The 57,309-nt window shown below is 58.8% G+C and carries 50 protein-coding genes and 1 pseudogene; 25 read left to right on the forward strand and 26 right to left on the reverse strand.

Annotated features, from left to right (window positions below; genetic code table 11):
• Window positions 1-129: 129 nt before the first annotated feature.
• Both CJ255_RS02925 and CJ255_RS02930 read right to left on the reverse strand, forming a co-directional pair.
• On the reverse strand, window positions 130-861 hold the full coding sequence (locus CJ255_RS02925) for a ComEA family DNA-binding protein (protein WP_097642607.1): 732 nt from the start codon (window positions 859-861) through the stop codon (window positions 130-132).
• Window positions 862-870: 9 nt separating this feature from the next.
• Complete coding sequence (locus CJ255_RS02930; protein ID WP_097642608.1) at window positions 871-1,716, reverse strand: deoxyribonuclease IV; 846 nt, start codon at window positions 1,714-1,716, stop codon at window positions 871-873.
• A 441-nt stretch (window positions 1,717-2,157) separates the two neighbouring features.
• On the opposite strand from CJ255_RS02930, the gene CJ255_RS02935 reads away from it, so the two are divergent.
• Together CJ255_RS02935 and CJ255_RS02940 are read left to right on the forward strand one after the other, a co-directional pair.
• Window positions 2,158-2,817, forward strand: coding sequence for a ComF family protein (locus CJ255_RS02935; RefSeq protein WP_097642609.1), 660 nt, complete (start codon window positions 2,158-2,160; stop codon window positions 2,815-2,817).
• 257 nt (window positions 2,818-3,074) lie between these two features.
• Entirely contained in the window at window positions 3,075-4,748 is a 1,674-nt protein-coding gene (locus tag CJ255_RS02940) for a methylmalonyl-CoA mutase family protein (protein WP_097642610.1), read from the forward strand.
• A 91-nt stretch (window positions 4,749-4,839) separates the two neighbouring features.
• Here CJ255_RS02940 and CJ255_RS02945 read toward each other — a convergent pair whose 3' ends face one another.
• Window positions 4,840-5,487: a TIGR04282 family arsenosugar biosynthesis glycosyltransferase gene (locus CJ255_RS02945; protein WP_097642611.1), complete on the reverse strand. Its 648-nt coding sequence runs from the start codon at window positions 5,485-5,487 to the stop codon at window positions 4,840-4,842.
• An 88-nt stretch (window positions 5,488-5,575) separates the two neighbouring features.
• On the opposite strand from CJ255_RS02945, the gene CJ255_RS02950 reads away from it, so the two are divergent.
• Window positions 5,576-6,076: a hypothetical protein gene (locus CJ255_RS02950; protein WP_097642612.1), complete on the forward strand. Its 501-nt coding sequence runs from the start codon at window positions 5,576-5,578 to the stop codon at window positions 6,074-6,076.
• 9 nt (window positions 6,077-6,085) lie between these two features.
• Here the strand turns inward: CJ255_RS02950 and CJ255_RS02955 are convergent, their stop codons facing one another.
• Window positions 6,086-6,757 carry an HAD hydrolase-like protein gene (locus tag CJ255_RS02955; protein WP_097642613.1) on the reverse strand — a complete coding sequence of 224 codons (672 nt, stop codon included), beginning with the start codon at window positions 6,755-6,757 and terminating at the stop codon, window positions 6,086-6,088.
• Window positions 6,758-7,107: 350 nt separating this feature from the next.
• Between CJ255_RS02955 and CJ255_RS02960 the strand changes: the two genes are divergently transcribed.
• From CJ255_RS02960 to CJ255_RS02980, 5 genes are all read left to right on the forward strand, one after another.
• Window positions 7,108-8,010, forward strand: coding sequence for an AAA family ATPase (locus CJ255_RS02960; protein WP_165774538.1), 903 nt, complete (start codon window positions 7,108-7,110; stop codon window positions 8,008-8,010).
• 5 nt (window positions 8,011-8,015) lie between these two features.
• Window positions 8,016-9,440, forward strand: coding sequence for a VWA domain-containing protein (locus CJ255_RS02965; RefSeq protein WP_097642614.1), 1,425 nt, complete (start codon window positions 8,016-8,018; stop codon window positions 9,438-9,440).
• A gap of 458 nt (window positions 9,441-9,898) precedes the next feature.
• Complete coding sequence (locus CJ255_RS02970) at window positions 9,899-10,480, forward strand: 4Fe-4S dicluster domain-containing protein (protein ID WP_097642615.1); 582 nt, start codon at window positions 9,899-9,901, stop codon at window positions 10,478-10,480.
• 206 nt (window positions 10,481-10,686) lie between these two features.
• On the forward strand, window positions 10,687-11,694 hold the full coding sequence (locus tag CJ255_RS02975; RefSeq protein WP_165774539.1) for a CoB--CoM heterodisulfide reductase iron-sulfur subunit B family protein: 1,008 nt from the start codon (window positions 10,687-10,689) through the stop codon (window positions 11,692-11,694).
• Window positions 11,691-13,721: a CoB--CoM heterodisulfide reductase iron-sulfur subunit A family protein gene (locus CJ255_RS02980; RefSeq protein WP_097642617.1), complete on the forward strand. Its 2,031-nt coding sequence runs from the start codon at window positions 11,691-11,693 to the stop codon at window positions 13,719-13,721. Before CJ255_RS02975 ends, CJ255_RS02980 begins: the two co-directional genes overlap by 4 nt.
• Window positions 13,722-13,727: 6 nt before the next feature.
• Here the strand turns inward: CJ255_RS02980 and CJ255_RS02985 are convergent, their stop codons facing one another.
• On the reverse strand, window positions 13,728-14,030 hold the full coding sequence (locus CJ255_RS02985; protein WP_097642618.1) for a hypothetical protein: 303 nt from the start codon (window positions 14,028-14,030) through the stop codon (window positions 13,728-13,730).
• Here CJ255_RS02985 and CJ255_RS02990 point away from each other — a divergent pair.
• From CJ255_RS02990 to CJ255_RS03010, 5 genes are all read left to right on the forward strand, one after another.
• Window positions 14,025-14,483 (forward strand): hydrogenase iron-sulfur subunit, encoded by a 459-nt coding sequence (locus CJ255_RS02990; RefSeq protein ID WP_097642619.1) that lies wholly within the window; start codon window positions 14,025-14,027, stop codon window positions 14,481-14,483. The genes CJ255_RS02985 and CJ255_RS02990 overlap by 6 nt on opposite strands.
• Window positions 14,484-14,705: 222 nt before the next feature.
• Window positions 14,706-15,698, forward strand: a complete 993-nt coding sequence (locus tag CJ255_RS02995) for an NADH-quinone oxidoreductase subunit B family protein (protein ID WP_097642620.1) — start codon at window positions 14,706-14,708, stop codon at window positions 15,696-15,698.
• A 109-nt stretch (window positions 15,699-15,807) separates the two neighbouring features.
• Window positions 15,808-17,295, forward strand: a complete 1,488-nt coding sequence (locus tag CJ255_RS03000) for a Ni/Fe hydrogenase subunit alpha (protein ID WP_097642621.1) — start codon at window positions 15,808-15,810, stop codon at window positions 17,293-17,295.
• A gap of 292 nt (window positions 17,296-17,587) precedes the next feature.
• Window positions 17,588-18,061: a hydrogenase maturation protease gene (locus CJ255_RS03005; protein ID WP_097642622.1), complete on the forward strand. Its 474-nt coding sequence runs from the start codon at window positions 17,588-17,590 to the stop codon at window positions 18,059-18,061.
• A gap of 4 nt (window positions 18,062-18,065) precedes the next feature.
• Window positions 18,066-18,665, forward strand: a complete 600-nt coding sequence (locus tag CJ255_RS03010) for a cyclic nucleotide-binding domain-containing protein (RefSeq protein ID WP_097642623.1) — start codon at window positions 18,066-18,068, stop codon at window positions 18,663-18,665.
• Between the two features lie 178 nt (window positions 18,666-18,843).
• Here CJ255_RS03010 and CJ255_RS24050 read toward each other — a convergent pair whose 3' ends face one another.
• The 9 genes and pseudogenes from CJ255_RS24050 to leuC form a co-directional block, all read right to left on the reverse strand.
• Entirely contained in the window at window positions 18,844-19,599 is a 756-nt protein-coding gene (locus tag CJ255_RS24050) for a hypothetical protein (protein WP_217352390.1), read from the reverse strand.
• Window positions 19,580-20,092: an AAA family ATPase gene (locus tag CJ255_RS24055; protein ID WP_217352391.1), complete on the reverse strand. Its 513-nt coding sequence runs from the start codon at window positions 20,090-20,092 to the stop codon at window positions 19,580-19,582. Before CJ255_RS24055 ends, CJ255_RS24050 begins: the two co-directional genes overlap by 20 nt.
• Window positions 20,093-20,251: 159 nt before the next feature.
• Window positions 20,252-21,496, reverse strand: a complete 1,245-nt coding sequence (locus CJ255_RS24765) for a carboxypeptidase regulatory-like domain-containing protein (protein ID WP_320410727.1) — start codon at window positions 21,494-21,496, stop codon at window positions 20,252-20,254.
• A gap of 204 nt (window positions 21,497-21,700) precedes the next feature.
• A pseudogene (locus CJ255_RS24620) lies at window positions 21,701-22,474 on the reverse strand (carboxypeptidase regulatory-like domain-containing protein); the annotation flags it as partial.
• Between the two features lie 12 nt (window positions 22,475-22,486).
• Window positions 22,487-23,116 (reverse strand): RCC1 domain-containing protein, encoded by a 630-nt coding sequence (locus CJ255_RS03025; protein ID WP_097642625.1) that lies wholly within the window; start codon window positions 23,114-23,116, stop codon window positions 22,487-22,489.
• 962 nt (window positions 23,117-24,078) lie between these two features.
• On the reverse strand, window positions 24,079-24,951 hold the full coding sequence (locus CJ255_RS03030) for a sulfurtransferase (RefSeq protein WP_245863149.1): 873 nt from the start codon (window positions 24,949-24,951) through the stop codon (window positions 24,079-24,081).
• A gap of 147 nt (window positions 24,952-25,098) precedes the next feature.
• A complete protein-coding gene (locus CJ255_RS03035; protein ID WP_097642627.1) occupies window positions 25,099-25,569 on the reverse strand; it encodes a hypothetical protein in 471 nt (156 codons plus the stop codon).
• Window positions 25,570-25,685: 116 nt separating this feature from the next.
• The gene (gene leuD, locus CJ255_RS03040; protein ID WP_097642628.1) at window positions 25,686-26,300 is read right to left on the reverse strand and encodes a 3-isopropylmalate dehydratase small subunit; all 615 of its coding nucleotides are present in this window, start codon (window positions 26,298-26,300) and stop codon (window positions 25,686-25,688) included.
• A gap of 8 nt (window positions 26,301-26,308) precedes the next feature.
• A complete protein-coding gene (leuC, locus tag CJ255_RS03045) occupies window positions 26,309-27,733 on the reverse strand; it encodes a 3-isopropylmalate dehydratase large subunit (RefSeq protein ID WP_097642629.1) in 1,425 nt (474 codons plus the stop codon).
• Window positions 27,734-27,919: 186 nt separating this feature from the next.
• Between leuC and CJ255_RS03050 the strand changes: the two genes are divergently transcribed.
• From CJ255_RS03050 to CJ255_RS03070, 5 genes are all read left to right on the forward strand, one after another.
• The gene (locus CJ255_RS03050; protein ID WP_097642630.1) at window positions 27,920-30,235 is read left to right on the forward strand and encodes a tetratricopeptide repeat protein; all 2,316 of its coding nucleotides are present in this window, start codon (window positions 27,920-27,922) and stop codon (window positions 30,233-30,235) included.
• A gap of 14 nt (window positions 30,236-30,249) precedes the next feature.
• On the forward strand, window positions 30,250-30,600 hold the full coding sequence (locus CJ255_RS03055; RefSeq protein ID WP_097642631.1) for a J domain-containing protein: 351 nt from the start codon (window positions 30,250-30,252) through the stop codon (window positions 30,598-30,600).
• A gap of 2 nt (window positions 30,601-30,602) precedes the next feature.
• Window positions 30,603-31,274, forward strand: a complete 672-nt coding sequence (locus CJ255_RS03060; RefSeq protein WP_165774540.1) for a nucleotide exchange factor GrpE — start codon at window positions 30,603-30,605, stop codon at window positions 31,272-31,274.
• A 109-nt stretch (window positions 31,275-31,383) separates the two neighbouring features.
• Window positions 31,384-33,150 (forward strand): Hsp70 family protein, encoded by a 1,767-nt coding sequence (locus CJ255_RS03065; protein ID WP_097642633.1) that lies wholly within the window; start codon window positions 31,384-31,386, stop codon window positions 33,148-33,150.
• Between the two features lie 122 nt (window positions 33,151-33,272).
• Window positions 33,273-34,646, forward strand: a complete 1,374-nt coding sequence (locus tag CJ255_RS03070) for a sigma-54-dependent transcriptional regulator (RefSeq protein ID WP_097642634.1) — start codon at window positions 33,273-33,275, stop codon at window positions 34,644-34,646.
• A gap of 61 nt (window positions 34,647-34,707) precedes the next feature.
• On the opposite strand, the gene CJ255_RS03075 is transcribed toward CJ255_RS03070, so the two are convergent.
• The 10 genes from CJ255_RS03075 to CJ255_RS03120 form a co-directional block, all read right to left on the reverse strand.
• Complete coding sequence (locus CJ255_RS03075; RefSeq protein WP_097642635.1) at window positions 34,708-35,889, reverse strand: S1C family serine protease; 1,182 nt, start codon at window positions 35,887-35,889, stop codon at window positions 34,708-34,710.
• Window positions 35,890-36,116: 227 nt separating this feature from the next.
• Window positions 36,117-37,052: a TIGR01777 family oxidoreductase gene (locus CJ255_RS03080; RefSeq protein WP_097642636.1), complete on the reverse strand. Its 936-nt coding sequence runs from the start codon at window positions 37,050-37,052 to the stop codon at window positions 36,117-36,119.
• A gap of 283 nt (window positions 37,053-37,335) precedes the next feature.
• Entirely contained in the window at window positions 37,336-37,494 is a 159-nt protein-coding gene (locus tag CJ255_RS24800; protein ID WP_097642637.1) for a hypothetical protein, read from the reverse strand.
• Window positions 37,424-39,640 carry a putative glycosyltransferase family protein gene (locus CJ255_RS03090; RefSeq protein ID WP_097642638.1) on the reverse strand — a complete coding sequence of 739 codons (2,217 nt, stop codon included), beginning with the start codon at window positions 39,638-39,640 and terminating at the stop codon, window positions 37,424-37,426. Before CJ255_RS03090 ends, CJ255_RS24800 begins: the two co-directional genes overlap by 71 nt.
• Window positions 39,640-40,680, reverse strand: coding sequence for a low-specificity L-threonine aldolase (gene ltaE, locus CJ255_RS03095; protein ID WP_097642639.1), 1,041 nt, complete (start codon window positions 40,678-40,680; stop codon window positions 39,640-39,642). The genes CJ255_RS03090 and ltaE overlap by 1 nt, the downstream gene beginning before the upstream one ends.
• Window positions 40,681-40,695: 15 nt before the next feature.
• The gene (locus CJ255_RS03100; RefSeq protein ID WP_165774541.1) at window positions 40,696-43,017 is read right to left on the reverse strand and encodes an HD domain-containing phosphohydrolase; all 2,322 of its coding nucleotides are present in this window, start codon (window positions 43,015-43,017) and stop codon (window positions 40,696-40,698) included.
• 298 nt (window positions 43,018-43,315) lie between these two features.
• Window positions 43,316-44,224: a TlpA family protein disulfide reductase gene (locus CJ255_RS03105; RefSeq protein ID WP_245863152.1), complete on the reverse strand. Its 909-nt coding sequence runs from the start codon at window positions 44,222-44,224 to the stop codon at window positions 43,316-43,318.
• A gap of 306 nt (window positions 44,225-44,530) precedes the next feature.
• The gene (locus CJ255_RS03110) at window positions 44,531-47,071 is read right to left on the reverse strand and encodes an FtsX-like permease family protein (protein WP_097642641.1); all 2,541 of its coding nucleotides are present in this window, start codon (window positions 47,069-47,071) and stop codon (window positions 44,531-44,533) included.
• Window positions 47,072-47,207: 136 nt separating this feature from the next.
• Window positions 47,208-47,540, reverse strand: a complete 333-nt coding sequence (locus CJ255_RS03115) for a nucleotidyltransferase domain-containing protein (protein ID WP_097642642.1) — start codon at window positions 47,538-47,540, stop codon at window positions 47,208-47,210.
• Window positions 47,537-47,962: a nucleotidyltransferase substrate binding protein gene (locus tag CJ255_RS03120; RefSeq protein WP_097642643.1), complete on the reverse strand. Its 426-nt coding sequence runs from the start codon at window positions 47,960-47,962 to the stop codon at window positions 47,537-47,539. The genes CJ255_RS03115 and CJ255_RS03120 overlap by 4 nt, the downstream gene beginning before the upstream one ends.
• A 412-nt stretch (window positions 47,963-48,374) precedes the next feature.
• Here CJ255_RS03120 and mtnP point away from each other — a divergent pair, with 412 nt between their 5' ends.
• The 3 genes from mtnP (at window position 48,375) to CJ255_RS03135 (ending at window position 51,250) form a co-directional block, all read left to right on the forward strand.
• A complete protein-coding gene (gene mtnP / locus CJ255_RS03125; protein WP_097642644.1) occupies window positions 48,375-49,241 on the forward strand; it encodes an S-methyl-5'-thioadenosine phosphorylase in 867 nt (288 codons plus the stop codon).
• Window positions 49,242-49,549: 308 nt separating this feature from the next.
• Entirely contained in the window at window positions 49,550-50,305 is a 756-nt protein-coding gene (gene cofE, locus CJ255_RS03130; protein WP_097642645.1) for a coenzyme F420-0:L-glutamate ligase, read from the forward strand.
• A gap of 351 nt (window positions 50,306-50,656) precedes the next feature.
• Entirely contained in the window at window positions 50,657-51,250 is a 594-nt protein-coding gene (locus CJ255_RS03135; protein WP_245863153.1) for a nitroreductase family protein, read from the forward strand.
• Window positions 51,251-51,377: 127 nt separating this feature from the next.
• Here the strand turns inward: CJ255_RS03135 and CJ255_RS03140 are convergent, their stop codons facing one another.
• Window positions 51,378-52,283, reverse strand: coding sequence for an AEC family transporter (locus CJ255_RS03140; RefSeq protein ID WP_097642678.1), 906 nt, complete (start codon window positions 52,281-52,283; stop codon window positions 51,378-51,380).
• A gap of 153 nt (window positions 52,284-52,436) precedes the next feature.
• On the opposite strand from CJ255_RS03140, the gene CJ255_RS03145 reads away from it, so the two are divergent.
• The 4 genes from CJ255_RS03145 to CJ255_RS03155 all read left to right on the forward strand — a co-directional run bounded on the left by CJ255_RS03145 (window position 52,437) and on the right by CJ255_RS03155 (window position 55,519).
• Window positions 52,437-53,063 carry a YigZ family protein gene (locus CJ255_RS03145; protein WP_097642647.1) on the forward strand — a complete coding sequence of 209 codons (627 nt, stop codon included), beginning with the start codon at window positions 52,437-52,439 and terminating at the stop codon, window positions 53,061-53,063.
• A gap of 327 nt (window positions 53,064-53,390) precedes the next feature.
• Entirely contained in the window at window positions 53,391-53,774 is a 384-nt protein-coding gene (locus CJ255_RS03150; RefSeq protein WP_097642648.1) for a response regulator, read from the forward strand.
• A 178-nt stretch (window positions 53,775-53,952) separates the two neighbouring features.
• Window positions 53,953-54,105, forward strand: coding sequence for a hypothetical protein (locus tag CJ255_RS23285; RefSeq protein WP_165774542.1), 153 nt, complete (start codon window positions 53,953-53,955; stop codon window positions 54,103-54,105).
• Window positions 54,106-54,277: 172 nt separating this feature from the next.
• Entirely contained in the window at window positions 54,278-55,519 is a 1,242-nt protein-coding gene (locus CJ255_RS03155) for a TsoY family (seleno)protein (protein ID WP_097642649.1), read from the forward strand.
• A gap of 159 nt (window positions 55,520-55,678) precedes the next feature.
• Here CJ255_RS03155 and CJ255_RS03165 read toward each other — a convergent pair whose 3' ends face one another.
• Window positions 55,679-56,683 (reverse strand): glycosyltransferase family 2 protein, encoded by a 1,005-nt coding sequence (locus CJ255_RS03165; RefSeq protein WP_097642650.1) that lies wholly within the window; start codon window positions 56,681-56,683, stop codon window positions 55,679-55,681.
• Window positions 56,684-57,309: the final 626 nt, after the last annotated feature.

Below are 57,309 nucleotides of genomic sequence, written 5' to 3' on the forward strand. Positions count from 1 at the left end.
GCGGGCATCGTAGTGCCGACGTTAGTCGGCTGAGGTCTTTGGCAGCGATGGGAAGCCGACTAACGTCGGCACTACCTACGGCCTCTCATGGAAGCAAAGCAACGGGGTAATCAACAACATCCGCTTCCCTTACAACGTCACCAGCTCACGCAGTTCTTCGATGTTGCGTGCATTGATGCCCTGCACTGCCCCAAGTTGGTCGAGGTTGTCAAAGGGGCCGTTCTGCTCGCGGAAGGCGAGGATGCGCCGCGCTAAGGTCGAACCGATGCCGGGCAGGGTTAGCAGTTCATCCTCGTTGGCCGTGTTGAGGTTGACCATGCTATGCGTTGCTTGCGTTGCTTCCTCGGCAAGGACTTCAGCCACGGGCTCGGCGGGCACTTCGGCCACCGGCGCCTCGTCAGCAGGCACCTCAGCCACCGGCTCCTCGGTGATTACCTCAGCCACCGGCGCCTCGTCAGCAGGCACCTCAGCCACCGGCTCCTCGGTGGGCGCTGCGGCGACCGGGGTCTCTGGGGGGGCTGCCTCGGCCACGGGCTCGGCGGGGGCAGCGGGTTCTGTTGGGGCAGCGGGGGCGCGTGTCGGCTTTGCAGGGCCACGCGACTGCATGGCAGGCGGGGCGCCCCGATGGACACGGGTAGCGACGCGGCGTGGCCCACTGCCACTTGCTTCACTGCCAGCCGTGGGGGCTGCCGGGGCTGCCGGGGCTGCCGGTGTAGTTGGCGTATACGTGCGACTTGGAGGCAGACGTTGGGGTGCGGTGTGGGCCGGCGGGTCGAACACCTCGTTCTGCCGGCGCAGAAAGCGCCACGCAGCGTAGCCCGCTGCGGCCACTGCACCAAACCAGAAGAGCTTTTGTACCATAACAATCTCCTACTTCACCAGCGATCGTAACAACGAGAGATTCTCAATATCCTCAAGCAGCTCTTTTTCTTTGGGCGTCTCAATAATCATTGGAACATGCTTGAAACGCGGATCATTCACCAAGAGGGCGAAAGCCTCAAGGCCAATTTCGCCCTGCCCAATGTGGGCATGGCGATCAACCCGACTACCCAGAGCTTTTTGCGAGTCGTTGAGGTGGAAACACTTGATGCGTTCAAGCCCAAGCGTGCGATCAAACGCTTCAAAGGTTGCCGCATAGGTTTCAGGCGTGCGCAGATCATAACCAGCCGCAAAGATATGGCAGGTATCCACACAGACCCCCATGCGGTCGTGGTGGGGCACCAACTCAAAGAGGCGTGCAAGCTGTTCAAAACGGTGACCGAGGCTACTACCCTGCCCGGCGGTTGTTTCAAGCAGTACCATCACTGGGGCACCAACCCCAGCCTCAAAGATACGCCTGAGCGCAACCGCTTCCCGTTCTAACCCCGCCTCCTCGCCGCTCCCCGTATGGGCACCCGGATGGGTCACGAGGTAGGGCACGTCAAGGAGCGCACAGCGCTCCAATTCATCGCAAAAAGCGGCAATAGACTTCTCCCACAGCTCATCGGCAGGCGCAGCCATGTTGATCAGATAGGAATCATGCACCACCACGGGGCCAATGCCGGTGCGCGCTTGTTCGGCTTTGAACTTGGCGACTTCTTCGGACAGCAAGGGCTTACCCTTCCATTGGCGTTCATTTTTGCAGAAAATCTGCATGACCTCACAGTTGACCTGTTGGCCACGGGCAAACGCCTTCGAGACGCCGCCAGAAATGGACATATGGGCACCAAAGGGCATAGGGCATCCTTGCAGTAACACGCCTTGCGTCTTTGGATTATACCACTTCTAGGGAAGGATATAGAAACGAGGAAATAGGAAATAGGTGTGCGGCATAAGGGTGCGCTGAATGTCTCCAAACGGTAACGTGTCCTGAAATCATCCCATAGCGTATCTTTTTGGCACTTCGAGCGGTATATAAGTAGGGGGACTATTTGTTAGCGCGAAGAAGCCCTGGGCTCGTAGAGGGGCGTCGCGGTGGCTGAGCTTGTCGAAGCCACCGCGACGTTGGCTTCGACAGGCTCAGCCAACGTCGCGGCCCAGAACTTTTTCACGCTAACAGAATTTTTCTCTTCCCATTTGGCGGCCAAGCCGCCAAATGGGAAGAGAAAAGGGTGTTTGGGGCGTAGCCCCAACAGTGGGTTGTAGGGCGATAGCCCTGCCCAACAAGGAGACTCTACAATGTTGACACAATTGACTTGGCAACTCGAGGCGATCTTTGGGCTGATCTTTCCCGAGCAGTGTGTGATCTGCGGCTGGGCTGGGGGGTTGATCTGTAAGCCTTGTCGCAGTCGTCTCGAACCGTATCCGCTGGCTCCAACTCCGGTGGGCCTTGATGCGATGAGCGTCGCCTGGCTCTATGATCGTGAGGTGCGTCATGCCATTCACGCCCTCAAGTATCAGCGTCAGCAGCGGGTGGCGCTGGCGTTGGCCGATGCGTTGGCCGATGGTCTCACTGCGCCCCCTGGTGAGGCGCTGATTCCGGTGCCGCTGCATCCGCGCCGCTTGGCCGAGCGTGGCTTCAATCAGGCTGAGGTTTTGGCCCGTCGTTTGGCTTGGCGTTGGCACCTGCCGGTACGCGCAGAAGGTTTGGTGCGTGCCCGCGAGACGGGCCATCAGGCGCAGTTGGGCCAAAAGGAGCGCCAGAGTAATGTGGCTGGTGCCTTCGTTTGGCAAGCGCCGCGCCCCCCGCCCGCCCGCGTGCTCCTAGTAGATGATGTGCTAACCACTGGTGCGACCCTCATCGCCTGCGCCAATGCGCTGCGTGCTGTTGGTACCCGCGAGGTTCGCGCCGTCGCACTGGCACGGAGCCTTGCACCACAAGGGCGTGTGCTACAATGAGGAACAGGGGAACAGGGGAACAGGGGAACAGGGGAACAGGAGAGCAGGGGAGCAGGGGAGCAGAGGAACAGGGGAACAGGAGAACAGGGGAGCAGAGGAACAGGAGAACAGGAGAGCAGGGGAACAGGGGAGCAGAGGAACAGCGGAACAGGGGAGCAGAGGAACAGCGGAACAGGGGAACAGGGGAACAGGGGAGCAGAGGAACAGGAGAACAGGGGAGCAGAGGAACAGGGGAGCAGAGGAACAGGAGAACAAGGATGTTCAACTCCAAAGAGCAGATCGCGGCGGCGCATGAGCGCTGGCAGCAGCAGGCGCTCTGGCCAAGCTTGGAGCGTAGCCCGGAGCGCGATGGCCGCTTTATGACTACGAGTAGTGCGCCGATTGAGCGGATCTATACGCCGCTTGATCTGACCGACCACGACTATCTGCGCGATATTGCCCATCCCGGTGAGTATCCCTACACTCGTGGGGTGCATCCCACGGGCTATCGTGGCAAAGTCTGGACGATGCGTATGTTCGCGGGCTTTGGTACTGCCGAAGAGACCAATGCGCGCTTTCGGTATCTGTTGAGCCAGGGTCAGACTGGGCTGTCAATTGCGTTTGATATGCCGACGCTCTATGGGCGTGATACCGATCATCCTTTGGTTGAGGGGGAGTTTGGCAAATGCGGCGTGGCCGTTGCCTCACTGGCCGATATGGAGGTCTTGCTGGAGGGCTTGCCCCTTGATCAGATCTCGACCTCGATGACGATCAATTCACCCGCAGCGATGATCTGGGCCATGTATCTGGTGGTCGCCGAGCAGCGCGGGGTGCCCTGGACAAAGCTGCGCGGCACTACTCAGAATGACATTCTGAAGGAGTATATCGCGCAGAATGAGTATATCTTTCCGCCTGAGCCGAGCATGCGCCTGGTGGTGGATACGATTGAGTTTGGGAGCCAACACGTACCTCAGTGGAATCCGGTGAGTGTCAGTGGCTACCACATCCGCGAGGCGGGCGCGACGGCGGCCCAAGAGTTGGCCTTTACCCTCGCCGATGGGCGGGCCTACGTGGAGGCATGCATTGCCCGTGGGCTCAATGTGGACGATTTTGCCCCACGCATCTCCTTCTTCTTCAATGCCCATAACGACTTCTTCGAGGAGATTGCCAAATACCGTGCGGCCCGCCGCATTTGGGCCCGGCTGATGCGTGAAACCTATGGGGCCAAGCAGGAACGCTCGTGGTGGCTGCGTTTCCATACGCAGACGGCAGGCTGCTCGTTGACCGCCCAGCAGCCCGAGGTGAATATTGTCCGCACGGCGATCCAGGCTTTGGCAGCGGTGTTGGGCGGTACCCAATCGCTGCACACCAACTCGATGGACGAGGCGCTAGCCCTGCCGAGTGAAAAGGCGGTGACGATTGCGCTACGCACCCAGCAGATCATCGCTGCCGAGAGTGGCGTCACCAATACGGTAGACCCGCTGGGGGGCAGCTACTTCGTTGAGGCCCTGACCGACCGCATGGAGCGTGAGGCTAACGCCTACTTCAAGGCGATCTACGACCAGGGCGGGGTGATTGCGGCCATCCGTAACGGCTATTTCCAGAGGGAGTTGGCCGATGCGGCCTATCGCTACCAGCAGGAGATTGATGGCGGTGAGCGTGAAGTGATCGGCGTGAATGCCTATACGGTCAAAGATCCGTTGAATATTCCGCTGTTGGCGATGGATCCAGAGGGCGAGCGCAAGCAGCTTGAGCGTCTCGAGCGGGTACGGCGCGAACGCGACAACCCCTTGGCCCAGCAGCGCCTCGCCGAGCTACGGGCCGTGGCTCAGAGTGATGAGAACACCATGCCCGCCATCTTGAACTGTGTGCGCGCCTATTGCACCGTTGGCGAAATGTGCGACGTGCTGCGTGAGGTCTTTGGGGTCTACCAAGAGACCGTGGTGGTGTAGCGGACGCGAGGGCGCGAGGACGCGAGGGCGCGAGGACGCGAGGACGCGAGGGCGCGAGGGCGCGAAGCTCTCGCCTCTTCGCCTCTTTGCCTCACGCATCACTCCGCAGGGCAGCCCGTGTATGCAGCAGTGGCACGGGGTCGGCAGCGAGGCGCGCAAGGTCGGCGGGGGTATCAATGTCGTAGCAGGAGGGCAACAGGCTGACGCTCAGGCCCAGACGTTGCGCTTCAGCCATGGTGTCGCGCAGGACATGGGGTGTACTCATGGTGACACTGGTGAAGATGCTAGGCGCAGGGCGACGCAGGGCGGCAAGGTAGTAGCCACCGTCGTCACAGGGGCCAAGGACAAGCTCGTGGGTTGTAAGCGCGGCAAAAGCTTGCTGCAGATAGGCCAGGGGCAGCATGGGCGTATCGCTACTCATCACCGCAACGGCAGGTGCGCCATAGGCAAAAGCGGTTGCAGTGACATAGGCGAGGCGTTGGGCGAGATCGCCGGAACCCTGGCGCAGCAGGCGTAGATCGGGGGCGAGATCAGCAAAATAGCCCTCAGCATCATCAGGGCTCACCGCGATAGCCGGTTGTACTGCGGGAACCTGTTGGATCAACGCGATACTATCGCGCAGCATACCGGCATAGAGCCGAGCAGCCTGCTCAGGGGTCAGAGGCGGGCAGAGGCGTGTCTTGGTTTGGCCAGGGCTCGGGCGCTTGGCCATGAGGATCAGCATTGGGGTCATTACCATGCAATCTACATCACCTGATAGAGATAGACCAGCGGCACAACCGATCTTTGAATGGACGGCACGTATCTCACTATTACGCAACCGGGTTATGCTACTCCAAACGCTATTTGTCTTTGGCTTGCCCATCCTCTGCCTCGGCCTTTTCCTCCTCATTTTGGAATGGCCCCCCGATCCAGAGGTGATGATGAGCGTCCTGGGGGTCATGGGTTTGATGATCGGCATCTTTGGGGTGCTGCTTACCATTGTGCTGCTCGTCATCTACCAGGGCGGCTACGACTACCACTATTCCATTGACGAGTACGGGATCACGGCCACCACAGCGGGGCGCACAGCCAAGACCAACCGGGTGGTCAATACCTTGCTGATGATGTCAGGACGACCAACGGAAGCGGGTGCGGGCATGCTGGCTGCTGCGCGCCAAAGTCAAGCTCTGGCATGGCGTGATGTGAGCAACTTCAGTGTTAATGCAAACCAGCGGGTGATTACGCTCAACAGTGGGCCGTTGCCAACGATGTTGGTCGCTTGCGATGCCACGAACTACCAAGCGATTCTGGAGTTTATTCAGGGGCGCGTGGAAGGTAGTTCGTAGTGTCTTGGGCTATAGCGTGGGGGGGGTATCAAACAAAAAGCTCCCCAACTCTTCCACCGAATGGGCAATAGCGAGGGGTTGCGCGGCTTGCAGATCGCTCAGGGTACCGTAGCCATAGCTCACGGCTATGCAGGGGATATTGCAGGCACGGGCACCCTCAATGTCGTAGGTGGTATCGCCAACGAGTACGCAGTTGCTACGGGCGGCGGGGTTGAGCATAGTAAGAACCGCAGCAATCACTTCGCTCTTGGTACTGAGGCGCTCATCGGGGGTGGCACCGACAACCCCCTGAAAGAAGGGGCTGAGGGCAAAATGATCGAGGATGCCTTGGGCCGGGCCAATCAGTTTTGAGGTGGCAACATAGAGGGTAACACCGGCACTGCGGAGGCGTGTGAGCAGTTCAGGGATGCCGGGGTAGACCTGATTCTCATACATGCCCAGGCGTGCATAGCGTTCACGGTAGACACGTACCGCTTCGGCGGCGAGGGCTTCGTCGTTGAGGTGGTCACGAAAGGTATGGTGCAGCGGCGGGCCGATCCATGCACGCAGGGTCGCCTCATCGGGCAAAGGTTGACCGAGTGTGCTGAGTGTGTGGAGAAAAGTGCGGCTAATGCCGGTATAGGGATCGGTAAGGGTGCCATCAAGGTCAAAGAGGACGGCGGTGTAGGATGAGATAGCCATAAGGAATAGTTGAGGATGCGTGAAGCACAGAGGCGAGGGCTTCGCCTCACGCATCTTCGCGTCCTCGCAAGCTGTAAAGCCACCACGAACCATCCCCAAAGGGTCCATTCTTGGGCACTATGGGATGGCGCGTGCGACAAAAATCACAATTGCATCACGTTTTATACACTATAGTGCCACAAGCATACCACAAATAGACTCAGAGCATGTTATACTGATCAATAGTAAACCAGAAATCAACCTTTGAGGCGAGGGAGCGATGAGCGATCTGCTCGGCGCACACCTCGCCTCTTGCGCCCTTAGAGTCGCTTTTAGCCATTTTGTAGCAGAGAGAAAGGCAGTAGCCACGCATGCTCAACGCCATCAACGATGTTCGTGATCTCCTAGCGACACAGCAGTATATCGCTTCGGATGAGATCAGCACAGCCATCTTTTTGGCAAACAAATTGGGGAAACCTTTGTTGGCTGAAGGGCCAGCCGGGGTGGGCAAGACGGAGTTGGCCAAGGGCTGGGCCGGGGCAACGGGCTACAGCTTGATTCGCCTCCAGTGCTATGAAGGGCTTGATGAGACCAAGGCGCTCTATGAGTGGGAGTATGCCAAGCAGTTACTCTATACCCAGTTGTTGCGCGATAAACTGAGTGATCTGCTGGGTGATGTTAAGTCGCTGCGCGAAGCGGCGGATCGCTTGGCGGGTGAAGAGGATGTCTTCTTTTCCGAGCGCTTTTTGCTGCCACGCCCATTGTTGCAGGCGATTACCAGTGAACAGCCGGTGGTCTTGTTGATTGATGAGATTGATCGGGCTGATGCGGAGTTTGAGGCATTTCTACTGGAGGTGTTGAGCGATTTTCAGGTGAGTGTGCCAGAGTTGGGAACATTGAAGGCCAAACATCAGCCGATGGTGGTGTTGACCTCGAATAATACCCGTGAACTGAGTGAAGCGTTAAAGCGGCGTTGTCTCTACATTCACATTGACTATCCCGATCTGGAGGCTGAATTGCGCGTGATTCAGTTGAAGGTGCCGGGTCTGACTGAGCGATTAGCGCATGAGGCGGTTACGTTGGTGCAGCGGCTACGCACGATGGATCTCCGCAAGCATCCGAGTGTGAGTGAAACGCTCGATTGGGCACGCGCATTGGTAGCGTTGAACAGCAGCCAGATTGATAAGCAGACCTTAGAGACAACCTTAAATGTCCTGTTGAAGCACGAGAGCGATCTGCAGCGGGCCAAACGGGCTCTGAGCCAGAAGGAGTAGCAAGCTTGGATCGAAGAATCACCGAATTTGTTGCTGCGTTGCGAGCTTCGGGCGTTCGGGTGAGCCCGGCGGAGGCGGCGGATGCTATGCGGGCCATCGAGCAGGCCGGGGTAGTTGAGCGCCGTTTTTTTGCCCTCGCTATGCAGACGAGTCTGATCAAGGATGTTAAGGATCATGCGACGTTTCAGGAACTCTTTCCGCTCTATTTTGGCAAAGAGACACCGCCGCCACTGTTGCCACCCGCTGGAGGCCAGTTGAGCAATGCACAGCTTCAGCAATTGATGCAGCAGATGGAGCAGCAGGTGGCTCAACTCTCGACGGAGTTGGCGTGTTTGTGGCGAGCCATGCTGCTAGGGCAAGCGTTGACGCAGCGGGATTTGGATCGCATTATGGGTTCGATTCTGCCGCCCCATGTGAGCAATCCGCGCTACCGTGACTGGATGGCGCGCCAGGCGTTGCGCGAGTTGAACTTTCGGCAACTTGAGCGGGCGCTACGCGAGCTGTTGGCCCAGTTGCGCGAACAGGGCGTTGATGAGCAGACGCTCCAGGCGCTGGCCGAAGCGGCCCGGGCCAATCAGGCGGCCCTGGCAGCCCAGATTGCCCAAGCGGTGGGCGAGCAGATGGCCGAGCAGGCCCGTGAGGAGGGGCATGCGCGCATGCGCTCGCGCTCGGAGGGTGCCTTGCTCGATCTGCCCTTTGATCGCATTGATGAGCGCGATCTGGAGGATCTTCGCAAGATTGTGGCTCGCTTGGTGGCACGGCTGCGTACACGCCTGGCCCTGCGCCAACGACGTGGACGTACCGGCACCCTTGATGCCAAGACGACGATTCGCACCAATCAGCGCTTTGGGGGGATTCCGATGGTACTGCGCCACCGCAAGCGCCACCTCAAACCCAAGCTGGTGATCTTTTGTGACCGTAGTGTCTCGACCCAGCAGGTGATGTCCTTTATGCTCTTGTTGATCTATTCGCTCCATGATCAGCTTAGTCGTACCCGTTCGTTTGCCTTTATTGACCATTTGTATGACATTAGCATCTATTTTAACGAGGCACGACCAGAGGTAGCAATCAATCAGATTTTGGAGCAAATTCACCCGACGCGCAGCTATTCAACCGATTTGGGGCAGGCGCTACGTGAGTTTTGCCGTGATCACTTGAGTTGTGTGGATCAGCGTACAACGGTGATTGTCTTGGGTGATGGACGCAACAATGATAACGATCCAGGGTTAGCCGCGTTCGAGCAGATTCGCGCCCGCGCCCGGCGGGTGGTCTGGTTTGCGACCGAAGAGCGCTGGAAGTGGGGCGTCTACGATCCTGGCTCATTGAGCAGCGACATCTATGCCTATGCGCCGCTCTGTGATGCTATGCATGAGGTCACCACGCTGCGCCAGCTTGCTGATGCGATTGATGGTCTGTTTGTCCGGGCATGATTTTTTTGTTGCTGTTTGGCGGCGAAGCCGCCCCATACGGTGGGAGTTCGGGGGAGGCTTCGCCTCCCCCGAAGATTTTTTTGTTAGACATGGTTCATAGTTACTTTACAGTTTGGTCTCCGATGGAGTGCCGACTTTAGTCGGCTGGGGTCGTAGATTGCCATGGGATGCCGACTAAAGTCGGCACTCCAACTGTAAAGCTGAAAGGCCGTTTCTGAAACCATGTCTTAGCGCGAAAAAGTTCTGGGCCGCGCCGCTTGGCTTCGACAAGCTCAGCCAGCGGCGCGGGCGTAAGCCCATACGTAAACCCCACCGGGTACAGTTAACAAAAAGTTGTCTTAAGTTGTGGTTTATCCCCGTGACATTTGCAGTCACAACGGTTATAGTCGGTACTATCCACAACCCATAACATCTAAATATCAACCAAATAGTTTTATGCTCTCAGCGAGGAGAAGCGCATGGCTAAGTCTGCGTTGCAAGCCGGAGCCCCGTCGTTTCTACGCGAAGTGATCGCAGAGACGCCGGGCGATCCCCATTTGGAAGCATGTATGCAGTGTGGCACGTGTGGGGGGTCATGTCCGTCGGGAGCGGATATGGATCATACGCCGCGTGCGCTCTTTGCGATGATTACGGCGGGTATGCGTGAACGGGTGTTGCGTAGTAATGCACCGTGGTATTGTGTGTCGTGCTACTACTGCATGGAGCGTTGTCCACAGGATGTCCACATCACCGATGTGATGTATACGCTGAAGCGTTTGGCCATTCGTGAAGGGCACTTTGAGGATGCTAAGGCGTCGCGTGCTCCTGGTTTTGCGAAGACGTTTATGGAGCATGTGGAGCGCTATGGGCGCAGCTTTGAGCTGGGCTTGATGACGCGCTACTATTTGCGCCATCGCCCCCTCGATGCGATGAAGATCGCGCCGCTCGGGCTGGGGCTGTTACGCCGGAAACGGCTCGATTTGACGCCGCATAAGATTACCCAGATTGGCCAGTTGAAGGCGATTCTGGCGCGTGCGGCTGAACTTGATGCGGTGAAGTAGCGGCGGGTGGGTGCGTTCGTCTTTGCGATGTGACACACGCTGGAGTTTTGGCTTTAGTCGGCTGAAGCCGGCACACCAACACCAGTTCATAGGTTTTTCAGACAGCCTCTGAGATGATTAGATCGAGTGGGAAAAGCTGGCGGCACGGGCCGACCGGCGCGTGTTCGCATACTGTTTTTGGGTCGAGCGCTCAAGGAGGAGGGTTCATGAGTTACGGTTACTACCCAGGTTGTTCATTGGAGCGCAATGCGGGAGCGTATCACAGTTCGTTGATGGCGGTGGCGCGGCCATTGGGTTTGCAGTTTGATGAGATTCAGGATTGGAATTGTTGTGGCGCAACTGAGTTTATTGCGGTAAACCGTTTGCAAGCCTATGCGCTGGTGGGCCGCAATTTGGCTTTGGCCGCCCAACAGATGATTCCGCTTCAGAATGGTTCTGTTGCCAAAAAGCCCGATCTTGTCGCCCCCTGTAGTGCTTGTTTCCTGAATCTGAGTAAGGTTAATCGCTACCTGGGTGAAGATGAAGCGTTGACAATTAAGGTCAATAGTGCGCTCGAAGCGGGCGGTTTGAGCTATCAGGCGGGTAGTCTGCGCGTGCGCCACCTGCTGGATGTGATGGTCAATGATGTTGGCTATGAGCGCATTGCCGCCCAGGTGACGCGTACGTTGGGCGCGTTGCGCCTGGCACCCTACTATGGCTGCCTGGTGGTGCGCCCCGGCTTTGAGGGGCGCTTTGATGATGGTGAGTATCCCACCTCGCTCGATAAGTTACTGCGTGCCCTCGGCGCAAAGGTGGTTGATTTCCCACTCAAGGCCCATTGCTGCGGTGGCCATATGACCCAGATTAGTGCCGATGTTGCCCTTGATCTCATCCGGCGCTTGCTGAAGAATGCCGCCGATTATGAGGCCGACATGATTGTCACCCTCTGCCCGATGTGCCAACTCAACCTCGACGCCTTCCAAGAGGCGGTCAATGAGCGCTTTGGTACCAACTATCAGATTCCCGTCCTCTTCTTTACCCAGTTGATGGGTTTGGCCTTTGGGCTTACGCCGGAGGCGGTGGGGATTGGGAAGGAGTTGATCAATGCCCGTCCAGCCTTGGCAAAGTTGGGCGTGGCCCCGCCGCCTGAAGCCGAGCCGGTGCCGACCAAACGGCGCCGCCGCAACGACAAGAGTCTGCCGATGCCTCAGATGCCCCAGGAGGAGCAGCGATGAGTAACAGCGAGCAACAAGGTGAGCGCGTGGGGGTCTATGTGTGCCACTGTGGCCACAATATTGCCCGTACCATCGCGGTCGAGCAGGTGGCGGAATGGGCCGCTGGCCAGGAGCATGTGGCGGTTGCGCGTGACTATAAGTTTATGTGTTCCAATTTGGGCCAGGGTATGGTGGAGGAGGATATTAAGGAGTTGGGTTTGACTCGCGTGGTGGTGGCGGCATGTTCGCCCCATATGCACGAGAAGACCTTCCGCACGACCTGTCAGCGGGCCGGTTTGAACCCCTACCTCTTCGAGATGGCCAATATCCGCGAGTTGGGTTCGTGGGCGACCGATGATCGTGAGGCGGCGACGCGCAAGGCATTGGCCCAGGTCAAGGGTGCGATTGAGCGCACGGTGCATCAGCGCCCCCTAGAGCCGCTCTTTGTAGATATTAATCCCAATACGCTCGTGGTTGGAGGCGGTATCGCCGGGCTGACCGCTGCCTTGGAGTTGGCCAATGCGGGCCACCATGTCTTTTTGGTGGAACGCGACTCCTCCATTGGTGGCCATATGGCGCGCCTTGATAAGACCTTCCCGACGCTCGATTGTGCAGCCTGTATTTTGACGCCCAAGATGGTGGATGTGGAGCATCACCCCAATATTACGCTCATGACCTGGAGCGAGGTGGAGGCGGTGCATGGCTATGTGGGCAACTTCAATGTGCGGGTACGCAAGAAGGCCCGTTTCATTGATCCGGATCTGTGTACCGGCTGTGCAGCCTGTATCGAGAAGTGTCCGGTGAGTATTGTGGATCAGAATTTTGAAGTGGGCCTCGGCTACCGCAATGCGGTCTACCGCAACTTCCCCCAGGCGGTGCCCAAGTACCCGGTGATTGATACCGACAACTGTACCTATTTCCAACGCGGGAAATGCCGCGCCTGCGAGGTGGTCTGCCCGACCGAGGCGATTGCCTTTGACCAAAAGGATGCGTGGGTACAACTTGAGGTGGGCAATATTATCCTGGCGACCGGCTATGAGCAGTTTGATGCGCGGCGCGTCTCGCAGTATGGCTACGGGCGCTTGGCCAATGTCTTTACCAGCATGGAGTTTGAGCGCATGGTCAATGCCTCTGGCCCTACGGCGGGCCAGGTGGTGATGCGTGACGGCGTAACGGCGCCTAAACGGATTGGGATTGTGCATTGTGTTGGCTCACGCGACAAGAACTACAACGAGTATTGTTCGCGGGCCTGTTGTATGGTGGCACTCAAGTTTGCCCACCTGGTGCATGAGCGCGTACCGGGCGCGGAGGTCTACAACTTCTACATTGATGTGCGGGCTGCTGGCAAGCACTATGAGGAGTTTTACCACCGCGTGCTAGAGGAGGGCACACATCTGATTCGTGGACGCGTGGCTGAGGTGACCGACGCGGCGCGCGGGCCGGGCGAAGAGGGTCAGTTGATTATCCAGGTGGAGGATACGCTGATTGGCAAGCAGCGACGCATCCCGGTGGACATGGTGATCCTCATGGCGGGCATGGAGGCGCGCCACGATGCCCGTCAGGTGGCGAATACCTTTGGGCTCGGTTGTGACTTTGAGGGTTGGTTTACCGAGCGCCACGCGAAGCTCGATCCGGTGGTAACGATGACCGAGGGGATCATGATTGCCGGAGCGTGCCAAGGGCCGAAGGCCATCCCTGAAGCGGTAGCCCAGGGTTCGGCGGCGGCGGCACGGGTGGCGAGTCTGATCAATCAGCGCAGTGTGAAGATGGAGCCGGTACGGGCTTCGATCAACGGCGCGGCATGTTCCGGTTGCCGCATCTGTAACACCATGTGCCCCTATAACGCCATCGTCTTCCACGAGGAGAGCAAGATCTCCGAAGTGATTACGGCACTCTGCCAAGGCTGCGGCGCATGTGTTGCTGCCTGTCCGAGCGCCGCGATCAACGGGGCGCACTTCACCCGCGACCAGATGATGGCCCAGATTGAGGGCATCCTCTGGGATCAGAGCGAGGATGCGCGTGAGGTGGTCTGGTTGGAGCGGATGTAGTCAGTTTTACCGTCGTAGTGCCGACGTTAGTCGGCATCCAGGGGGTGTCGCCGCTGCGGCTTCGACAAGCTCAGCCAACGCACCACCACGCCGCTGCGGGGCTTCGACAAGCTCAACCAACGCACCACCACGCCGCTGCGGGGCTTCGACAAGCTCAGCTAACGCACCACCACGCCGCTGCGGGGCTTCGACAAGCTCAGCCAACGCACCACCACGCCGCTGGCTGAGCCTGTCGAAGCCAAGCGGCGCGGCCCAGAGCTTTTTCGCACTAACAACGTATTTGGTGTCATCAAGGATATTGCCATGCAAACAGATTTCAAGCCCGTAATCGTAGGCTTCTTGTGCAACTGGTGTTCCTACCGGGCGGCGGATTTGGCGGGGACGGCGCGGATTCAGTATGCACCCACGTTGCGCCCGATTCGCGTGATGTGTACGGCGCGCATTGAGCCGGAGTTTGTCTTGAAGGCGCTGCGCGAGGGGGCCGATGGGGTGATGATTGCCGGGTGCCATCCGGGTGAATGTCACTATGTTGAGGGCAATCTCAAGGCGCTGCGCCGCTTTACGCTGCTCCGCATGATGCTGGGGCAGCTTGGGATCGAACGCGAGCGGGTGCAGTTGGTCTGGGCCTCGGCCTCCGAGGGTAAGCATCTCGCCAGTGCGGTGGATCGCATCACGGAGGAGCTGCGGGCGCTGGGGCCTTTGGCCTGGAAGCGTAGGGTGTTGGCGCAGGAGGCGATGATGGAGGAGGCGGTGGGGCGCTAGGAATAGAGTTTTTGGAGCGAGCAGCCTAACAAGATCAACAAGCAGAGCTACAGAGATGTTTACCACAGAGGCACCGAGAGCACAGAGGTTTTGGGATAGTGAGCGCAAGCAAGCGTGATTGCGCCTAGCTCGTATCTCTGTGTCCTCTGTGCCTCTGTGGTGAAATCCTCCATGACTCTCTACCTGAACGCATCCCGCATCCCCTAAATTGGAGGTAACCCAATGGCAAAACCCACCTTTGCAATGTACTGGGCCGCGTCGTGCGGCGGCTGTGAGATTTCGCTGCTCAATATTGGTGAGCAGATTCTTGCTGTAGATGCCGCCTTTGATGTGGTCTTTTGGCCCTGTGTGGCTGATTTTAAGTACCACGATGTTGAAAACTATCCCGATGACTATATTGATCTCTGCCTCTTTAACGGGGGCATTCGCAACTCCGAGAATGAGGAGTTGGCGCACCTGTTGCGGCGCAAATCGAAGACGTTGGTCGCCTTTGGTTCGTGCGCCTATGAGGGCTGTGTGCCCGGTTTGGCCAATTTGACCACAAACCAAGCGACCTTCAACGCCGTCTATGACGACTGCATCTCGAATGATACGACGCGCTACCAGCAACCCCAGGTGGTGAGCCAAGTGCCTGAAGGCGAGTTGCGGATTCCGGTGATGTACGAGACGGTGCGGGCGCTCGATCAGGTGGTGCCAGTGGACTACATCATTCCGGGGTGCCCGCCCGAAGCGCACCAGATCTCGGCGGTCTTAACGGCCATCCTGAGTGGAGCACAGCTCCCTGCGCCGGGCGGAACCATCCTCGGTGCCGCCGATGTGGCGCTGTGCGAAGAGTGCCCACTGACCAAGGATGTCAAGCAGATCACGCGCTTCTACCGGCCCTACGAGATCAGCCCCGAACCAGGACTCTGCCTCTTGGAACAGGGCTTGGTCTGTATGGGCCCCGCCACACGCGGCGGCTGTGGGGCGCTCTGCCCGCAAGTGGGCATGCGCTGCGAAGGCTGCTACGGCCCACTGGCCGGCCAGGATCAAGGAGCACGCATGCTCTCCGCGATAGCCTCAGTGGTCTCGGCTGGGCCGCCCGGCATGGAGGAGGCGGCCCAGGCCGCAGCGATTGAAGAGGCCATGGCCACCCTCGCTGATCCCGTGGGCACCTTCTATCGCTTCAGCATGGCCCATTCGATTATGGGGCGCGCAAAGACCGTTGACGGATGATTCTTGACGCAAAGGCGCAAAGGCGCAAAGTTCCTGAATGTCGGTTCTTCCGCGAAGCGGGTGTGGGAGAACATGGTTCTCCCACAAGAACAAAAGTGAGAAAAAGCCAATGCAACGCATCACCATTGATCCGGTGACCCGCTTGGAGGGCCACGGACGGATTGAGATCTTTTTGAACGATGAGGGCGATGTGGCGAATGCCTACTTCATCGTGCCGGAGCTACGCGGGTTTGAGCAGTTTTGTGTGGGGCGTCCAGCGGAGGAGATGCCGCGCATTACCTCGCGCATCTGCGGGGTCTGCCCCGAGGCGCACCACATGGCGGCCACCAAGACCTTGGATGCGCTCTTCAATGTTGAGCCGCCGGCGGCGGCAAAGAAGCTGCGCGAACTCTTCTACTCCTCGTTCTATGTCACCGACCATACGACCCACTTCTACGCTTTGGCTGGGCCCGATTTTGTGCTTGGCCCTGATGCGCCCCCTGCCGAGCGCAATATTCTGGGGGTGGTGCGGAAAGTTGGCCTAGAGATTGGGCGTGCAGTGATTGATGCGCGCATCCGCAACCATGAGATCATTAAGCTAATTGGGGGCCGGGGCGTGCATCCTGTAGCCGGCTTGCCCGGCGGTTGGAGTAAGCCATTGGCCCCGGAGGATCGCGCTCATGTGGAAGAGGTAGCGCGTAAGAATGTGGAGTTTGCGCTCTTTAGCCTCAAGCTCTTTGAGGATGTTGTGCTGGGCAATCCAGCCTACCGCGAGCTCATTCTGGCCGATACCTTTACCCATAACACCTACTCGATGGGCACGGTGGACGCTAATAATTATGTCAACTTCTACGATGGCATGATTCGCGTGGTTGACCCAGAGGGCAACGAGTTTGTCAAGTACCACCCGCGCGATTACGCCAAGCACATTGCCGAGCGGAGCGAGCCGTGGACCTACCTCAAGTTCCCTTATCTCAAGGGGGTGGGCTGGAACGGCTTTGTAGACGGCAAGCAGAGTGGCGTCTATGTGGCAACGCCCCTATCGCGCCTGAACGCCGCTGACGGCATGGCCACGCCACGGGCGCAGGAGTTTTTCGAGCAGTTCTACACAACCCTGAGTACGAAGGGGGCCAATGGGCGCTACAAGCCGGTGCATTACCGCCTAGCCACCCACTGGGCACGCCTGATCGAGTTGCTCTATGCGGCAGAACGCATGCTTGAGTTGGCCACCGACCCAGAGATTACAAGCCCCCATGTGCGCACGCCGGTGAGCAACCTGCCGCGTGAGGGCGCAGCAAGTGTAGAAGCACCACGGGGCACGCTTACGCACCACTACTGGACGGACGAAAATGGCATCCTGACGCGGGTAAACCTGATTGTCGGCACCACCAACAACTACGCACCAATTGCCATGTCGGTGAAGAAGGCCGCCCAGAGCCTGATCAGCAAAGGCACCGTCGTGACCGAAGGGCTCTTAAATCGCATCGAGATGGGTTTCCGCGCTTACGATCCCTGCTTCGGCTGCGCGACCCATGCGCTGCCAGGGCAAATGCCCCTAGAGGTGGTCATCCGCGATGCGGCAGGGGAGGAGTTGCAGACATTGAGTCAGTATTGTTAAAGCTTCTTTGGGGCTACGCCCTAAAGAAGCTTGTTAGCACGAAAAAGTTCTGGGCCACGACGTTGGCTGAGCCTGTCGAAGCCAACCTCGCGGTGGCTTCGACAGGCTCAGCCAACGCGCCGCTGGCTGAGCCTGTCGAAGCCAGCCTGTCGAAGCCAACCTCGCGGTGGCTTCGACAGGCTCAGCCAACGCGACACATCCCTACGAGCCCAAGGCTTCTTCGCGCTAACAAAGTTCTTCGGGGGCGGCGAAGCCGCCCCCGAACCCCCACACAATACCAAAAAGAGACACTATGCACACGCTCATCTTAGGCTTAGGCAACCCCATTCTCAGCGACGATGCGGTGGGCATCTTAGTGGCTGATGAGATTCAGGCGCTCTTGGAGCAGCAAGGGCCGCGCACGGACGTGACGGTCGAGACGGCGAGTTTGGGTGGCTTGGCGCTGATGGAGCGCATGTTGGGCTATGAGCGGGTGATTCTGATTGATGCCCTCTGGCGCACCCATGAAGCGCCGGGGCTCTTGTTGCGTTTGGGGCTCGATGATCTTGCGCTGCCACAGACAACCGAGCGGAGTGTGTCGCCTCATGATACCAGTTTGGGCATAGCGTTGGCGTTGGGGCGACAATTGGCGTTGCCCGTGCCTGAAGAGATCATTATCTATGCAATTACGGTACAATCTATTCTTGAAGTAAGTAGTGATCCGTCGCCCGCCGTAGCTGCGGCGGTACCGCAGGCGGTGGCGGCGGTGTTGGCTGAATTGGAGTAAAGCTATGGTTTCACCCGAATTGCTCCGCCGCTATGCCTTTTTTGGCGGGTTGAATGCCGAGCAACTGGCGTCCTTGGCCAAGGCAGCGGATGAGGTGGTACTTGAGGGCGGGAATACGCTCTTTCGTGAGGGCGAGGCGCTGCACAGCCTCTATCTGGTAGTTGATGGGCGGGTTGCGATTACGATGGAGCTACCGGAGGTAGGCAACCGTTCAGCGGTACAATTACCCGATACGCCCATGCGCGAAGCGGTCGTAAGCATGGTCAGTGCAGGCGCCGTGGTTGCTTGGTCGGCGCTGGTGCCGCCTTATGTGGCCACCTCGGGGGCCCGGACGGATAGTGCGTGCCGCTTGGTGGCCTTGGATTGCCGTGATCTGCGCGAGTCGTTCGATCAAGACCCCCACTTTGGCTACCTGATGCTGACAAAGGTAGCGCAGGCGGCGCGTGATCGCATCCGCGATCTGCATACTGAGATGTTGGGGGGGGTAAGACGAGCTTTTTGGAGAGAGACAGAGAATTTCACCACAGAGACACAGAGAACACAGAGAGGTTTGTGGCATGGCAATCACCATACCACGTGGCACACGCTGGAGTGCCGGCTTTAGCCGGCTAAAGCCGGCACTCCAACGCCAAGCCATAGACCTTTCAGACAGACTCTGAGGCACGCAATGAACCGCGTTGCCTTCGCCCCTCTCCCGCGTGGCGGGAGAGGGGACGGGGGTGAGGGCCATCTAGGGCTTCCCCAAGCCTTATTTTTGGCTTCACGTCAAATATTCTACCCACTCACAACTTCACCCACACAAGCCGATCAAATCCGAGCGCAACAATCGCGTAGGTGTGTAGGCGCAGGCTGGCCCCATAGACGTTCTGCAGGATGGCGCAGTACGCTTCGGCTTTCTGGGTTGCCTCGGCTAGGCGGGTCTGTACCAACGGTAGAGCCGCCAACTCCTCGCGGGGCGTGGTTTTTGCCGCTTCACTGCTCAGGCGCAACTCGCTCAAGGGCAGGTATTTGAACTCTAGCAGGGCGTCTTGCAGCGCGGAGCTACGCAGATCCGGGCGTACCAGCAGGGTCAGATCGGCGTAACTGCGCTCAAGGGCCGGTTCGGAATCGACCACATAGAGCCGGTCGTTGAAGAGGAGGGTTAGGAAGGCCATCTTGACGGTGAGTTCGTTGGCCCAGCGGTAGTCGCGGTTGTCGAGTGCGCGGAAGTAGGTCGTTTCGATAAACTCACACAAGGGCTGGAGTTCGCCCCGGTGGAAGAGTGCCTGGGCCGCTGCACTGGCCGTCTGCTGCTCGTGGGCCGGCAAGACCCGTGTGCGTAACTGTTCGGCGTAGAGGCTGCGTATCACCAAGTTGGGCACACGAAAGCGCAACTGCACCATCTCGGTATAGCCATCGAGGGTCAGCACGCCGAAGTAGTAGAGCAGCGAGACCATGAAGGTCGCGTCTTTGGCCTGATCGAGCACATCGGCCACACCAAAGCTCTGCGCCAGCGTATCAATCACCAGCGGGTTGGCCTCATCGAGTGCCGTTGTCATACTCGTCAATCAGCAGATAGAGGCGCTGTGGGGTGTCTGCGACCGCAGCCAGGAGTGACTGCAACGAACGGAGCGCATCGGTGGGATGCAAGGTAATCGGGTGGTTCAGCCAGGCTTGGTAGCGCACACTGAACAGCTCAATGGCCCCATTCATATGAGCATGCAGCGCTTGGCTAATCTGCTCAACCTCACCTTGCGGACTGACCAGCGAGAAGTCCCAGCGTAGAATGAAGTAGTTGTTGCGGCGTGGCGTCGGATTGTGACCAATCGCCAGATCGCCAAACAACTGCTCAAAGGCTGGCGCTTTGGCCACATCGTAGTAGTTTTCGAGCGTCGAGAGCCAGAGGCTCTTGCCGAAGCGCCGTGGGCGCAGGAAGACCAGGTGCATCCCAGCCGCTTCGACTAGCGGAATGCAGGATGTGCGGTCAATGTAGTGATAGCCTTCGGTGCGAATTTTGTAGAAGTCGCTGATCCCGTAGGGTAAGTTGAGCATCTGGTCTACTCCTTTTCATTGGTTCGTGTTGGCGGCTGCGCCGCCAACACGAACCAATGAAATTTCTTCGGGGGCGGCAAAGCCGCCCCCGACCCCCCTTTATTGTACCGGGTTGGCAGCGTAGCCGCCAACCCAGCACAAAAAGGCGTAGCCCCAACGCTAACGCTGTACCAATGGCAAGAAGACCCTCGCCGGTTCGCTTACGCTTGTCCCACGGAAGTCTTGGTCACTCAGGTTGCCCGTCACGCTGACGCTGCGGCTCGCCGGGCTAAAGTGGTACCCGTCCAGCGTCGGGGTGAGCGTGTAGCTGCCCGTTGGGACGCCCTCAAGGGTGTAGCTGCCATCGGCGCCACTTGTTGCCGTGCGTGTCCCGTCCGTGACGCTGACCCCGGCGAGGCCATTGCCCGCGTTGGTGGTGATGCGCCCGCTGATGCGGTAGTTCGAGGCCGCAAGCGTGATCGTGCTGCTGGCCTGTTCACCCAAACGTGCCCCTACGGGATTGCTCAGGCTGAGGGTGAAGCTGATCTCGGCGCTGGCGAGTTGGCTGGTGTTGAGCGGGATGCTGATCTGTTGGCGCGTCTCGCCCGCCGCGAAGCTGAGGTTTCCCAGGGCGGCTACGCCGTCTGCGCCGCTGCTGCGGTACTGCACCGTCACCGGGCCGCTCGTGGCTGCGCTGAGTTGCACCTCCACCGTGACGCTGCTGCTACCGTGGGCTACGGCGTAGTCCGCCTGGCTGAAGTTGAGCGTCGGGATCGTCGCGCCCGCAATTGGGGTAAGGTGCATGTGCAGATCAAGCACCTCCGGTGGCACACCAGCCATAGCGCTGACGCGCCGCTCGTAGCCGGGCGCCTCCACGGTGACATACCAGCAGCCCAGGGCCACGTCCCAGCCGTAGTAGCCATCCGCGCCAGTGATCTGCGGGTTGACCTGCGGATCGATCAGGTTGGGATCGGGCATGGCGACCACACCAAGCGCCTCATCAGCGGGAGGGAGATCGTCCCATGTACGATTGCCCAGCGTATCCGGCGTCTCACAGGTGAGCGGCGCCGTATCGAGCGGCCCGCTCTTGGGCGCATAGCTCGGCACCTGGAAGAGTTGCACCACGGCACCCGCAATCGGCTGGTTGGTGGTCGCATCGCGCACAAAGCCGCTCGGATCGTAGAGCACCACGCGGCCCAACAGCTCACTCAGGGACTCAGCGGCGCAACGGTAGCTCAGCGCCAACGCGCCCGTCGCCACCTGCGCGGCGGGAATCGTCGTGCTGAAGATGCCACTGCCGGTGGGCGCTTCGCTCATCGGGAAACTGGCGCTCCCCAAGGTGACCGTCGCCGTCATCGGCGTTGTGCCATCGGCGCAACTGAGCGGCAGTTCCACCTGCAGATCGCGGCGCTGCGGATTGGCCATCCCCACCGCCACTTGGCCAGTGGAGGGATTGGTACTCACCGAGGCACCATTGCCAGTGATCAGCGCACGGGAGGCCAACGGGCGCTGGAAGAGCGCATCAATATTGTTGGTCGTCGCATCCTTCGCCACCGCCACGAGGTCGGCTTGGGCCGCACTAGCGCGGCGGTTGTAGAACTGGCTACGGTGAGTAGCCGGATCGAAGAAGCTCACCCGGTAGCTACCCACCGGCAGACGGGAAAAACTGTAGCGCCCCTCGGCATCACTCAGCGCAGAGGCCATCGTCAGCCAGCGCTCCTCATCACCCGCCAGACGCAACTGCGCTACCACGCGCACCCCGCGTAGCGCCGCGCCCGTCTCGTCACGCACCTGACCCGCCAGCGCACCCAACTCACTCGCCAGCACAAAATCCTTACCCTGCACATCGCTCGTCAGCACAAAGGCATGCTGCGGCGGCGCAAAACGCTGCACCGGCAGGGCCACCAGCGTCACCGCACCCTGGGGCACATTGGTGAGCGTATAGCTACCCGTCGCATCGGTGGTAGTGGTTTGGCCACGGGCCGCCAGCGTCACCCCGGCGATTCCCGCGCCCGCCGCATCAGTGACACGCCCGTGGATCGTGGCCGTCTGGATGGTGAGTGGGTTGCGCGGGATGGTGGCTTGGCCAGAACTGTTGTCGCCCCAGCAGCGCAACGCCCCGCCCGCCGTGATTGCACAGGTGTGAACCCCACCAGCGCTGACCTGGCTGACGGTGCCGAGATCGCCAGGCACCTCCGTCTGGCCAGACCTATTGTCGCCCCAGCAGTGCAGCACCCCGCCCGCCGTGAGCGCACAGGTGTGATCGCCACCGGCGCTGACCTGGCTGACGGGGCCGAGGTCTTCCGGCACGTCCGTCTGGCCAGTAATGTTGCCTTGCCGATCCGTGTTGTTGCCCCAGCAGTGCAACGCCCCGCCCGCCGTGAGCGCACAGGTGTGAGCCCAACCGGCACTGACCTAGCTGACCGTGCCGAGACCGCTAGGCACGTCCGTCTGGCCAGTAACGTTGCCTTGCCAATCCGTATTACGTCCCCAGCAGCGCAGCGCCCCGCCCTCAGTGATAGCACAGGTGTGATAGTCACCGGCGCTGACCTGGCTGACTGTGCCGAGATCGCTAGGCACGTCCCTCGGGCCATACTGGTTGGAGCCCCAGCAGTGCAGCGCCCCGCCCGCCGTGATCGCACAGGTGTAACTCTCACCGGCGCTGACCTGCTTCACTGCGCCGAGGTCGCTAGGCACGTCCGTCTGGCCTTGCCAGTTGTTGCCCCAGCAGTGCAGCGCCCCACCTGCCGTGATCGCACAGGTGTGACTCCCACCGACGCTGGCATGGCTGACCGTACCGAGGTCGGCAGGTAGTGTACTATTGCCCCCCCAGCAGTACAACTGCCCCGCTGCGTTGATCACACAGGTGGTGTTGCCCCTAGCTTCAACCACGGGCAAAACACCCCCCACCGGCGTATCTGCCGCTCGGGCTACCATTGGCGCTGGCGCATCCGTGGCCGTCGTGGCTGGGGTGGGCATGGCGCCAACAACGAGTAGCGCGAAGAGCGCTACGATGGCGAGTGGATAGAAGCAGCGATGGGTCATGTGGGTCTCCTTTGGCTGGGGTGAATATTGTGGGGCTATTATAGCAGGTGGTGATCTTCATGTGAATGATGTGGCGTTGGTGGAGTATCAGGATTTGCTTATGGAACGCGGACAAACGACCTGCTAGGTGGGCGCCGTGCAGCCACCATGCGTAGCCCCACAGACCCAACGGCGCACACCTGGCAGGTCTGAGAGGCTGTCTGAAAAATCTATGTTAGTGCGAAAAAGCTCTGGGCCGCGCCGCTTGGCTTCGACAGGCTCAGCCAGCGGCGCGGTGGCTGAGCCTGTCGAAGCCCCCGCGCCGCCCCCATCAAGCCCAAGGCTTTTTCGCGCTAACAAATCTATACGACTGGCGTTGGAGTGCCGGCTTCAGCCGGCTAAAGCCGGCACTGCAACGCATGCCCACGAGCTTTTCAGACAGTTTCTGAGGTGCCAACGGCCCATGAGACCTCGCAGGTGCGGCGCGGTGGGATCGTTGACGTCCTCATGGTGGCGGCACGCGCCCCACCTGCCAGGTTTTAAGGGCAGACAGAACGTTTGCTTCGGTAGCGACCGATAGGGCTTTGGGATGCCCAGGATGGCCCTCACCCCCTACCCCCTTCGGCAAGCGGCCCCTGAGCTTGTCGAAGGGCAGGGCACCGCCTCTCCCACGTTGTGGGAGAGGGGCGAAGGCATCGCGGTTTTTGTGTGTTCTTTTGCGCTTTTTTGCGGCAATGAATACGTTTTCTTTTCGCCCTTAAACGCATGGCGGGAAGGATGAGATGGCCATTGCGTAACCGCCCAAGAACCCGGTAGGGGCGTAGCAGCGGCCCCCCAGGGATCGCGTTGCGTCGAGAAACATAGGCCGCTGCTACGCCCTCATGTCGGTGTTACGCCCTCCCGATGCGCTGCCATGATGGTGCCGTTGGCATGCGACGGGATGCATGTGTTTGCCATGAATTACGTAACAATTCCCGCCTCCCCTATTGCTCCAAGGGCTTCCTTGGATCATTGCCCCACTCATTCCATGAGCCGTCGTAGAGGGCGGCGCGTTGGCCGGTGGCGAGTTCTAGCGCGATGGCGACTGGGGTGGCTGAGACGCCGCCGTTGCAGTAGGTGACCACTTCGCGCTCGCTGAGGTTGTTGAGGGGTACTCCGGCTGCGGTGAAGCGGGCCTGTAGCTCGGCGGGGCTGGCGTAGGTGTGATCTTCGGCGCTGAGTAGGCTTTGGTAAAAGACGTTGTATGCGCCGGGGATATGCCCACCACGAGCGGCACGCGACTCTTCGCCGTGGAACTCTTTGGCGTTGCGCGCATCAATCAGCACCAGATCGCTCCCAAGGGCAGCCAAGATTTGGTCGGCACTCTTGCGCATGTGCGGCTGGGGGCGGGGCGTGAAGGTGGCCGGGGGGTAGTTGGGCAGCTCACTGCTCATGGGGCGGCCTTCGGCCTGCCATTTGACGAGACCACCATTGAGAATGCGGGCGTGCTCGAAGCCGTAGTAGCGCAGCACCCAGAGCAGCCGCCCGGCAAACATCGAGAACCAATCATCGTAGGCAACGACGACCGTGTCATCGCCAATGCCTAAGTTGCCCAAGACCTGGGCGATCTTGGTGGGCGGAGCGACCTGCACGAGTACGGGATCGTCAAGATCAACCAGATCGCTTGTCCAATCGAGATAGACCGCGCCAGGAATGTGGCTGGCAGCATAATCGTCGTGGCGGGCGGCATAGTGCGGTTTGGGCGCGGTTGGAGGCAGCACCGTGCCGCGCATATCTACGATGCGCAACCGAGGATGATCGAGATGCTCAGCCAGCCATGCGCTACTCACGAGCGGGCCAGCGGGAAGCTCAAGCATGATGGGGACTCCTTATACCATTGTAGATTGTAGATTGTAGATTGTAGATTGCCGAACATATTACAATCTGGAGACATCCAAGGTATCTTGATGCCTCATGCCAGCCGGAGCCGGTAGATCCGCCCCGCTGGGGCGGCTCTACTACGCTCATGGGGCCTGCCGCGCTTGGGCCAGGGCCACCAATTCTGGCAGGGTCAAGCCGGGTAGACGTAAGCCCCCAACCTGCACACGCTGACGGCGGATGCTCGGATCGGCGGCAAGTGCTTGGCCCTCCGGCCCGGCCAGCCAGGCAAGCAGGGCCGCAAAGCCGTTAGGAGTAAGCGATTGTTCCAGACCAGCCAAGATAGCCCGCGCCAAGCCAGCAAGCTCGGAACCCTCTTCAGGGCGCAATGCGGCGGGCGGCAGGGCTACAATCTTGGCATCAGGCCCATCGGGTTGCACGAGTACCCGAATGAAATCTTCACCCTCACGCGGGCCACTGGCATCAAAGCCAACCACACTGCCCGCCCGCGCGCCCGCCTCTGCCTGCGCCTCCGCACCCATCAGCGCCACACGGGCACCAATGTCGAAGCCAAGCCCCTCGAACCAGACAATGCCATTGTGGTGGTGAGTGTTCATGGTGGTGCCTCTTATACCATTTCAGATTGTAGATTGTAGATTGTAGATTGCCGAACATGGTTTCCCAATGCGGTTTCGCGTTCTTGATAATGCGAACGCTTCAAGTGTATTTGGGATTAGTTTGGCTGCAACGTATTCACGGCAACCGCATGCTGTGATTCAAAGGCGGCAATTGCATCCTCCTGCTGCTGCAAGAAGCCGAGTTGATCAACGCCATGGACAAGACAGTGGCGGGCAAAACCATCGATGGGAAAGGGTACGGCCCGTCCACCCGGCATGATCAAGCGCTGATTGGGCAGATCAATCTCTATCATGGTAGCAGGGTCTTCTTCAATATGGCTCAACAACTCGTGGTAGCTCTCTTCATCAATCGTCACCGGCAGCAGCCCAATTTTGAGCGCATTGTTGCGAAAGATGTCGGCAAAAGCTGGTGCAACCACAGCGCGAAAGCCGTAGCCCTGCAAAGCCCACGGCGCATGCTCACGCGAACTACCACAGCCAAAATTGCGCCCTGCTACCAGAATGGTTGCGCCCAACGCTTCAGGTCGGTTGAGCGCAAAATCGGGATTGAGCGAGCCGTCGGGCAAATAGCGCCACGCCTGAAAGAGCCCCTCAGCCAAACCAGCCTTATCGGTAACCTTGAGGTAGCTTGCAGGAATGACCTGGTCGGTATCAATGTTTTCGATGGGCAAAGCGACCGCTTTGCCATTGATGGTTGTGATTGGTTCCATAGCGTTTTCTACTTTATCATCGTGCGCGGATCGGTAACACAGCCGGTAACGGCGGCAGCGGCAGCGGTGAGCGGACTGGCCAGGAGGGTGCGCGCCCCAGGGCCTTGACGCCCGACGAAGTTGCGGTTGGAGCTACTGATCGCATATTTTCCAGGGGGCACTTTATCATCATTCATGCCCAAGCAGGCGCTACACCCCGCTTCGCGCCACTCGGCCCCTGCTGCCGTGAAAATGGCATCAAGGCCCTCCTCTTCGGCTTGGCGCTTGACGCGCTGGCTCCCGGGGACCACCAGAACCCGTACTCCTGCGGCTACTTTGCGATCCTTCATAAGCGCCGCAGCGGTACGCAGATCACTGATCCGCGAGTTGGTACACGAACCCAAAAAGACCACGTCAATCGGATGGCCCAAGAGTGGCCGCCCGGGTTCAAAGCCCATATAGGCCAAGGCCGCATCAAGAGCTTGACGGCTGGGCGCATCGGGCATGTCGGCCAGGGTGGGCACTGGTGCATCAATCGGGATACCCATGGCTGGATTGGTGCCGTAGGTAATCATTGGGGCCAAATGGTTGGCATCAAGCGTCATCTCTCGATCAAACTGTGCGCCCTCATCGCTTGGCAAACGACGCCAGCGCGCCACGGCTGCATCAAAGGCGGCACCCTGCGGCGCATAGGGCCGTCCGGCCACATAGGCAAACGTGGTCTCATCGGGTGCCACCATGCCAGCACGCGCCCCACCTTCAATACTCATATTGCAGATGGTCATACGCTCCTCCATCGAGAGCGCCCGAATGGCCGAGCCCATATACTCAAAGACATGGCCCGTACCGCCACCTACGCCATACTTCGCAATCAGGGCCAAAATGATGTCCTTCGCCCCTACACCCGCCTGCAACTGGCCCTCCACGCGCACCGCGCAGGTCTTCGGTTGATACTGCAACAGGCACTGGGTTGCCAGCACATGGCCCACCTCGGAAGTACCAATCCCAAAGGCCAGCGCCCCAAAGGCCCCATGGGTACTCGTATGGCTATCGCCACAGACAATCGTCATACCGGGCTGGGTCAAGCCCTGTTCCGGCCCAATCACATGGACAATCCCTTGGTTCAAACTCCCCAATTCAAAGAGGGTAATCCCAAACTCAGCACAATTCTTACGCAACTGATCAAGCTGATTAATCGCCTGGGGGTCAATCACCGGAATGATCCCCAAGGCATTCCGGGGAGTTGTTGGGGTACTATGATCCATCGTGCCTAAGGTGCGATCAGGGCGGCGCACCTTCAAACCACGCTGGCGCAGTTCACTAAAGGCTTGGGGTGATGTCACCTCGTGGATCAGATGCAGATCAATATAGAGTACTGCCGGAGTATCCGAGCTTTCGGGGCGCACCACATGGGCGTCCCACACCTTCTCAAAGAGCGTCTTTGGGCTACTCATCGCGTCAACCTTACAAGGGTAAGCATACGTTCTCAAACCATCCGCAAGGGATCATACCACAAAACCCATAGATGCGGTAAAATAATAGGAATTATGAGTTTGCGCGTTCCGATAGCGGTAGCCCTATGCTACGTGTGCATGACACTGGCTGCGCCCAACCCGCAATGACCAACTATAAGGATTTGCATGGCTAAAGCAAAAAAGAATAAAGCCAAACAATCGAAGCAACGCTCGCCCCAGCCAGTGAACCAACGTGAGCGAGCGATGTGCGCCTTTCAGTCGGGCAATTTTAACGAGGCGTTACGCATCTTGGAGTTGCAGTATGAGCACGATCCGAGCGTAGGCCCCCTGATTGCCGAGACGCTCTTGCGGCGCACCTTAAGCCCGAGCAAGATTGATGCTGTGGCCGATCTGCGCCGAGCCTTGGAGTTGGTGCCCAACGATCTCAGCTATACGTTTCACTTGGGGCGCTTGCTACACCATGATGGCGATTATGCGGCAGCCGAGGCGTATTATCGTGAAGTCTTAGCCCAAGACCCCAACCATGAAGCAGCGGCGCGGCTGTTGGTCTTGCTGAAGCTTGAGCAAAACCCACAGACGGAGGTAAGCCAACTGCCCTATCTGTCGCCCGCAATTGAAAAGTGGCTCGCTCCGGCCCATGCGCTCCTGCACAAGCAGCCATTCGCGCACGATACGAGCCCCTTGGGTATGTTGTGGCAGGGCTTATTTCAGCTTGCGGCGGGCGATCCGGCGGCAACCAAGAGCCTGGCTGATGACCGTAGTCTGCCGAGTGCGGCGTTGCACCGCATCCGCCGCCACTACCGCGGCTTGGCTGCGGCGGCGGCGGGTGATCTGGCCACGGCCCAGAAGCACTGGACCCAACTCTTCGATACGGGCGCACGGCCCCCCGGCCTTGAGGCCCAACTCTCGTGGTTGCTCTACGAGCAACTGCTTGAGCTCTGGGAGAACGAAAAATATCAAGAGGCAGCGGAATTGGCGAAACGTTGGCAAACGTTGAAGGGTAGTGCGGCCTTTGATGAACTCCGGGTACTGGCGCTCGACCGAGCGGCCCATCTGCATGTCGCTCAACGCGAATGGCCTCAGGCAATCCAAAACTGGCAAGCAGCGCGCGAGATCGTCGGCAATAGCCAAGCCAAAAGCTTGGGTTCGCCCCGCCCGTTGTTGCATAATCTGGCCCTTGCCTACGAACAGCTTGAGCATTGGAATGATGCTGCTGAAAACTGGCGGGCCCTGCTGCGTTTTCGTCCACGTAAGCGCAACGATACCGATGAAACGCTCGAGAACAAACGCTGGGCTTGGGTGCGTAAACGGCTGATCAAATGCTACCACAATGCCGATAACCCCGAAGAAGCTATTAATATCTTCCGCCAGATGATCAAAGCGGAACCGGATGATATCGATCTGCGCTTGGATCTGGCTTCAGCCCTCTACGACAATAAACAGGATGCTGCTGCCAAGAAGGAACTGAAACGGGCATTGCAGATCGAACCTCACCATCCCGAAGCGACCGTGCGCTATGCCATGATGCTGTCCGATGCGTGGCAAATGGCTGAAGCACAACGACTCGTGAAACTGATGGTCAACCACCACGCCGACAACCCAGACGCACGGCGTAAGGCTGGCGAAGTGTGTGCCTACTGTGCCAATGAGTATATTCGTTATGGCAATCTCCACCTGGCCCATAACGCCTTTGTCGAAGCGGAGCAGCACGATCCGACCAATGGCATCTATCCGATCCAACAGGCGCGTATGCTCTTCTTCCTCAAGCGCCCGGTTGATGTCGCAGCCAAGATCAACCACGCCCTTGAGCTTGAGAGTAAACGCGTTCAGGTGTGGCAACTTGCCCTTGAAACATGGCTGATCATAAAGGACATCGCGCAAGCAGAGGCGCTATGGCCGCGCTATCGCCAAATCTGCAACCCTAGTGCCCAGCAGATCCGCGACATAAGCATAGGCATTCTGGTTAAGATTATTCCGCCGCCCTCTGATCGGCTGTTGCGCTCAGGCGTGGCCCCCACACCCGTTGATACGCCTGAGGTTCGCTTTCTACACAACCTCATCCAAGAAGCGCTGGAGTTGAGTAACCACGATATCGCGCTCTACACACAAGTCATTGAGGTCATGCTGCTGCCCTTGTATGAACATGCGCTCCACTTCGCCGAACAAGCCTTAGAGCACCACCCCAACGACCCCGCGTTGCTGCTCAATAAGAGCATAGCCCTGAGTTTGTGCAACCGCACCCAAGACGCGAAGGCGGTCTTGCAACAAGCAGGCCAGTTGGCGCGTAAACAGGGCCGCGCCGACATCCAAGCTCAGGTGCGCGATATACGCCCGATGATTGGTACGCCGGAACTGGTGCGCTATTTGAGTATGCCTATTACCGGCGGGTTTGATGATACCATGTTCGATCTTGATGATCTTGATGATCTTGATGAGATTGATCTCAAAGAGCTTGAGAAGATGCTCAAAGATATGCTCTAGGAAGGGTTTGACTGATGAGTACGGTGTTGCAAGAAAACCCCTATGCTATCCTGGGGGTCAACCGCGATGCTCCGGCTGATGAGATCAAGCGGGCCTACTTTACGCTCGTGCGCGCCAATCCGCCGGAACGCAATCCGGTTGAGTTTAAGCGCATCCGTGCTGCCTATGAGTTGCTGCGTGACCCCGCGAAGCAGGTCGAAACCGATCTGCAACTGCTGCAACTCTGGCCAGAACCGGCACGCCGTAAGCGTACCCCGAAGCCCAGTTTTGTGCCGCAAACCGATGATATTTTGGCGGTACTCCGCGCAAGTAGCGACCTAGAACGCTCTGATTGGCGTGAACACTACAAGAAGATGGAATGGTAACTATGTCCGATCAGGCTACGTTGGAAGTGTCCGAAAAGTTGGATGCACTGCAAGCAACGATTGCGGCCCTTGAAAAGCAGATCGGGCGGGCCGGACGAGAACAACTGAAAGCGAATGCGATTGCCGAGCGCCAAGCCGATCAGTTGGCTGATGCGCTGCAGGTGCTGCAAGCGGCTGAAACACGCCGCGCAACCGATCTCGATGCGTTGCATGAGCAGCAACGCAAAATGGTTGCTGAAGCGCGCCTCGAGGTTGCACGGGCGATCTTTCCAAGCGTTGATGGCCTTGATGAGGCGCTCCGCGCCGGGCATGTTATGCTCGATCACGCGGTACGCCAAGAGAGTGCAGAATCGCTGTTGCAACGCCTACTCTTGGGCAATAGCAACAATAAATCTGAACTGGAAGCAACCCTGAAACCGTGGTTGGAGGGGTTGATGATGGTGCGCCGCCGTCTGCTTGATGCGCTCGCCAATGAAGGCATTAGCGCGATTGAGACCGAAGGGCAACCTTTCGATCCGCGTCTCCATATTGCCGTTGAAGCAAGCATTGATCCCGCCCCGCCCGGTACGATCCTGCAAGTCTTGCGCCGTGGCTTCGTGGCGGGCGAGCGCGTCCTCCGCCCGGCTGAAGTGATTGTCGCAACCGCCCCCGCTGAAAAGAGCGTAGCGCTCTGATCGCTTGGGTGCGCGGAGTTTTGCACGATCACCCTCATTCCTGTATCCTATCTCCTCATTCCTGTATCCTATCTCCTATCTCCTGTATCCTACCTTCTAAGGAGTATCTATGAGCCTGATTATAGGCATTGACCTGGGCACTACCTTTTCTGCTGTTGGCATCGTTCGTGATGGCAAGCCCGAAATTGTGCCTGTGGGCGATGAGCATATTATGCCTTCGGTGGTTGGCCTTGGCCCCGACGGCGGGTTGCTGGTTGGTGCGCCTGCACGCAACCAGTACGCCCTCTATCCCGACCGCACCGTGCGCTCGATTAAGCGCCAAATGGGCGAGCAGACGACGGTACATTTGGGTGAGCAGGCGTATACCCCACCACAAATCTCGGCCCTGATTCTGCGTGAACTGCACCGCGCTGCCGAGGCTCAACTGGGCCAAAAGGTTGAACGGGCGGTCATTACCGTGCCCGCCTATTTCTCCGATGCAGCACGCCAAGCCACCCGCGAAGCCGGTGAAGTTGCTGGCCTCGTGGTTGAACGGATTATCAATGAGCCGACCGCCGCAGCCTTGGCCTATGGGCTCGATCGTAGCGACCAACGCCAACTCGTGGCGGTCTACGATCTCGGCGGGGGCACCTTCGATGTCTCGATCATCGAACTGGACAGCGGTGTGGTTGAGGTGCGTGCGAGCCACGGGAATACCCAATTAGGTGGCGACGATTTTGATGAGCGACTGCGCGAGATTCTGGTAGCTCGCTTTGAAGAAGCCCACGGCGTCAGCCCCCGTGACGACCGGCGGGCGATGGCGCGGCTGCTGCGTGCCGCTGAGGATGCGAAGGTGACCCTCTCCTCCCGGCCTATGGTGCGCGTCCAAGAAGAGTACCTCTTGACTGTCGAGGGGCGTCCGCTCAACCTTGACGCCGAGGTGCAACGCCACGAGTTTGAGGCGGCCATTCGTGATCTGCTCGATGGTACGGTTGATGCCCTTGATGCAGCCCTCAAGGATGCTGGCATCAGTAGCGACGAGCTCGATAAGGTTCTCTTTGTCGGTGGGAGCACCCGTATCCCCTTGGTCTGGGAGATGGTACGCGAGCATACTGGCATCGAACCGGCGGTAGCAATCAACCCCGATGAAGCGGTGGCGCTTGGTGCTGCCGTACAGGGTGCCATCATTGCAGGCGAACCACTCGATGCCATTCTGGTTGATGTGACGCCTCACTCATTGGGCATTGAGGTGGTTGAGTTTGATCTGCAAGGCCGCACGATTCCCGATCACTACAGTGTCCTCATTCCGCGCAACACCACCGTGCCCACTTCACGCGCCGAAACATACGCTGGCGTCCATCCGGCCCAGACGGCGATCAACCTGAAGATCTACCAGGGCGAACATGCCATCGCCTCGCGCAACACCTTGCTGGGCGAATTCCTCTTTGACAACCTCAAGCCTGAAGCGCCCGGCTTGCCCCCCGCCATTGTTGTGCAGTTCGATTGTGACCTCAACGGCATCGTCAATATCTCGGCCCTAGACAAAGCCAGTGGCAAACAGGCCCAGACGAGCGTCCGCGCCGCCCATGCCCGCCTCTCGCCCGCCGAGATCGCAGGTGCGCGTGTGAGCCTTGAGCAACTCGAGCAGTTTGGCTGGGGCGAAGGGGCGCTTGAGGTCAGCGCAGAAGCCACTGCCCCCCAGTCACTTCAGTTGAGTACCGAAATCCTAGCGCTGCTTGCCCGGGCGCAACGCACCCTTGAGCAGCATCCCGGCCATCAGGGGCTCCTGGATGCGATTGCCGCCGTCGAAAACGCGGCCAATGCCGGTAACCAAGATGTGCTTGAGCAGGCGACTGAGGCGCTGATCGATCTGCTCTATGATCTGGAGGATGAGTAGAATTATGGGATAGAACCTCCCCCGGAGGGGGAGTGGGGAAGGCGTAGCCGCCCCCGCATAACCTTTTCCCTTGCGTGTTGGCGGCTACGCCGCCAACACGCAAGAGAAAACAGGAGTACCTCATGACAACGACGTTGGCCGGGGGCGTGGTTTTGATCGCCGATGATGAGGAACCCATCCTCGATCTGTTGCGCGACATCCTGGAGCCTGAAGGGGCCAGCGTGCGTACTGCCCGTTCGGGCCGCGAGGCTTTGGCTGCACTTGAGGCCGAAGAGCCTGATGTGGCAATCTTTGATGTGCGGATGCCCCCGCCCGACGGCTTGACACTTTTGAAAACCTTGCGTGAACGGGGTATTGATCTGCCAGTGTTGATCATTACCGCTCAGGACTCCTCAACCATGACGATTGAGGCTATGCAGCGTGGGGCTTATGACTACCTGGGGAAACCGTTCGATCCCGACGAGATTCTGCATACGGTTCAGCGTGCGCTCGAACACCGCCGTCTGACCCGGCGCGTGCTTGATCTTGAGCGCCAGTTTAGCCAAGATCCACGTGACATCCTGATCGGGCGTAGTGGGCCGATGCAGCATGTCTATAAGCTGATTGGGCGCGTGGCCGGCAGTGATGCCACTGTGCTGATTACTGGCGAGAGTGGTACCGGCAAGGAGTTGGTGGCCCATGTGTTGCACCGCAACTCTGCCCGGCGCGAGGGGCCCTTCATTGCCGTGAACTGTGCGGCCCTACCCGAAACGCTGCTGGAGAGTGAACTCTTTGGCCACGAAAAGGGCGCGTTTACCGGCGCAATGGCCCAACGTAAAGGCCGCTTCGAGCAGGCTGCCAAAGGCTCCATCTTCCTCGACGAGATTGGTGAGGTGAGCCCCACCACCCAGAAGAAGTTGCTGCGCGTGCTGCAAGAGCGCACCTTCGAGCGCGTGGGCGGGAACGCGCTGCTCAAGGCCAATGTGCGCGTCATTGCCGCCACCAACCGCGACCTGATCGAGGGGGCGCGGGCGGGCAACTTCCGCGAAGACCTCTACTACCGCTTAAATGTGGTCAACATCCATATGCCCGCACTGCGCGAGCGCAACGATGATATTCCCCTGCTCATCGATCACTTCTTGCGAAAACACCGCTTCGGTGGCGGCGAAGCGGCCCCCATCTCCGACGCCGCGATGGAGTTGCTCCAAAACCATGCCTGGCCAGGCAATGTACGCCAACTCGAAAACACCATTGAACGTGCAGTTGTCTTAGCTCAAGGCGGCTTAATTGGCCCTGAGCATCTCCTGCTTGATCGTACCCTCACCGTTCACGAACAGATGTTAGATAGCGCCCTGGCCCGTCTGCTCACGGTGGCACCGCTGCCCCAACTGCTTGAAGAGCTACGCGCCCGCCTCCTCACCTTAGCCCTCGAACGCTGCCACGGTGATCGTGCCGCCGCCGCCCGGATGCTGGGCATTAGCGAGGCGCTGTTTACCTCTGTGATGAGTGATGAGTGACGAGTGACGAGCAGGGCGCGTTTTGTCCTATTTCCTATTTCCTCGTTCCTGTACTCTTCATTTACATATTCGGCGCACGTTGCCCAAGGGTAACTTCAAGTACCTGCTCGTTCTCATCGCGGAGAACCGTGATACTAACGGTATCACCGGGGGCGTGACGCAGGAGCAATTGGCGTAGCGAGGTATTGTAATCGAGGCGTGCGCCATTCACAGCCACGATAATATCGCCATCACGGATACCAGCACGTTCAGCGGCACTACCTGGCTCAATCGCCGACTGACCAGTACGACCACTCTGGATGAGTGCCCCATTCTGCACGGGCAAACTCATCTCGGCGGCAAGATTGCCATCAATCGTGACATAGCGCACACCTAAGAAGGGGTAGCGCACTTCGCCATTTTCAATCAACTGATCGGCCACATTGCGGAAGATGCTGCTAGGCACCGCAAAGCCAAGCCCTTCAACCGGGGCTGCGCCAAAACTGAGATCAAAGTCGTTGCGAACCACCAAGGTGTTGATCCCAACCACTTCGCCCTGCAAGTTGATCAGCGGGCCACCACTGTTGCCACTATTGATGGCCGCATCGGTCTGGATCAAACCCTCCATCGGGCCTACCGAGCGGTTGAGCGCACTCACAACCCCAGCCGTGACACTGTTGCGGAAGTTGCCCAAGGGGCTCCCAATCGCCAGTACCGTCTCACCGGGCTGAAGTGTAGCCGCATCGCCCACAACCGCCACCGCAGGCAGCGCACCCTCCACACGGATTACCGCAATATCATTCAGCGGATCGGTACCAATGAGTTCCGCATCGCGGCGAGTATTGTCGGCAAAGACTACCGCAAGATCACGGCTGCCTTCCACCACATGGTTATTGGTAATAATATAGCCCTCATCACTCACAATCACGCCGCTGCCACTGCCGCGCCCCTGAGTGGAACGGTTGATCACCGTTACTACGGCAGGGCCAACCTTTTGCACCGCTGCCACGGCACTCGACACCTCACCTGTTGTCGGCATGGGGGTGGGCAAGGGGGCAGGCGTTGCATCAGGACGCTGCGCGGCACTCGTTCCAGTCGTATGTGCGCTCGTCAACCATGGTTGAGCCGCGTTCAATTGGGCAATCTGCTGGTTGGTGATGTAGTAGGCTGCCGCTCCACCCGAAGCAGCCCCCCCAGCGACGCCAATAAAGATCCCGAGGAGCAGAATAGCGAGTAAAAGTAAAGGATTAGGTTTTCGTTCCATTGTTACAACCACTTCTAGGGGTGAGGGTTCGGGGTACACGATGCTCGCCCCGAAGCCCCGCACCTACATCATACAGAAATGAGAAATGAGAAAATAGGTTTGCGGCATCAGGATGCGCTGAATGCCACCAAGTACATGATGCCACACGAGCCTAAGCAGAATTTTAAGCCTACTTAAGAATTTGATGAGAGTACGCTCACGTGTCCACTAGCTTTTCAGCCAGCTTCTTAGCGCAGCAAATCCTCCAATGCCGGGCGCAACTCATGAAAGCGAAACTGATAGCCCAACGCCTGAGCGCGACGTGGTAAAGCACGCTGCCCCTTCACCACAAGATCGGCCATCTCACCAAGAGTGAGACGCAGACTCAATTCAGGCACGGCCAACCACGAAGGTGAACCGAGAACCTTACCCAGGATGTTGGTAAAATCACGATTCATCTCAGGCGTTGGTGCTGTGCCATTGAGTGGGCCGGTAACCTGTTGGTTCTCCAGGGCAAAGCAGAAGAGCCCCACCTCGTCACTTGGATGAATCCAGGAATAGTACTGCGTACCAGGCATAATCGGCCCGCCAGCGCGCAGGCGGAAGGGCAGCATGATTTGGCCCAGGGCACCACCATCAGGATCGAGGACAATCCCCGTGCGGATCATAGCAACCCGCACTCCAAACTCTTGCGCCCGTGCAGCCTCACGCTCCCAGGCGACACAAACCTCGGCTACAAAATCATTGCCTGCTGGCGTCTCTTCGTCAAGAATCTCATCGTTATAGTAGCCATAAAAGCCAATTGATGAAGCATTGACCAAGACGGTCGGGCGTTGCGTAGCGGCAGCAATCGCGTTCACTAAGCCCCGCGTCCCAAGCACGCGACTAGAGCGAATCTCTTCCTTGTAGGCCGGTGTCCAACGTGGGCCAATCACCCCTTGTGAAATCGGCGCCCCAGCCAAATTGATAATGGCATAGGCACCATCAACTGCCGCCGCCCAAGCCCCCGTCTCGGCTGGTTGCCACGCAACATACTCGGCAGCCCCGGGCAGGCGTGAGCGGGCTGTTGCCGGATTACGCGAGAAGATCACCAACTCATAGCCACGCTCACGCAGCGCGACAAAGAGCTTCCGACCGATCAGACCCGTTGCACCTGTGAGAATGACTCGTTGTGAATTACCCATAATATTCAGCGTACCCCGATCATGAAACAACGTCAAGGTAGGGAGTGCCGACTTTAGTCGGCTTCCCATGTTGCGCCGTAGGGAGTGCCGACTTTAGTCGGCTTCCCATCGCTGGCAAAGACCTCAGCCGACTAAAGTTGGCACTACGATGCCTGCGAATATGTACTATTCAGCATGACAGGCTGCTGGGGTACGTAACAATTTCTGCTTCCCTTAGTCGGCTTCCCATCGCTGGCAAAGACCTCAGCCGACTAACGTCGGCACTACGATGCTCGCCCATGGACTATTCAGCATGACAGGCTGCTGGGATACGTAACAATTTCTGCTTCCCTAAGAGCCCAGTGGCCAACCCGGCAAAGAGCGAGTCGCCGCTACCGATGCAGCTTACGGCCCGCACCAGCGGCGGCGCAGCATGCCATGTCGCCTCTTCCGTCGCCATCATGCAACCTTCGGCCCCCAAGCTGACCGCCGCAAGGCTGATGCCTTACCGGCATAAGCCCAATTCGTTCTAGTCGCACACTGATCGGGCGCAGGTCGCCGTTGCCGTAGAGCTGCTCGCCGCTGGTGGGTGGTTCGATGCTGTGCAGGTGGGTGATGTTGTTGCCACTGGCTAAAGGCACCAACAGGTGGTAGCGCCGTAGTTCGGGCGCTAGGGGCAGTTGGATTGAGGCTTCCGGCAAGGTGAGCTGGAGCGTGCGCGGCCCCCCGGCTGGGAGGGCGCTGAAACTGAGCCGATGAGGGCCTGCTTCGACGCCCATCAGGCCCAGTTCGGCAAGTTCTGGGAGCCAACGGTAGCGCGTAGTGGGGGCTGGTTGCTCCAGTGGGCCCCAACCATGACGCAGTTGCACCACTGGCATTGCTTCGGCTGGGGGAACGGCGTAGACAATCAGCCATGCATCTTCGCTCAGGGGCGCATCAACGCCGAGCCCCGCTTCGACCAGCGCCCGGAAGAGTGCTTCGTCGCTCGGTTGCAGGTTGATCGGCCCCAAGAGTTGCTGCTTATAGCCAACAATATAGCGATAACCAAGGGTGTGCAGCGCGGCGGGCCAGCCCCCCGCTTCGAGTGCAATGTCGCTGGCCAATTGGCCCGCCTGAAGATCGCGCAGTACCGGCATGCCCAATTGGGGCTGCGGATAGGCCCGTGAGTGGTAACCACCACTGATCGGGCGTCCGTGGATGGTCTGGAAACGCATGCGCTCGGCGTCTCGGTAGGTGATCTCCGGGTGGAACGGGTACTCCAGTAGCGCCCCCGGCCCCGGCGGTAGCGTCGCGTAGAAGGCGGGCACTGGCGGTGTGCGCGTTACAATCGGGGCAGGCCAATATTCCAGCAGTATGAGGGCTGCCAACAGCGTGATGAGCAACATAGGCCGACCACGCCAGTGTTGCAGCAGCCAAGCCGCACCATACGCAGCCAACATACCGAGTGCAATCGTCACTAGCACATTGAAACGATCAGGCTGGCGCGTAAGGCTTACAATTGGCAGTTCGGCGATCAACTGGTAGGGCAGAGGAATGCCGCTATCCTGGCCATTGATCCGCAGGCTTGGCCCAAGCGAGAGCAGCAAGAAGCTGCCTGCGGCCAGCCCCCAGGGGCGTGCAGCGGGGCGCTTCCAGAGGGCCAAGAGGGCCAAGAGCAGCAGGCTCAACCCCAGGTAGAAGCGCCGATTGACGCCATAATCCACTCCCCAGGCCCATGGAGCGGCCCCCCAGAGCGGATGCAGGCGTTGAGGCACCACGTAGGCCAACAGATCAGCCGAGAGACGCGCCGGATCATCTGGGGGCAGGATGCTCACATAGTTGGTGCGGGCCGCCTCGAACAGCATGGCTGCAATCAGCGGCCCGCTGGTTAGGCTAAAGACGCCCGCCATCAGCAGTAAGGGGGCCAGCAGCGCGCGCATTTGGGCCAGCCCTTGCCGCCAAAGCTGCCACAGCACGATCAGGGCACTAAAGATCAACAGAAAGAGCGTGTAGTACCAATCGCCCCAGGCTGTAAGGCTCAAGAACACCCCCGCCCAGAGGACATGGCGGCGCCAAGCTTCAGCCGAACGCTCCAAGCTCAACAGTAGAAAATGGAGATACCAGGGTAACCACTGGTGGCTAAAGATCTGCAATTGCCCATCGCTCACCAGTGCGGCGATATGAAAGGGGCTGGCCACATAGACAATCCCGGCCAGCAGGGCGGGCGCCGGGCCACAGTAGCGGCGTGCCAGCAGCCACATGCCCAAGCCACCCAGCGCGAACGAAGCGAGCGCAATGGCATTAAAGCCTGCAATTGGCCCCCAAAGGGCCGTAATCGGCGCAACCGCCAGCGTATTGCCCGGCGACAGTGTATGAAAGAGCAAATTGGGCCCATCGGGATGGAAGAGCAAATCAGTGGCCCAGAGGTTGGTTGGACGACGCAACGCCTCAACCGTCCACCAGAGATTCCAGATATTCTGGTAGGCGTCCTCCAGCCCATCCTTGTGCGCCCCACCCGGCAGATCGCTGCTAAAACGCAGCACCAGCGGCCATGTGAGGGCGATGCCCAACATCAAATAGCCAAGCAATACAAGCAGCCAAGCGGGAAGACGGATGAAGCTAGACACCATCACTCAGCCAGCACCTTTTGCACCACCTCCAGCGTATGTTCAATCGCGGGACGCTCAATGCCGTAGTGGGTAACGGCACGGATGAATGTCCCACTCATGCTGCCCATGAGGACGCCGTGGGTACGCAGGTTGGCTACAAAGGTGCTAACAGGCAGCGCCTTGTTGCTCAGTTCAAAGCGCACAATGTTGGTCTGCACCCGACTCAGATCAAGCTGCACACCCGGCAACTCAGCCAAACCACTAGCGAGCAAGCGGGCATTGGCGTGATCCTCGGCGAGCCGTTCAATCATGCTGGTGAGCGCGACCATTCCAGCGGCAGCGATGATGCCCGCTTGGCGCATGCCACCGCCGAGCAGTTTGCGCACCCGCCGCGCCCGTGCGATAAAGGGCGCTGGCCCCGCCAACAAGGAGCCAATCGGGGCTGCCAGGCCCTTCGAGAGGCAGAATTGCACCGTGTCTACATGTTGGGTCAACGTCTGCACCGGCAAGTTCAAAGCGATGGCAGCATTGAAGATGCGCGCGCCATCAAGGTGCAGCGGCACTCCCGCCGCCCGCGCCAGCGCATGGGCCTCCGCGAGATAGGCAGGCGTCAGTGCCGTTCCCCCACAGCGGTTGTGGGTATTTTCCAGACACAAGACACCCGCTTCACTAGTGTGAACATCGTGAACTGGTTGGAGCGCCTGGCGCACCAATTCTAGTGGCAAACTCCCATCCGGCTCAGTGGGCAAGGTCTGGTAGATCAGGCCACCCAGGGCCGAAGCGCCGCCCGCCTCATAGTAGTAAATATGGCACTCATCGCCACAGATGACGCGCTGACCGCGCCCGGCATGGCTCAAGAGGGCACTAAGATTGCCCATCGTACCACTAGGCACCAACAGCGCCGCCTCTTTGCCCACCAAATCAGCGGCAAACGCCTCCAACTGATTGACCGTTGGGTCTTCACCATAGACATCATCACCCAACGCAGCATGGCTCATAGCCTCGCGCATCGCGGGGCTGGGTAGGGTTACCGTATCGCTACGGAGATCGATCAATGTCATACGAGCTCCTTCAGCCTACTCAAGCTCAAGCTCAAGGAAGGCTGCGACAACCTGAGGATCGAAGTGGCGGCCCGCCTCCTGACGCAGGTATTCACGCACCCGCTCAACATCCCAGGCAGCCCGGTAGGGCCGGTCGGAGCGTAGGGCGTCCCAGACATCAACGACGGCAAAGATGCGTGCCGGTAGCGGAATGGATTCGCCAGCCAAGCCATGAGGGTAGCCACTGCCGTCCCATTTCTCGTGGTGGTAGTAGGGAATATCGAGGGCCGGATGCAAATGGGCAATCGGGGCCAAAAGTTGGTAGCCATAGGTGGGATGGCGGCGCATCACCGCCCACTCCTCATCGGTCAGCGGGCCTGGTTTGAGCAGAATTGAATCAGGAATCCCCATCTTGCCAATGTCGTGCAGCAGGGCACCACGCCGCACATGCACAATTTCAGCTTCACTGAGGCCCATCGCCCGGGCGAGGCGCACCGTCAACTCCGTCACCCGCCGCGAGTGGCCTTCGGTCTCTTTGTCGCGCAGATCGAGCGCCCGCGACCAGCCTTCCAGCGTGGTGTCGTAGGCCATCACCAGGTCGCTATGGCTACGCTGGAGCCGCCCAAAGAGTTCGGCGTTATCAATAGCCACGGCGGCACGTCCGGCTAACGTATCGAGATAGTCGAGCCATTCCGGTTCAGGGTTGAGCGAGCGGCGCTGTAAGACCTCAAGCACGCCCATAATCTGCCCTTGGGCAATCAGTGGCGTAGCGATATAGGCGCGAAAACCGGCTGCGGCCAAAAGGCGATGGCGCTCGTCCAGTTCGGCTTGGAGTGACAAATCTTTCACCCAAATGCGCCGCCGTTCGCGCACCGCCATGCCTGCCAGGCTCACATCAAGGCGCACACTGATGCTGCGCGGATAGGCATCCTGCAAGCCCTGGCCCGCCGTATAATCCAGAGTATGCTCCGCACTGTTGAGTAGCAAGACCGTAGCCGCATCCACGCCCAACTGGCGCTGCGCTTGATCTACCAACACCCGCAGACTCAAGCGCTTATCCAAACTTGATGTAATCGCCTGGTCAATCGTCTGCAGACTCATGAGACGCTGGAGACGGCGTTCGGTCTGCTCAAAGAGGGTGCTGCGCTGGATCGCATTCGCGGCCATATCGGCGATCCCGTTCAGCAGGCTGAGGTCGCCATCGTGGAAGACATGAGGGGCCACGACCCAAAGTACCCCCAAGGTGGCCTCATGAACCCGCAGCGGCACACAGGCGGCCTGATGCCCCTCCAGCGAAGTGTTGGTCGCTAAAGAGGGTGGCGGCGAGCCACAGTAGGGCACCCCACTGGCAAGCACCTGCAACGTAGGGTCGTTAGCTCCCATGGGGTAGCGTCCGGTAAACTGGGCCCACACCCCAGCCCCCAGTTCAAAGATGGGCTGGCCGGTCGTCTCTTCGCGCAAGGTAAGGAGCGCCCCAACGGCACGCAGCAGCAGTAGGCTCTGGCGCAGCAGCGTCGGCAACATTTCAGCACGCGTGCGCGCTGTACGCAGCGCCGAAGCCATCACCAAGAGCGACTCGCGCTCCCGTTCGCGCTCAAAGCGCACCGAGACATCCTGCTTCACCGCAACAAGGTGGGTCACCACGCCATCAATCAACACCGGGGTTACCGTCTGCTCTTCATGGTAGAAGCTGCCATTTTTGCGCCGGTTAATCAACTGGCCCGACCATCTTTGTCCGCCAAGGACGGTCTTCCAGAGATCTTCATACACCCGCTCTTCGTTGCGTCCTGAACGCAAGAGCCGTGAACTCACGCCAACCGTCTCTTCAGAGCTATAGCCAGTGAGCTGAGTAAAAGCCGGATTAATCCAACGGATGATTCCATCAATACTCGTAATCATCACCGCATTGGGCGAGGTTTCCAGGGCCGTACTGAGCAACTTAAGCTGCACCTCTGCATTGGCATAGGCGCTAATATCGCGCCCACTGCCCTCAATCACCAAGTCTTCACCATCATCACTGGCAATAATGCGGTGTTGCTGCTCGATCCAGACAATATGGCCGTCACGGTGGATATAGCGCAAGCGCATCCAGCATGAGCCAGAGTTGACATTCCAGAGCGCCAGCAGCAACGGGCGATCATCAGGATGGATCAATTCCTCAAAAAGATCTGGGTTTTGATAAAATTCCTCAGGTTCATAGCCAATAATAGCAGTACAATTTGAGCTTACATATTCAAACGCAGGATCCGGGTTAACCCGATAGCGAAAAATGACATCGCGTGTCTGTTCGGCCAAAATGCGGGCTTGTTCTGCTACACTCAGGCGGCCACTCGCCAAAGGTGCCTCGGATTCGTCCATTGACAAGCGTTCCTGGTCCTCGCGGGTGCGTGACATGGCTATCCATCGCGGTCTGCTATGTGAAGCTAGTGAAAAAAAATAGCGGTGCCTAGCCGAGGTAGCCTAACGGCAACGTTTGGCACAAATAGGGTTAATATTCAGTATAGCATAGGAGCGCGAACCATTTTTTTAGTAAAGGACTACCAATTGCCTACTCAGAAGCTGCCTGAAAAGCCCGGGGGGCATACGCTGGAGTGCCGGCTTTAGCCGGCTGAAGCCGGCACTCCAACGCCAAACCATAGACTTTTGAGACAGCCTCTCATGGCGCAGGCAACACCACCGGCTGACCGGCGGCCAACTGGGCCAAGGCTGGCTCCATTTCGGCAAAGGTGATCCCGCCCTCAAAGCGGGCCTGAATGATTCCTTGGGCATCGATCAAGAAGGTCCACGGCTCGGTTCGCAAGTTCCATTCGGCCATTTCAGGCACATGGCGTTGGGCCTCGAACGATTCGGCAAAGGGATAGGGGAAGACCTCAATGTGCAAAAAGTTCACCTCGGCGCCATACTGCGCTTTGAGTTCTTTGAGTACCATCTGGTTGGGCGCACACACAGCAGTGACACAGTAGCCCGGCGTGGCAAAGGTCAAGACAAAGGGCTGCTCGGCTTCCAGCGCCTCCGCAACGGTCAATTGGTAGAAATCGGGATCAGGCAGGATGTCGGAGGTCAATTGGGCCAGATCAGGCACATCACGTATGGTCAAGTTTTGACTAGGAAACGCCGACGCCCCCACTGGCGGCACCAACGGCTCGGCCAGCACATCAAGGCGCAAGCGGCTCGATCCGAGCGTCCCCTCGCCCTGGTTTACCACCAACTCTAGCCCCCAGCCCCCCGGCTGATCAAAGTCGGCATAGCCCACATAGAGCCCAAAGGGCAAACCCTGCCCCCGATAGATTGCCCGCGATTCGCTATAGACCTCGCTGGGGTCTGCGCCATCAAGGTAGTAGAAGCGCATGCCCAATTCAAGTTCAGGGTCATTGATTGGCCCGCCCCCTTGCAACACGCCCAAGGCGATGCGGTTGGGGCCTAACGCCAACTCCGAAACGGCCAGCACCGGCATCAAGACTGGGGCATCTGCTGGTTGCGCCCCATTGGAAGGCGGTGCCGTTGCGGCCTCTTGGCACGCCGTGAGCCCCAACATGAGTATGAGTATAAAGAAAATACGGATCAACGTGGTTGCTTTCTATCAGAGACTTTCAGGTATAGAGTTTTTGCAGAGATACAGAGTTGTTCACCACAGAGACACAGAGAACACAGAGCGGGGTATGGCACGGCTATCACCAGCGTTGGCACTCTCTACTGTTCCAAACTCTGTGCCCAGAGATACAGAGTTGTTCACCACAGAGACACAGAGAACACAGAGCGAGGTATGGTACGGCTATCACCAGCGTTGGCACTCCCTACTGTTCCAAACTCTGTGCCCTCGGTGCCTCTGTGGTGTAATCCTCGGTATCTCTTCATTTCCTACTCCCTCGCTTTACTCCTCTCGCAAAGCCGCCGCCGGGCTGGTGCGGCTCATCTGGTAGGCCGGGTAGAGTCCCGCTAAGAAGGCGGCAATCAGCGCGACCAGTAAGGCTTGTAAAAAGATCCGTGGCTCCAACGCGAGGTCGAGTGTCCAGCCAAAGGAGCGCCGGTTGATCACATAGACCAGCACAAGCGCCATGGCCAGGCCCAAGGGGATCGCCAAGAGGCCCGCTACCGCGCCGATCAGGCCGGTTTGACCCAAGATCAGCCCCCACACTTGCCTTGGGGTGAGCCCATTGGCCCGTAGCATCGCTAATTCACGCCCCCGCTCAAGCTGTAAGGCCATGAGCGCACTCAGAATCCCAATGAATGCCACAATCGTAGCCAAAAGTTGCAATACCGCTGTAATGGCAAAGGTGCGATCAAAGACGGCCAAGCTGCTTTCACGCAAGGCTCGGTTGGAACTGACCAACACCCCCGTCCCACTGGTAGCCGCTCGCAACCGCGCCAGCAATGCCTCAGAGTCGCTCCCAGGCGTTGCATAGAGCGCCAACGACGAAATTTCTGGATCGTCCCAAGCGGCACGATAGGTATTATAACGCAAACGTATAATGCCACGATCAGAGCTGTAGTCGTAATAGACCCCCGCAATCGGAAAGTCCTGCAAGCCGCGGTCGGTACGTAAGCGCAAACTATCGCCTACCCCGAGTCCACTGCGTAGCGCGAAGGGCTCAGAGATCAAGAGCGCCCCGGCATCCCAGGCAGCCCAGGTTGCATCATCGCCCCCCGCCACAAAGCGCAACGTTGTGCGCCCACGCTCGGCCCCCGCATCCACCGCCATCAGAATGGTCGGCCCCACCAGCGTATTGACCTGCGTACTGCGTAGGCGCACCACCGCAGCCACCCCCTCAAGCTCGGCTAGTTGCGCGGGCAACGCTGGATCAAGCACGCCGTCAATCCGATTGGCTGTGTTAGAAGGGGGCGAGATGTAGACATCAGCCATCAGGCTATGCTCCAACCAGACCACGACGGTCTGGCGGAAGCTGTGAACCATGATGCCCACGCCGATGGTGACACTGACCGCCACCATGAGTGCGGCAATGGCCACCGCAGTACGCGAGAGGTTGGCTTCAACCGCACGGGCTGCCATGCGCCCCAAGAGGCCAAAGACGGCCCCAAGCAGCGGACGGGCTATGCGCATCAGGCCAACGGTGAACAGCGGGGCCAGCAGGGCTGCGCCAATCACGATGGCGAAGAGGGCGGTGAAGGCCACAAAGAGCGAACCAACCCCCACTTCAGCAGGGAGGCCGAGCAGGCCCAGGCCCAAGAGCAGCAGCAGCAGCCCTACGCCCGCCAGCCGCGGCACCAAATGGCGCGCCCGATCCTCAACGCTCGAACGACGCAACACCGTGCGCGGCGGGGTCAACAGCGCCTCCAAAGTCGGCACTGCCGCCGCCACGAGCGTCGCCACTACCCCTAACACAAAGCCCCGTAGCAACACCAGCGGATCGAGCGCCAGGCTACGCACCGTCACCACAAAGTAGAGATCGTTGATCGTCTGGGTTACCAAGCCAACCAAGCCCCGCCCTAAGATCACCCCCAGGGCAAGGCCCAGCAGTGAGCCCACCAGACTGATCAGGGCCGCCTCGGTCAGCACCAGTGCCGCAAGCTGGCCCCGTGTCACCCCCAGGCAACGCAGCGTGCCAAAGAGCATGCGGCGCTGCACCACACTAAACGTAACCGTATTGTAGATCAGGAACATACCCACAATCAGCGCCAAGAAACTCAACGCAGTCAGATTTAATTCAAAAGCGCGGGTCATCTGTTCAAGCGCGTTCGAGCGGGTTGCAGCGGGCAACAGCTCAGCCCCTGGCGGCAGCAGAGCGAGCAATTGAGGCGGAGGATCGCTGGTGGCGGGCAAGATCAGATCAATGCGACTCAAGCGTCCCACCATGCCCAAGAGCTCTTGAGCGGTCGCAATATCGCTGATCAGCAGCCCCTCTAGGGCTTCGCGCCCAACCTGATCGTTGGGTTGCAGTAAACCCACCAGGCGCACATCAACCTCGTGGGTACCGATCTGCAATGTCAGCGCATCACCAAGCTCAAGGCCAGCGCGGCGGGCGGTGGTTTCGGCAAGCAACACCGTTGCCGGTTCAGCCATCAGGGCCGCCAGATCAAGCTCGCCCCCGCGCTCACCCATATAGGCGCGAAACGGCGGCTCGGCCAACGGGTCTACCCCCAACAACTGGAGCGTCTGGTTCTCCAGGGCAGGCACCTGCACATAGCCCTCAACCACGGGCGCACTGCTCCGCAAGCCCACCTCAACCCGCAACTGGCGATAGAGCTCTTCCGACAAGCCCGTTGGCCCGCCCAACACCTGATGGGTAGCGCGGCCCACAACACTCTCGGCACTAAGCTGAAAGGCGCGGCGGGCACTCGCATTGGCCAGATCAATCGCCACCACCATAGCGACACCCAGCGCCACCCCCAGCACACATAGCCCCAATTGCCAAGGATGGCGCAGCATAAAGCGCCACGTAGTACGAAAGAGCATGGACAATCGTCTCACTTATACCAATTACCCTTGAGCATGCCGCATGATCAAGAACGCGAAAGCCCATTGGAACGCCATGTTCGGCAATCTGCAATCTGGAATCTACAATCGTACATGGTATTAGTTCAGCACTGACTCAAGATTTGCCCTGAATTGGCTGCGCTGCTCGCTGGTAGAACAGAACCCCCACCCGCTGAATCTGTGCGCTCAGATCGGGATCGTTGATGGCATTGAAGATGGACAGGTCAATGGTGTAGGGCAAGAGCAATTCGTCGAGATCATCCAGAATTTTGTAAAGCACATTCAGACTCAAATCCGCACCGCCACACAGGGTCAGGTCAATGTCGGAGCCATGTTTGGCATTGCCTGTGGCGCGCGAACCATAAAGGATCGCCCGTTCCACCTGCGCGTAGCGGCGCAAAACGGTGCAGATCTGCTGGACAGTGCTCTCTGGAAGACCGTACCTCACGTCTGCTCCTCCCGTCTCAGTTCATCCAGTTTGCTGCGGAGCGCCTCGAATGTTGCGTAGTAGGTGGTGCGAATGGCGGAGACAATGCGGGTGGCTGTGGCTTCATCGTAGGTATGCGAGGTCAGATTGCGGCTCTGGATCATGTCCATCCATGCCTGACCATTCTCGATCAAACCAGTTTTGAAGGCTGCGCGGGTTGTGTCTTTTGAACCGTACAGATGTTGCACACCGCGACTCTCCAAAAAATCCTTGAGCGTTTTCCACGCCAGTTCATGGGTGAATTCGAAAGCCTGGATCAGCCCCTGTTCTTCGAGTTTAGAGAGTGGACGCTGCTGCGCCAGCGTCACGGCCTCGCTCAATTGTGCAAGGGCTTTGAGAAAGCTCTTGAAACGCCGGTGCCAGCGCATGTCTTGTGTACTCATGGGGCGTCTCCCACAAGGTGTTGCTAGGCTTCGTGAATCTCAACCGATTTTGTCGTCATAGCTTCTGCCAAGGATATACGCACATGGTAGCTCAGGATCGTGGTGCTGTAAAGCCGGGGGTGTGACGTAATGTTTTGTTAGAGGCTGTCTGAAAAGTCTATACGTTAACTCTCCGGCGGGAGTTTGGGGGAGGCTTCGCCTTCCTCAAAAAACTCTTTTTGTTCCGTGTTGGCGGCTTCGCCGCCAACACGGAACAAAAAATGGGGTTTGGGGCGTAGCCCCAAAGCGGGTTTTTAGGGCGGTAGCCCTAAACGTCATGCGTATGGGCGTAGCCATCCATGTGGGCGCCATCCTCAACCCAAAGATCGGCTATACTCGTAGCTAGGCAACCAGATGACTGAAGGAGTAAGCAATGCCTGAGGCAACCATCGGTGTGATTGGCGGTAGTGGACTCTATGCGATGGAAGGGCTGAGTGAGGTCGAAGAGGTGACGCTGACGACGCCCTTTGGCGATCCCAGCGACAGCTTGGTTATTGGAACATTGAGCGGGCAACGGGTCGCTTTTCTGCCCCGGCATGGGCGCGGCCATCGCTTTAATCCCTCCGAGGTGCCCGTACGGGCCAATATTCACGCCTTCAAACAGCTTGGCGTACAGTATCTCATCGCGGTCAATGCCGTCGGTTCGTTGCGCGAAGACTATGCCCCTGGTCAGGTGGTGATCCCCGACCAACTCTTTGATCGCACCAAGGGTGTGCGCCCTGCTACCTTCTTTGAAGCCGGAGTTGTCGCCCACGTCGGCTTTGATCACCCCTTCTGCCCCCTGCTCAGTCAGCGCCTGTTTCAGGCTTCCGAGCAGGCCGGGGCCACTGTCCACCAAGGTGGTACCCTCGTTGTGATGGAGGGGCCAGCCTTCTCCACCAAGGCCGAGAGCGAAGAGAACCGCCGCCGGGGCCATAGCCTGATTGGCATGACCTCGCTGCCCGAAGCTAAATTGGCCCGCGAAGCCGAGATCGCCTACGGCAGCCTCGCTATGGTCACCGACTATGATGTCTGGCACCCCGACCATGATGCCGTGACCATCGAGACGGTGGTGGCGGTGCTGATGGCAAATGCGACGCTCGCGCAGCGCATTGTGGCCAAAGCCGTTGAACTGATCGGCAGTGGCTTTGCAAGCCCCGCCCATAGCGCCATGGCCACCGCTATTATCACCGACCGCAGCCGCATTCCTGCCGCAACCCGCGAGCGCCTCCAGGTCATTGCGGGTAAGTATTTGGGCTGAGGGATGGTTCGTGGCGACTTTACCGGAGGCGAGGACGCGAGGAGGCGAAGGCGCGAGGGCGCGAGGACGCGAAGGCGCGAGGACGCGAGAACGCGAAGGCGCGAGGACGCGAAGGCGCGAGGACGCGAAGGCACGAGGACGCGAGGACGCGAGGACGCGAGGACGCGAGGACGCGAGGACGCGAGGACGCGAGGACGCGAAGCCCTCGCCTCTTCGCGTCCTCGCCTCACGCATCCGGTAATCTGTATGAAGCCAAGCCCCCTGGCTCCCTTCTGTCTGCAATCTACAATCTGAAATCTACAATCTGCATGTCCACCATCCAGATCATCCCCATCCACGGCATTGACGAGGTGCAGCCAGGTGCTGATCTGGCTGCGTTATTGTTGCACGCCCTTGCCAGCAACACGCAACAGCTTGAAGACGGCGATGTCCTGGTGGTAACCCAGAAGATTGTCTCCAAGGCTGAAGGCCGCCTCGTTGATCCCACCACCGTCGAACCATCGCCCTTTGCCCACCAGTTGGCCGCCCAAGGGCGCAAGGACGCCCACTACTATGAGGTAATCCTGCGCGAGAGCCGCCGGATTGTGAAGATGGCTCAGGGGGTACTCATTACCGAAACCCACCACGGCCTCGTCTGTGCCAATAGTGGTGTGGATGAGTCCAATGTGGACGGCGGACGCATGCTCTGTCTGCTACCCAAAGACCCTGATGCGAGTGCGGCTCGGTTGGCCGCCGCATTACAGCAGCAGAGCGGCGCCAGCGTTGCGCTGATCATCTCCGACACCTTTGGCCGCCCTTGGCGCAATGGTCAGGTCAATGTGGCAATTGGATGCAGCGGCCTCGCACCGCTCAACGACTACACCGGCCAGCCCGACAGTCATGGCTACACCATGCAAGCCAGCATCCTCGCCGTCGCCGATGAACTGGCCAGCGCCGCCGAGTTGGTCATGGGCAAAGTGGATCGCGTCCCTGCGGCGATTGTACGCGGCTATCGCTTTACGCCGAGTAGCACCGCAACCAGCCAACTCCTGCTGCGCGACCCGCGTATGGATCTATTTCGTTGAATGGTTTCCTATTGGCTATCGCCTATTACTACGTAAGTTTGGGGCGGTAGCCTGAAAACCCGCTCTTGGGGCTACGCCCCAAATCCCATTTTTTGTTCCGTTGTGGCGGCTTCGCCGCCACAACGGAACAAAAAGAGTTGTTAGCGCGAAAAAGCCGTGGGTTGGCAGGCGACCTCGCGGTGGCTTCGACAGGCTCAGCCACCGCGCCGCTGGCTCGGTGGTTGAGCCTGCCGAAACCAGCCTGTCGAAGCCAAGCGGCGCGGCCCAGAGCTTTTTCGCGCTAACAAAGAGTTTTCTTGGGGGAGGCAAAGCCTCCCCCAAACCCTCGCCGAGAGGCTTCACATGCATTTCATGGAGATCATCCGTGGGCGGCGCAGTGTGCGCGCCTTTCGCCCCGAACCCCTGAGCAGCGCCCAGCTTGAGTTGCTGCTCGAAGCGGCAGCTTGGGCGCCCTCGCCCCACGGACGCCAGCCCTGGCGCTTTGTGGTGCTGACCACCCCGGCGCCCAAAGCCCGCCTTGCAGCCGCAATGGGCGCAACTTGGCAGCGCCAATTGGCCCTCGATGGTCAAGACGAAGCGACAATTACACGGCGCTTCACCAGATCGCACGAGCGCATCACCAGTGCCCCCGTAGTGATTGTGCCCTGCCTCTACCTCGCAGAGCTTGATCACTATCCCGATGCCGAGCGTCAAGCCGCCGAAACCACAATGGCCATTCAGAGCCTTGGCTGTGCGATCCAAAACATGCTGCTCTGCGCCTATGCCCAAGGCTTTGATAGTGGCTGGATGTGCGCCCCTCTCTTCTGCCAAGCGACAGTGCGGAGCGCCCTAGCCCTAGACGCCAGCCTACAGCCTCACGCCTTGATCACCGTTGGCTATGCCGCCCACGATCCGCAGCGCCGCCCGCGCAAACCCCTTGCGGAGTTGGTCATTCACTGTGAGTAATACCATCGTTGAGGATGCGTGAGGCGAAGAGGCGAGGGCTTCGCGTCCTCGCCTCCTCGCCTCCTCGCCTCCTCGCCTCCTCGCCTCCTCGCCTCCTCGCCTCCTCGCCTCCTCGCAAACGGCACACTCAAAGCAGCAACAAAACCACCGCCAATGTCGTAATACTTAAGGCATTAGAAAAGAGTACCGTTGCGGTAATAAACTCAGGTAAGAGCCGATTTTCCATAGCGATAATCGAAACGAGTACCGCTGTAGGCATACTTGCTTGCAAGATACCCACGTTACGCTCAAGCTCGGGGAGCGCAAACCAGCCCACGGTAGCAAAGGCAATCAACGGCCCGCCAAGCATACGTACCGCACTGGAGATCAGCAGATCGGAACTGAGCTTTGGTATGCCCGCAGCAGCCAGTTGTGTTCCCAGCACCAACAGCATCACCGGAATCAAGGCGCCTGAAAGGAGATCAAGGGGGCGCGCCACCACGGTGGGTACATCCCATTCCGCCCAGTTGACCAGGATCGCCGGGGGGAGCGCAAGGAGCGCCGGGGTGCGAAAGACTTGCCAAACGATGCTGAGGCTAAAGCCCCGGCTAAAATTGGCCGCAGTGACGCAGACCACAAAGGCGAGGACAAGATTAGCCAAGAAGAAGACCGTTGCCACCCCCAACGCCTCTGGCCCCTCAGCAAATTGGGTGATGGGCAAACCAAAATTGCCCACATTGCCAAAGGCCGCAATCATCACATAGGCCGCTGTCATCTGGGGCGAACGGCGCAACAATCGTGCCACCACGAAGGCCAACACAATCGTACCCACATACACCAGGGTGATGAAGCCAATCATACGACCAGCCAAGGCCGCCTCGATGCGCGTCTGGCTCAACACATTGAAGACAAAGACCGGGGTAAGCACAAAGTAGGCCAAGCGGGAGAGCGTGCGAACCTCAAGCTGAAGCCGCGGTCCGACCACATAGCCAACTGAGACTAAGGCGAACACGGGCACGAGTACGTTCAAAAAGATCGAAAGCAACTGCGTCATAGCGAAGGGGGTCTCCCGTCTGTAGCCTTTGTACATCTACTCCATAACCCGTAATCATACACTATACTACGCGGTGTTGAGGTAGAGTCTTAATCTTTGCGTTGTGGCAGCGACGCTGCCACAACGCAAAGACAGAACGTAAGAGGTTTCACCATGAACAATGCCGCTACCTATTTCATCCCAGCGCAAAGTGTGCGCGTGACGCTGAATGTACTCAATTCGCGCTTTATTGGCACGGCAGGGTATACGCCGAGTGTTGCTGCGGCGCGCGAATTGATTGCAGCGGTACGTGAGGAACTGCCCACGGCAAGCCATCACTGCTATGCCTACCTGATCGGCTATGGGGCCAGTGTGACGGAGGGCATGAGTGATGATGGCGAACCTTCCGGTACAGCAGGTCGCCCCATGCTGGCCGTCTTGCGCGGTGCCGATCTTGGTGACGTGACTGTGATTGCCACACGCTATTTCGGCGGGACGTTGCTCGGCACAGGCGGACTCGTGCGGGCCTACAGCGACACGGTGCGTAGCCTACTGGCCGAATTGCCCCGCCGCGAACGCATTACCCTACGCCACCTGCAGATCCAAGTGAGCTACGCCGCCTATGCAGCAACTCGCCGCATCCTGGCGACAGCAGGCGCAGAGATCTGCGACGAGCAATTTGGTACCGAAGTAGCTATCCACACCAACATCCCAGCTTCTACCTATGACCACACTCTTGCCACGCTCACCGAGGCCACCGCTGGACACATGAGTGTGATCCCAAGTATAACTGAAGAGTGACGAGTAATACCAAATCCGATAGCCGATAGCCGATAGCTGAAAGCCGAACATGGCGTCTCAATGCGCTTGAATGTCATTAGGCATGCGGACTATTCAATGGTAATTGGTATAATAAGGCGTATTCTGACGGCATTCCTTGTGCGCTATTACGAAATTTGAAATGGCCCTAGTTTTTTTAGTTTTATTACCTACCTTTTCTCTTTGCTCTTTATTGCCCCTTGCCCCTAGCGGTACAGTATGCTACAATTGCGACTACTTGGCATCTTTGTCGTCTTGGTACAGTACAACGTGATGCCTGAGATCTTTTCTCAGCCGAGGAGCAGTCATATGCCCGATGCCTCCGGCCGCAATCCGGCAATTGTTCTTGTCGAGGACGAGCCCGACATTCTCATTATTTTGCACCGGTTGATGCGTGATCTGACCGGGGGCTACGATATTGTCACAGTCAACGGTGGGGCCGATGCCCTTGCCCAGATTGCGCTTCGTCCCGTTCCACTGGTGATTACCGACTACAACATGCCTGGTATGAATGGCCTCCAGCTTGCCGCCGCGATCAAAGAGACCTCCCCCGATACCCGGGTGGTCATGATCACCGCCTACGCGACCCCTGAGCTGGAGAAGCGTGCCCGTGAACAGCGTGTGGACTACTACTTACCTAAGCCCTTCCCGCTCGATCGCCTCGAGCAGATTGTGCGCGATGTGCTCAAGTAAGGAGCATGTTCACCAGAGAGCCACGCAGGTACAGAGGGCTAGTAAGCTTAGTAATGGCGCTCTCTGTGCCTCTGTGGTTCAACCTCTCCTTCACCCACGTATCACCTCGCTCTCATTGCGCTCCCTAGCCGCGTCGGGTAGCATAGCCCGATAGACGGAGGCTATACGGAGGACTGCGATGACTGATCCTAACATGTTCCCGGCGCTATTGCTTGGGGTGATGTTTGTATTGACCCTGATCCTGCTGCCGCTCCTTGATGAGGAGCGCTTGCGCCGTCAACACGAGCGGCAGCCTACCGATAAACTGCGCCTACCTCTCGCGGATGAGTAATCCCAGGGCGTGGTTTCATGCTGCGTTACACTCTGCGAGAGCGCTCTGCCCCTATCTTCATCTTTCCTATTTTCTATCTCCCCGTGAGCTGTAACCTTTTCCTCTGCTGGTGCATCTTATGTGTGGTTCCACCACAAAAGAAACGATTGCACCATCTAGGAGGTAAAGGATTATGTCGAACGTTGTATCACGCTGGTTTGGGCTTCGCCGCGATCTTGGCGAGCAGTATTCTCCCGCTTATTTTCTGGCAGCCCTGGGTAACGGTGGTTTGGCGATTACCTTCTTTATTTGGCTTAATTTTTTGGTGCCCCATCCGCAAACCCCGATTATTACCTTTGATGGCCTCGTGAGTTTCGTTGGCACTGCTAGTCTGGGTGCCCAGGGTCTGATTCTGCTGGCGCTCGTTGGTATCGTCTTCTTTGCCGTGCGCCACCTACGCCTCGTTGCCTGGAATATGCGCGAGTATGGCCGCTTCAAGCAGACAAAGACCTATGCTGCGCTACGTGAAAGCCAGGGTGGGATTGCGCTGATGGCTCTGCCGCTGATGCTCGCCATGACTGTCAATGTCTTCTTTGTGTTGGGGGCCATCTTTGTACCCGGCCTCTGGAACGTTGTTGAGTACCTCTTTCCCTTCTCGATGACCGCTTTTGTCTTGATTGGTGGGCTGGCATTACGCATCTTCTTTGACATCTTTGGCAAGGCGCTGGTCAGTGGTACATTCGATTGTGCCCGCAACAATAGCCTGAGCCAATTCCTCGCAGCTTTCACCTTCTCGATGATCGCGGTCGGCTTGGCCGCCCCGGCTGCCATGAGCCAAACCCAGGTCACGGTTGCCATCAGTATCTTTGGCGCACTCTTCTTCCTCGGTGCCGCCCTGCTCGTTGGCATGCTTACGTTGATCCTCGGCTTTCGCGGGATGCTCACCAATGGCCTTGCGGTCGAAGCCTCACCCAGCCTCTGGATGCCTATCCCAATGTTGACCCTAGTGGGCATTACGTTGATCCGGGTTAGCCACGGCCTTGATCACGCCTTTGCCTTCCACATGCCCCAAGCGGTAATCTTTATGCTCACCAGCGGCATCCTGGGCCTACAAATCCTCGTTGGTCTGATTGGCTACAGTGTGATGAGCCAAGTTGGCTACCTGCGTACCTACCTCTGGGGTGAGCGCAGCAGCCCGATGAGCTACGGCCTGATCTGCCCCGCCGTCGCCCTCGCCGTCTTCGGGATGTTCTTCATCCACCCTGGCCTTGTCCAGAGCGGCTTGGTTGATCGCTACTCGCTTGTACACGGGCTGCTGCTCGTGCCCGTCGCCCTTATGCAACTCATGGGCATTGTCGCCATCCTGCGCCTCGACAACAAGCTCATCCGCCCGCTACCCACCAGCGAGCGTGCCGATGGGGTCGCAACGGCATAATGTGAAGAACAGGAGAACAGAGGAACAGGAGAACAGAGGAACGTTCTGTTCCTCTGTTCTTCTGTTCTTCTGCTCTTCTGTTCTTCTGTTCTTCTGTTCTTCTGCTCTTCTGTTCTTCTGTTCTTCTGCTCTTCTGCTCCTCTGTTCTTCCCTCCCCCTTCACCTCATCAACAGCGCCAAGCGACGCGCTGTGCGTAACGCAGCCCAAGGTGGCGGCGCAGGGGCGATCCAGCGGCGCAATTGATCTATGCTCGCCCGGCGGCTTGCTTGAATGTTGCGCCGCTGTGCATACAACGCTGGCAACTCGCGCAATGCCTCAAGCCGCCCTTGGGCCAGGGCTGGTTGGCCCCGCAGCAGCCCATAGGCGCCAGCCAGCAGGTCATAGGCCACGATCTGGGGGCAACATTCGGCCAAGATTGGCCCCGGCACACAGCGTACCAGCAGCCGAATGCGGTTGCGCGCCAACAGACGCTGTTTGAAAGGGCTGCCTTGGCCCGCAGAGGCCGAGTAGACATGGCGCACACGCGCTTGAGGTGCTAAGATGCAGTCCCAACCGCGTAGTCGCGCCCGCCAGGCCAGATCGGCATCCTCTAAGTAGTTGAAGAATGCAACTGCAAAGTTGCCAATATCTGCGATCAGCTCGCGTCGTAACAAGGCCAAGCCTCCACTCGCACCAAACATGGGCGTTGGCACTGTGGGCAATGCACTCACAGGTGCCCCCAAGTAATGATCGGTTGCCACGCCATCACGCTGGAAGCGAATACCCGCCGTGGCCACGATCTCAGGGTAGCGGCTGAAGGTCATCACCCCTGCCGCCATCCCCGCCGTAGGCGTAGCCTGCAAAGCCGCCCAAAGAGCCGCAACACAGTTCGATTCTGCAAGGGCATCATCGTTGATTAAGAGGAACAACTCGCCCCGTGCGGCGGCGATCCCAGCCGCCGTGCCACCCGCAAAGCCCATGTTCGTAGGCAAGGCCACCACGCGCACCTCTGGCGCATAGTGCTGCGCCCAAGCCCCCGCGCCGTCCAACGAGGCATTATCCACCAGCACCACCTCATCCTGGGGCTCAAGCTGTGCCTGGAGCGCACGCAAGCATGCCGGTAGGTAGCGAAGACCACACCAGGTCGGGATAATCGCAGAAATGGGGGGGCGGGAAGGAGGCATTGATGGGTTGCAGAGAACAGAGAACAGAGAACAGAGAACAGAGAACAGGCGAACAGGGGGACAGAGAACAGAGAACAGGGGAACAGGGGGACAGAGAACAGAGAACAGGGGGACAGAGAACAGAGAACAGGGGGACAGAGAACAGAGAACAGAGAACAGGGGAACAGGGGAACAGGGGAACAGGGGGACAGAGAACAGAGAACAGAGAACAGGGGAACAGAAATGTATCCAACTCATTATAATCTAGGGAAGAGTAGAATACATAGGAACACAATACAAGTAAGGGAAGCAGAAATTTGTTAGCGCGAAAAAGTTCTGGGCTGCGATGTTGGCTCGGTGGTTGAGCCTGCGGAAACCAGCCTGTCGAAGCCAACGTCGCGGTGGCTTCGACAGGCTCAGCCAACGCGACGCCCCCCCACGAGCCCAAGGCTTTTTCGCGCTAACAGAAATTTTTAAGTATCCGAGCAGCCGGTCATGCTGAATAGTCCATGGTGTTCGCGGGCATCGTAGTGCCGACTTATGGTCTTCCAGAAATTAATCCGGTGTCGCGGCACGGGCTAGACCTGATAGATATGCCAGATCTGCGAGGTCTGGTTAGCGGATTATTTACTGGAACACCATTAGTC

This window comes from Candidatus Viridilinea mediisalina, assembly GCF_002532535.1.
Taxonomy (GTDB): domain Bacteria; phylum Chloroflexota; class Chloroflexia; order Chloroflexales; family Chloroflexaceae; genus Viridilinea; species Viridilinea mediisalina.

What these genes read in the sequence shown, in the direction of transcription:
- CJ255_RS02935 (WP_097642609.1), top strand. Translation starts at nt 2,158, where the DNA reads ATGTTGACACAATTGACTTGGCAACTCGAGGCGATCTTTGGGCTGATC.
- CJ255_RS03100 (WP_165774541.1), bottom strand. Translation starts at nt 43,017, where the DNA reads ATGGACGAATCCGAGGCACCTTTGGCGAGTGGCCGCCTGAGTGTAGCA.
- CJ255_RS24765 (WP_320410727.1), bottom strand. Translation starts at nt 21,496, where the DNA reads ATGGCCAATCCGCAGCGCCGCGATCTGCAGGTGGAACTGCCGCTCAGT.
- CJ255_RS03030 (WP_245863149.1), bottom strand. Translation starts at nt 24,951, where the DNA reads ATGCTTGAGCTTCCCGCTGGCCCGCTCGTGAGTAGCGCATGGCTGGCT.
- CJ255_RS03080 (WP_097642636.1), bottom strand. Translation starts at nt 37,052, where the DNA reads ATGGGTAATTCACAACGAGTCATTCTCACAGGTGCAACGGGTCTGATC.
- CJ255_RS02975 (WP_165774539.1), top strand. Translation starts at nt 10,687, where the DNA reads ATGAGTTACGGTTACTACCCAGGTTGTTCATTGGAGCGCAATGCGGGA.
- CJ255_RS03005 (WP_097642622.1), top strand. Translation starts at nt 17,588, where the DNA reads ATGCACACGCTCATCTTAGGCTTAGGCAACCCCATTCTCAGCGACGAT.
- CJ255_RS03000 (WP_097642621.1), top strand. Translation starts at nt 15,808, where the DNA reads ATGCAACGCATCACCATTGATCCGGTGACCCGCTTGGAGGGCCACGGA.
- CJ255_RS03090 (WP_097642638.1), bottom strand. Translation starts at nt 39,640, where the DNA reads ATGGTGTCTAGCTTCATCCGTCTTCCCGCTTGGCTGCTTGTATTGCTT.
- CJ255_RS02995 (WP_097642620.1), top strand. Translation starts at nt 14,706, where the DNA reads ATGGCAAAACCCACCTTTGCAATGTACTGGGCCGCGTCGTGCGGCGGC.
- ltaE (WP_097642639.1), bottom strand. Translation starts at nt 40,680, where the DNA reads ATGACATTGATCGATCTCCGTAGCGATACGGTAACCCTACCCAGCCCC.
- CJ255_RS02925 (WP_097642607.1), bottom strand. Translation starts at nt 861, where the DNA reads ATGGTACAAAAGCTCTTCTGGTTTGGTGCAGTGGCCGCAGCGGGCTAC.
- CJ255_RS02990 (WP_097642619.1), top strand. Translation starts at nt 14,025, where the DNA reads ATGCAAACAGATTTCAAGCCCGTAATCGTAGGCTTCTTGTGCAACTGG.
- CJ255_RS02940 (WP_097642610.1), top strand. Translation starts at nt 3,075, where the DNA reads ATGTTCAACTCCAAAGAGCAGATCGCGGCGGCGCATGAGCGCTGGCAG.
- CJ255_RS02930 (WP_097642608.1), bottom strand. Translation starts at nt 1,716, where the DNA reads ATGCCCTTTGGTGCCCATATGTCCATTTCTGGCGGCGTCTCGAAGGCG.
- cofE (WP_097642645.1), top strand. Translation starts at nt 49,550, where the DNA reads ATGTCCACCATCCAGATCATCCCCATCCACGGCATTGACGAGGTGCAG.
- CJ255_RS02955 (WP_097642613.1), bottom strand. Translation starts at nt 6,757, where the DNA reads ATGGCTATCTCATCCTACACCGCCGTCCTCTTTGACCTTGATGGCACC.
- CJ255_RS23285 (WP_165774542.1), top strand. Translation starts at nt 53,953, where the DNA reads ATGACTGATCCTAACATGTTCCCGGCGCTATTGCTTGGGGTGATGTTT.
- CJ255_RS03145 (WP_097642647.1), top strand. Translation starts at nt 52,437, where the DNA reads ATGAACAATGCCGCTACCTATTTCATCCCAGCGCAAAGTGTGCGCGTG.
- CJ255_RS03165 (WP_097642650.1), bottom strand. Translation starts at nt 56,683, where the DNA reads ATGCCTCCTTCCCGCCCCCCCATTTCTGCGATTATCCCGACCTGGTGT.
- CJ255_RS03050 (WP_097642630.1), top strand. Translation starts at nt 27,920, where the DNA reads ATGGCTAAAGCAAAAAAGAATAAAGCCAAACAATCGAAGCAACGCTCG.
- CJ255_RS24050 (WP_217352390.1), bottom strand. Translation starts at nt 19,599, where the DNA reads ATGACAACGGCACTCGATGAGGCCAACCCGCTGGTGATTGATACGCTG.
- CJ255_RS03140 (WP_097642678.1), bottom strand. Translation starts at nt 52,283, where the DNA reads ATGACGCAGTTGCTTTCGATCTTTTTGAACGTACTCGTGCCCGTGTTC.
- CJ255_RS03060 (WP_165774540.1), top strand. Translation starts at nt 30,603, where the DNA reads ATGTCCGATCAGGCTACGTTGGAAGTGTCCGAAAAGTTGGATGCACTG.
- CJ255_RS03065 (WP_097642633.1), top strand. Translation starts at nt 31,384, where the DNA reads ATGAGCCTGATTATAGGCATTGACCTGGGCACTACCTTTTCTGCTGTT.
- leuC (WP_097642629.1), bottom strand. Translation starts at nt 27,733, where the DNA reads ATGAGTAGCCCAAAGACGCTCTTTGAGAAGGTGTGGGACGCCCATGTG.
- mtnP (WP_097642644.1), top strand. Translation starts at nt 48,375, where the DNA reads ATGCCTGAGGCAACCATCGGTGTGATTGGCGGTAGTGGACTCTATGCG.
- CJ255_RS24800 (WP_097642637.1), bottom strand. Translation starts at nt 37,494, where the DNA reads ATGATGGCGACGGAAGAGGCGACATGGCATGCTGCGCCGCCGCTGGTG.
- CJ255_RS03075 (WP_097642635.1), bottom strand. Translation starts at nt 35,889, where the DNA reads ATGGAACGAAAACCTAATCCTTTACTTTTACTCGCTATTCTGCTCCTC.
- CJ255_RS03155 (WP_097642649.1), top strand. Translation starts at nt 54,278, where the DNA reads ATGTCGAACGTTGTATCACGCTGGTTTGGGCTTCGCCGCGATCTTGGC.
- CJ255_RS03110 (WP_097642641.1), bottom strand. Translation starts at nt 47,071, where the DNA reads ATGCTCTTTCGTACTACGTGGCGCTTTATGCTGCGCCATCCTTGGCAA.
- CJ255_RS02980 (WP_097642617.1), top strand. Translation starts at nt 11,691, where the DNA reads ATGAGTAACAGCGAGCAACAAGGTGAGCGCGTGGGGGTCTATGTGTGC.
- CJ255_RS02945 (WP_097642611.1), bottom strand. Translation starts at nt 5,487, where the DNA reads ATGGTAATGACCCCAATGCTGATCCTCATGGCCAAGCGCCCGAGCCCT.
- CJ255_RS03055 (WP_097642631.1), top strand. Translation starts at nt 30,250, where the DNA reads ATGAGTACGGTGTTGCAAGAAAACCCCTATGCTATCCTGGGGGTCAAC.
- CJ255_RS03010 (WP_097642623.1), top strand. Translation starts at nt 18,066, where the DNA reads ATGGTTTCACCCGAATTGCTCCGCCGCTATGCCTTTTTTGGCGGGTTG.
- CJ255_RS24055 (WP_217352391.1), bottom strand. Translation starts at nt 20,092, where the DNA reads ATGCTCAACTTACCCTACGGGATCAGCGACTTCTACAAAATTCGCACC.
- CJ255_RS03025 (WP_097642625.1), bottom strand. Translation starts at nt 23,116, where the DNA reads ATGACCCATCGCTGCTTCTATCCACTCGCCATCGTAGCGCTCTTCGCG.
- CJ255_RS02960 (WP_165774538.1), top strand. Translation starts at nt 7,108, where the DNA reads ATGCTCAACGCCATCAACGATGTTCGTGATCTCCTAGCGACACAGCAG.
- CJ255_RS03035 (WP_097642627.1), bottom strand. Translation starts at nt 25,569, where the DNA reads ATGAACACTCACCACCACAATGGCATTGTCTGGTTCGAGGGGCTTGGC.
- CJ255_RS03135 (WP_245863153.1), top strand. Translation starts at nt 50,657, where the DNA reads ATGGAGATCATCCGTGGGCGGCGCAGTGTGCGCGCCTTTCGCCCCGAA.
- CJ255_RS03120 (WP_097642643.1), bottom strand. Translation starts at nt 47,962, where the DNA reads ATGAGTACACAAGACATGCGCTGGCACCGGCGTTTCAAGAGCTTTCTC.
- CJ255_RS03070 (WP_097642634.1), top strand. Translation starts at nt 33,273, where the DNA reads ATGACAACGACGTTGGCCGGGGGCGTGGTTTTGATCGCCGATGATGAG.
- CJ255_RS02970 (WP_097642615.1), top strand. Translation starts at nt 9,899, where the DNA reads ATGGCTAAGTCTGCGTTGCAAGCCGGAGCCCCGTCGTTTCTACGCGAA.
- CJ255_RS03150 (WP_097642648.1), top strand. Translation starts at nt 53,391, where the DNA reads ATGCCCGATGCCTCCGGCCGCAATCCGGCAATTGTTCTTGTCGAGGAC.
- leuD (WP_097642628.1), bottom strand. Translation starts at nt 26,300, where the DNA reads ATGGAACCAATCACAACCATCAATGGCAAAGCGGTCGCTTTGCCCATC.
- CJ255_RS02950 (WP_097642612.1), top strand. Translation starts at nt 5,576, where the DNA reads ATGCTACTCCAAACGCTATTTGTCTTTGGCTTGCCCATCCTCTGCCTC.